The sequence below is a fragment of the Glycomyces lechevalierae genome, assembly GCF_027622945.1.
Taxonomy (GTDB): Bacteria; Actinomycetota; Actinomycetes; order Mycobacteriales; family Micromonosporaceae; genus Glycomyces; species Glycomyces rutgersensis.
Genome location: NZ_JAPZVQ010000002.1, coordinates 396,386 through 451,625, shown reverse-complemented (window position 1 = coordinate 451,625; position 55,240 = coordinate 396,386). Strand labels below are relative to the sequence as shown.

Genomic DNA, 55,240 nt, shown 5'->3' with positions numbered 1-55,240 from the left:
TTGTGCTCTGCTGGTGTGCACTCCGCCGCGGCCGATTTCGACGACCGGCCTGGGTGTTATGTCCGTAAGATCACAATATGCACACTCTGTTGTCGGTCCTGCATGTCCTGCTGGCCGTCGTGTTCGTCGGCCCGGCCATGCTGATGCCGTGGCTGGGGGAGCGGGCGCTGCGGGAGCGGGACGGCGACCGGGTGCACCGGGCCGGGCGGCGCTGCATGGCCTTCAACGCGCTCACGCTGGTGGCCGCGCTGTTCGGGGTGCTGACGATGATGACGAGCGAGCGGTACTCGTTCGCCGACCCCTGGGTCATCATCGCCTCGACCCTCTACGTCGTGGCGGTGGTCAACGGCGCGGCCGTGATCCCGGGGGTGCTCGCGCGCATCGGCAAGGAGCTCCTGGACACGCACGGCACCATGGACGGCGAACTGCTGGAGCAGCACCGGGGGCGGCTGCTGGCGCTCTCGGGGCTCAACCTCGTCTTCTACGGCGTGGTCGTGGTCCTCATGGCCTGGCGGCCGGGGGCGTAGCTAGTTCATGGCGGGGTCGGCGGGGAACTGCGCGACTGCGGAGAGCATGCCGCCCTGGCGCTTCCACACCATGGCCCACAGCTCCTCGGGGTTCGTCGAGAAGGGGTCCGCGGGCAGGGCGTCGAAGACCATCCACGCGCCTGCGTCGATCTCGTCCTCGAGCTGCCCGGGCGCCCAGCCGGCGTAGCCGGTGAAGACCCGCATGCCCTCCAGGAGCGGCGCGACCTCGTCCGGGTCGCGGGCGAGGTCGAGCGTGCCCAGGCGTCCGAGCACGGGCCGGAACGCGTCGTTGAAGGGCGCGTCCGCCTTGCGCCAGCCGAGCCCGATCGCCGCGTCAGGCTGCACCGGGCCGCCCTCGAAGAGGACGGCGGGGTGCCCCGCCAGGTCCGCCCACTGGTCGAGGTAGTGCACGACCTTCCGCTCGGTCGCACGGTTGAGGACCACGCCGAGCACCCCGTCGGACTCGTGCCCGACGCCGATGACGACCGTGCGGTCGAAGTTGGGGTCCTGCAGCGTGGGGGTGGCGACGAGGAGACTCCCGACGAACGACTTGGTGCGCGCCGGCGTTGTTTCACGACTGACCATGGGTCACCTCCGTTCTGCGCCCGCCTCCGCGAATACGTCCCAGACTCGGGTTCGCCCCGGTTCTCCCGGCACGGTAACCCGCGGGGGCGCGCTTGCAGCAAGGTTCCCGCACTTTCCGAGGAAATACACCGTGGTGTCGGGAGCCCGACAGTTGTTTCCTCACGGAGGGTGCGCGGAACCCGACCATAGGGTGTCGAGACGGCGACGGACGGGGTCGAAACGGTCCCAAGTGGAGAAAACGGCCCCAGGGGTTCCCTGGGGCCGTAGTGAAGCAGTGTTCCTGAAGCGCTAACCGGAGTCCGGAGAAGAGGTCGTCCTCGGGCAGCAGCGTCTCGATGTGCGACTCGACGAGTTCGTAATCCTCGGTGGGCCAAGCCTTCTGCTGGATCTCGCGCGGCACGGCGAACCAGAACCCGTCCGGGTCGACCTGGGTCGCGTGGGCCTTCAGGGCCTCGTCGCGGATGTCGAAGTACTCGGCGCACTCGATCCGCGTCGTCACGCGCTCGCTCTTGTCGCGGGTCCAGTCGCCCGCGTCCATCCACTCCCGGTACGGCGACTCGAGGCCGGCCTCGAGCATCGCGTAGTGCAGAGCCTCGATGCGCGCCTTGCCGAACGAGTGGTTGTAGTAGAGCTTGAGCGGCTGCCACGGCTCGCCCAGGCCCTGGTACTTCTCGGGGTCGCCGGCGGCGGCGAAGGCCGCGACGGACACCTCGTGGGTCTTCACGTGGTCGGGGTGCGGGTAGCCGCCCTCTTCGTCGTACGTGGTGACCACGTGCGGCTTGAACGAGCGCATGACCTCCACGAGCGGCGCGGCGGCCTCCTCGGTGGGCACGAGGTAGAACGCGTCCTCGGGCAGCTCGGTGCCGGAGTCGGGGAGCCAGCCGTCCGGGAGCCCGGAGTCGATGAAGCCCAGCCAGTGCTGCTCGACGCCCAGGATCTCGCGGGCCCGCGCCATCTCCTCGTTGCGGATGCGCGGCAGGTTCTCCTGCACCTCGGGCCGGTCCATCTTCGGGTTGAGCACGTCCCCGCGCTCACCGCCGGTGCACGTGACGACGAGGACCTCGATGCCCTCGCGCACGTAGCGCGCCATCATGCCGGCGCCCTTGCTCGACTCGTCGTCGGGGTGGGCGTGCACGCACATGAGGCGCAGCTTGCTCTGGTTCGTCACGTCGGTCAACCTCACTGGCGGGTGCTTCTAGTGGTAAGGCTCGGCGCACTGGAACCGACTCGCGCACTGCGGTAGTTGTCGGCTCTGGCATTCTGTGCAACGATACTCGATAATCATTACTTCCCGGTTTTCCAGCCCCGCTGGAAAGCGCGGGCTCGCAGCGGTGAAACCGCTGATCGCGAAGGAAAGCGACGCAATGACTGAGATGCAGACCACGGATGGGCGTGTGCCGACCGTGCCTTCTGCAACCGCGGCCGGCGTGACCTTTCCCGACGGTCGCTACGGTCGGCGCCGCGAAGCCAGGCGCCGCCGCCCCGCGGTGACCGCGGCCCTCACGGTCGGCGTCGTCCTCGCGGGACTCTTCGCCGCTTGGCGCCTCTCGGAACTGTACGGGCAGAACGAGGTCTCCGAGCGACTGCTCGGCTTCGACGACTCCGTCCCGGGTCAGGTCACCGTCGAGTTCGAGGTCTACAAGCCGGCCGGCGAGGGCGCCACGTGCGCCGTCAGGTCCCGCGACCTCGCGGGCGCCGAGATCGGGTACGCCGAGGTCGCGATCGCGGCGGACGATGCCACCCATGTGGTGATGTCGTACCCCCTCGCAGTGGAGGGCGTGCCCAACACCGGCGAGGTCCTGAGGTGTTGGCAGGCGGACTGACTCACGACTTTCGGCCCGTCGCACCGCGTTTCGGTCGGCGGGCCTTTCGCTATCCGGGGTCGTTTCACCCGGGGCGCGGGGACGTTCGCAACAGAGCGTGACCTCGCAGTACGGATCGCACTATTCGGAGGATATGGATCACATGGCTACCGACGCTAACCAGGGCACTTGGCTCACGCAAGAGGCCTACGACCGCCTCAAGGGCGAACTGGACGAGCTCATCGCGAACCGTCCCGCCATGGCCGCCGAGATCAACGCGCGCCGCGAGGAGGGCGACCTCAAGGAGAACGGCGGCTACCACGCCGCCCGCGACGAGCAGGGAAAGCAGGAGGGCCGCATCCGCCAGCTCGAGGACCTGCTGCGCAACGCGAAGGTGGGCGAGGCGAAGGACAGCGACGAGATCCAGATCGGCACCGTCGTGACCATCGCCTTCGACGGCGACCCCGACGACACCGAGAAGTTCCTCCTCGGCTCGCGCGAGATCGCGGCCACGACCGACCTCACGGTCTACAGCCCCGACTCCGCGCTGGGTTCGGCCATCCTCGGCCACAAGGTCGGCGACACCGTCGCCTACAAGACCCCCAGGGACACCGAGATCTCGGTCAAGATCATCGACGCCGAGAAGTTCTTGGGCTGATCTGGCCGTGACCGGCTGATACGCAGCGAAACGCCGCGGGCCCCTCCAAGGGGACCCGCGGCGTTCGCTCTGCCTCACGCCCGAGCGGACCAGCCGACGTCGATCCGCTTGCCGTACTTATCGAAGTAGTGCAGCGCGTCCATGTGCACGGCCACCGTGATCGGCTGCCCGGCCGAGACCGGGATGTGCGGAGGCAGCCGGAAGACCAGGTCCGCGGGCTTGCGGATCGGCCCGGTGTCGGCCTCGTGCTGCTCGACCGGCGCCTGCCCGAACCCCGAGAACAGCCCGCCGAGGCGCCGGCGCGGCTTCGAACCGCTGCGCGCCAGGTCCGGCTTGTCGCCGATCCCGTCCGGCACGACCGCCGTGGCGCCGATGTCGAGGAACACCAGCGTCTCGTGGCCGTGATGCTCGTAGAAGCGCACACGGCCCGAGATCGACTGCCCCGGGTGGCCCTCTGCCACCGGCGCGAGCGCCTCGGCCCGCATCCCGACCACGATGTTCTCCCCGTGGTAGCGGGCCACGGCCCGGCCGCGCAGGTCGTGCCACGGCAGCCGCAGCTCCTGCTCGCCGAAGTCAAGGGCCACATAGCGATCGAGGTACACGTTGACGCGCGCCTCGAGGAGGTTCATGCGCGGCGTGCCGAGGAACGCGGCCACGTACATCGTCGCCGGGCGCTCGTACACCTCGTCCGGGGTGCCCACGTCCTGCAGGATCCCCTTGCGCATCACCGCGACCCGGTCCGCCATCGTCAGCGCCTCGGTCTGGTCGTGCGTCACGTACAGGGTCGTCGCGTCGTGGCGGCGCACCAGCGAGGAGATCTCGGTGCGCAGCTCGGCGCGCAGGCCCACGTCGAGGTTCGACAGCGGCTCGTCCATGAGGAACAGCTTGGGGCGGCGCACGAGCGCGCGGCCCATGGCGACGCGCTGCTGCTGGCCGCCCGAGAGCTGGTTCGGCTTGCGGTCCTTGAGGTCTGAGATGCCGAGCGCGCTGGCCATGTCGCCGACGGCCTCGGGCACGGACTGGGCGCCGTTCTGCTTGCCGAGCTTGAGCGGGAAGCCGATGTTGTCCGCGACGGACATGTGCGGGTAGAGCGCGAAGGTCTGGAAGATCATGGCCGCGTTGCGGTCTCGCGGCGGCAGGTCGTTCGCGTACTCGCCGTCGAGGAGGATCTCGCCGTCCGAGGGGGTCTCGAGGCCGGCGACCATGCGGAGCACAGTGGACTTGCCGCATCCGGACGGACCGAGGAGGACGAGGAATTCGCCGTGGTTGACCTCCATGCTCAAGGAGTCCACGGCCAGGGTATCGCCGGGGAACACCTTCGAGACGTTCTTCAGCGTGACAGCAGTCACCGTTGACTCCAGGGGTTGCTCAAGGGGATGGATTGCTGGGTGATGAGGCGGTCGTGCGGGCGTGTCGGCGGAGAAGCATGACGCGCAGGCCTCTTCCCGGTTAAGGATTGACGCTTCGTAGCTTAAGCCTTCCTTATTCGATGCGTAACGGCGGTCACCCCTTACCGACAGGTAGTGAACTCGGGTTCACGCCAGGTGCCACCTGCGGTTTCAGTGGTAGAAGCGGTCGCCCATGCGGGTCCAAGGTCGGCATTTCGGTCGCTAGTAACCGCTTTCCGGCCAATGCGCTCTCCGTCCCGAACGGCCTCCGAGCGCCGTCCGGGGCCGGGCCCGGCCCGCGCACTACGATCGAGGCGTGACGCCACTCGTGACACTCAACGACGTCCGCGCCGCGGCGAAAGAACTCGCCGGGGTCGTGCGACGCACCCCTCTCGAACCCTCGCGCGACCCCGTCCTGGAGGGGGTCTACCTCAAGTGCGAGAACCTGCAGCGCGCCGGGTCCTTCAAGATCCGCGGCGCGTACATGCGGGTCTCCCACCTCACCGAGGCCGAACGCGCCCTCGGCGTCGTCGCGGCCTCCGCGGGCAACCACGCCCAGGGCGTCGCCCTCGCCGCCTCCACCCTCGGCATCCGCTCCACGGTGTTCATGCCCGAGTCCGCGCCGCTCCCGAAAGTGGCCGCCACCAAGGGATACGGCGCTCAAGTCATCCTCGGCGGACTCACTGTGGACGACGCCCTCGAATCGGCCCACCGGTTCGCCGCCGAGACCGGCGCGACGCTCATCCACCCCTTCGACCACCGCGACATCGTCGCCGGCCAGGGCACCATCGCCCTCGAGATCCTCGAGCAGCTCCCCGAGACCGGCACCATCGTCACCTCCGTGGGCGGCGGCGGGCTCATCGCCGGCATCGCGGCCGCCGCCAAGCAGCTCAAGCCAGGCATCCGCATCATCGGCGTGCAGGCCGAAGGCGCCGCGGCCTACCCGCAGTCGCTCGCCGCCGGGCGGCCCGTGCGCCTCGACAAGATGCACACCATCGCGGACGGCATCAAGGTCGGCCGCCCCGGCGACGTCCCCTTCGCGCACGTCGCCGCCCTCGTCGATGAGATCGTCACCGTCACCGAGGAGGACATCAGCCGCGCGCTCCTATCCCTCCTCGAACGCAACAAGCTCGTCGTCGAACCCGCCGGCGCCACCGCCTACGCCGCGCTCCTCAACTACTCGGTCGACTACGACACCCCCACCGTCGCCGTCATCTCCGGCGGCAACATCGACCCGCTGCTCCTCATGCGGCTCATCGAACACGGCCTCGGCGCCTCCGGCCGCTTCATGCGCGCCAACCTCCGCTGCCCTGACCGGCCCGGGGCCCTCGCCTCGATCCTCCAGCTCGTAGGCGCCTACGGCGGCAACATCGTCGACGTCTACCACCAGCGCAGCGACCCGCGCCTGTCCGTCGGCGAAGTCGCCGTGGACCTCTCGATCGAGACGCGCGGTTCCGAACACGCGACCGAAATCGTTGCGGCCCTGCGCGACGCGGGGTATTTCGTGTCGGTGGAGGGACCTAGCATCTGAGTCATGAACAAACCGCTTGAAGAACTGATGGAGCCCGGCTGGGCCAAGGCCCTCGCCCCCGTGGCCGACGACGTCGCCAAGATGGGCGAATTCCTCCGCGCCGAGGTCGCCGCCGGACGCACCTACCTGCCCGCCGCCGAGCACATCCTCCGCGCCTTCCAGCAGCCGTTCGACGACGTCAAGGTCATCATCGTCGGCCAGGACCCCTACCCCACCCCCGGCCACGCCATCGGCCTCTCCTTCGCCGTCGCCCCCGACGTGCGCCCCCTCCCCAAGAGCCTGGTCAACATCTTCAACGAGTACCGCGACGACCTCGGCTTCCCGCTCCCCGCCAACGGCGACCTCACCCCTTGGGCCGAGCAGGGCGTCCTGCTGCTCAACCGCTCCCTCAGCGTCGCCCCCGGCACGCCCGCCTCGCACCGCGGCAAGGGCTGGGAATCCGTCACCGAGCAGGCGATCCGCGCCCTCGCCGAGCGCGGCGGTGCCTCCGTCGCGATCCTCTGGGGCAACGACGCGCGCAAGCTCAAGGACCTCCTGGGTGCCGTGCCGGCCATCGAATCGGCACACCCGTCGCCGCTGAGCGCCCGCCGCGGCTTCTTCGGCTCCAAGCCGTTCAGCCGCGCCAACGCGCTCCTGGTCGAGCAGGGCGGTGAGCCGGTCGACTGGCGCCTTCCTGCGCTGCAGGAGGCCTAGGCCGACGGGCTACGGTTGAAGCGTGATCGAGATCCTGGCGCAGCAAGAGTTCGGGCCGGAGCGCGACCAGGCGATGGCCGGGCCGCTCGGGCTGTTCGTGACCGTGTTCCTCGTCGTCGTGACGATCTTCCTCATCCGGGGGATGAACAAGCACGTCCGGCGGTTGAACGAGCGGGTCGCGCGCGAAGCCGCCGAGGCGGAGGCCGCTGCGGCGACCGACGCCGGGCGAGACGACCCCGCCCACGCTTAAGGCCGACCATGCCGCGCAAGAACCGCCGCCAGAGCGAGGCCCGGCGGCCGACCTCGGGCGCCCAGGACCCGAGCCTCATCGACGGCCCGGACGGACCCGTCCGGGTCCGCCGCATACCCGGCTCCGGAGCGGAGAAGACCTACCGGTGCCCCGGGTGCGACCTAGAGATCCAACCGGGCACCCCGCACGTGGTCGCCTGGGCCGACGACGGCGACGGCGACGACCGCCGCCACTGGCACACCGGCTGCTGGAACGCCAGAAGCCGCAGGCAGCCGGGCCGCTGGCGCTGAGCGACAACCGAACGCACGACGAGGGGCGGAGCCGCACGGCTCCGCCCCTCATCGCTGCCCCTTGTCGCTGCCTTTTGTCGCCGCCCCTCGCCCGTGCCCCGCTCGAGGCTTCACGCTCGATCGGGTGACATGGCGCCCGCGGAAGCCGGTTCTTGTCGTACCCGCGCGCGACGCTGGGCCATAAGGTCCCCGGGTGGGTGGGGGTTAGGGATGGAACCCCCAGGTACCGCCGCGACAGAACTGCCGCGATCGGACCCCGACCGCCCGCGCTTGCAAGGTGCGCCACAGGCGGTGGTGCCGGTCCCGCTTCAGCGGGGATAATTCCGGCGTGGCTGTCATCAGATCCGCGAGCATGCTCCCCGCCAAACGCGAGGCGCTCACGCTCGAAACCGCCGACGGGCTCGAACTCGTCGGCGAACTCGCCCTGCCCGCCGACCGCGAGCCCGAGGCGACCGTCATCTGCGTCCACCCGCTGCCCACCCACGGCGGCATGATGGACTCGCACATCTTCCGCAAGGCCGCCTGGCGGCTGCCCGCGCTGGCGAACATGGCGGTGCTGCGGTTCAACACGCGCGGCACCGAGTCCCAGCAGGGCACGAGCCAGGGCGCGTTCGACAACGGCGTGGGCGAGCGCTTCGACATCGCCGCCGCCGTCGAGTACGCGGAGTTCGCCGAGCTCCCGCGGGTGTGGCTGGTCGGCTGGTCCTTCGGGACCGACCTGACCCTCAAGTACGGCCTCGAGCCGGGAGTCGAAGGGGCCGTGCTCCTCTCGCCGCCGCTGCGGTACTCCAAAGAGGACGATCTGGCGCGGTGGGCCGAGGACGGCCGCCCGCTGCTGGCGCTCATCCCCGAGCAGGACGACTACCTCCAGTACCCGGAGGCCAAGCAGCGCTTCGCGGCCGTGCCGCAGGCCGAGATCGTGGAGATCGCCAACGGCAGCCACCTGTGGGTCGGCAAGGCCGAAGAGGCCTTGGACCGCATCGTGGGCCGCATCCTCCCCGAGCACGCTCCGCTGCCGACCACTTGGGACGGACCGATGGAGCGCGGCGACACCTCCGCGTACGCCAACAAGACCGTAGCGGCGTTCGGCGGATTCCTGCCGAAGGCAGGCGGAGAGCACAGTCTGCCGAAGGCAGGCGAAGAGCACGGCCTGCCCAAGCCCGAACGCGACTGAACCCGCGCGATCGCGTCCGGCCCTTCGCGTGCTCGTCGGCGCCTTAAGCGCAGTCGAGGAAGTCGGCGATCGCGGCCGGCATGGTCGCGTCGGCGCAGTCGGTGACGGCGACCAGGTTCTCGCCTTCGATCCGCCACACCTTGCGTTCGGTGGCGCCTTCGCCGTCCCCTCCGGAGCCTCCCGGATAGTCCACGGTGGCGGCCACGTAGTCGCCTTCCTCGGCGCACCAGCTGTCGACGATCCGGCCGTCCTCGAGCTGCTCGTCGATGCGTCCGCCCAGGACGCTCGGGTCGGAGCAGACCGTGCCGGTGCTCTCGGGGTTGGTGGCCGCGTAGGTCGCGAGCGCGGCGCCGCCGAGGAGCGCCCCGGTGAGCGCGACCCCGGCGGTGGCCGTGGCGATGGACCGCAGGCGCGGGCGCAGGCCGGGGCGTTCGCGCCTGGGCCGGTACGGGGTCAGCTCGGTCGAGACCGCGACGGTGACGGGGCGCAGACCGCGGCGGGGGAGGAGCCCGTTGGCGACCGTGTCGGGGCGGGGGCCGTGGGCCTTGGGGCCGGAGAGCTGGAGCCTGGTGAGCTGTTCGCGGAAGACGTCGGCCGTGGGGCGGCGGCGCGGGTCGGGGCTGAGGGCCGCGCCGATCATGTCGGTGAGCTCGGCGTCCACGCCGGGGATGTGCGGGACGGGGGCGGCGCGCAGCAGCGGGTCGGCGGCCTCTTCGCGGGCGTGCCGGACCCAGGGGAGACGGCCGCCGAGGGCGGCGTAGAGGGCCGTGGCGAGGGCGTAGACGTCCCCGGAGGGGCTCGCGGCCACCTCGCCCGCGACGGCGGCGTCCAGATGCTCAGGGGCGGTGTAGGGGGTGGGAGGGAGTGGCGCCGCGAGGACGGGGGCGGTGACGTCGTACGCGGTGAGCTGCAGGTGGTGGCCGGTCCCGACGAGGATGTGGGACGGCTGGATCGCGCCGTGGATGAGCCCGGCGCGGTGGTAGACGGCGACGGCGTCGCTCAGTGCGACGCCGAGGGCGCGGACCTGCCCGGGCGGCATGGGGCCCTGCTCGGCGAGGAGGTCGGCGAGGCTGCGGCGGGCGGTGCCCACGGCCAGGTAGGGGCGGCCGTTCTCGGTGAGCCCGACGGCGGTGCAGGGGGACAGATGGGGGTGGGCGGGGAGGCCGGTGAGTTTCGCGGCCCATTCGAAGAACACTTCGCGCCGGGAGCCGTCCACCCGCTCATGGGCGACGGTGACGCAGAGCAGGTCGGTGGGGCCTGTCGCGACGGTGCCGCTGAATACGCTGCACACCGCGTCCCGGTGCAGTAAACGGTGCACGGCGGCGGGTCCGATGGTCTGGGTGGTCGACATCCTCACCTCCTCCGGGGGGTCGGCCGATCGGTGTAGTGGTTTGGCACTAAATGTGAGGCTATCCCATACGATCAGTCGAGTGGTAGTCGGCCGTAAGGATGTGGCACGATCGGGTGAAGGAATCGATACGCACAGTCATTTTCATTGAGGTGTCAAGGGTTCGATGTGCCGCGAGGGAGCCGAGTGTCGGAATTCGTCGAGGTTGGAAAGCAACGATTCGGACACGAGACGCATCCGCTGTTGACGGTTGTGGAAAAACGTTGAACTATCGATTCCGTCTTGACCCCAGGGCGACGTAGGTCATGCGCCGAAACCGCCCGGTACGAAGGAGTACTAATGAACGTCAATCGACGTCACCTGTTGACCGGCACCATCGGCGCGGCAGCAGTCGCCATGGCCGCCTCCGCCTGCGCCTCTGAAGACGGCGGCGGGGACGGTTCGGGAGGCAAGAAGGTCGGCATCGCGATGCCCACCAAGACCTCCGAGCGCTGGATCCTGGACGGCAACAACCTGAAGACCTCGTTCGAGGACGCGGGCTACGAAGTGAGCCTCCAGTACTCGAACGACGTGGCCGCGGACCAGGTCAGCGCCATCGAGACCATGGTCGGCCAGAACGTCAACGTCCTGGTCATCGCCGCGATCGACAACAAGTCCCTGAGCGGCGTACTGGCCCAGGCCAAGGGCCAGGACATCACGGTCATCGCCTACGACCGCCTCATCCTGGACACGCCGGACGTCGACTACTACGCGTCGTTCGACAACACCAAGGTCGGTACCCTGCAGGGCACCTACATCGCCGAGGCACTGGCCCTCGACACCGCGCCCGGCCCGTTCAACATCGAGCTGTTCGCTGGCGCGTTGACCGATAACAACACCAAGTACTTCTTCGACGGCGCCTGGGCCGTGCTCGAGCCCTACGTCTCCGCGGGCAAGCTCGTCGTGAAGTCCGGCCAGACCTCGCTCGAGCAGATCGCCACCGAGAACTGGGACGGCGCCGTCGCCCAGGAGCGCATGGACAACATCCTGTCCAACTTCTACAACGACGGCTCCAAGGTCGACGTCGTGCTCGCGCCCTACGACGGCATCAGCCGCGGCATCATCGCCTCGCTCCAGGGCAACGGCTACACCGAGATGCCCGTGATCACCGGCCAGGACGCCGAGGTCGAGTCCGTCAAGTACATCATCGACGGCCTCCAGTCCATGACGGTCTACAAGGACACGCGCGAGCTCGCCGCGACCACGGTCGACATGGTCGTCGCGGTCCTCGACGGCAAGGACCCGGAAGTCAACGACACCGAGACCTACGACAACGGCAACAAGGTCGTCCCGGCCTACCTGCTCGAGCCGGTCAGCGTCGACAAGACCAACTACCAGGAGATCCTCGTCGACTCCGGGTACATCGACGCCAAGGAACTCGGCTAGTCGACCGCCGCAAGACCCTTCTCTCAGGGACGCCCTGCCCGCCATGGGCGTCCCTGAACCTCTCCCCAGAGCTGTCCAAACTTTTCAAATAGGACGAAGCAATGTCTGAAGACATCCTCCGAATGCGGGGGATCACCAAGCGGTTCCCGGGCGTGCTCGCACTGTCCGGGGTCGACTTGGGGGTCAAGCGGGCGACGGTCCACGCACTCGTCGGCGAGAACGGCGCCGGCAAGTCGACGCTGATGAAGATCCTGTCTGGCGTGTACGCCTACGGGGACTTCGACGGCGAGATCGAGTTCGACGGCAAGCCCGCCCAGTTCAAGAACATCCGCGACTCCGAGGCCACCGGCGTCGTCATCATCCACCAGGAGCTCGCGCTCGTCGGTGAGCTCTCGATCGCCGAGAACATCTTCCTCGGCAACGAGCGCAAGACCGGCGGCGTCATCTCGTGGGACCGCACCAACACCGAGGCCGCCCGCCTCATGCAGAAGGTCGGCCTCAACGACAACCCGGCCACCTTGGTCGAGAAGATCGGCGTCGGCAAGCAGCAGCTGGTCGAGATCGCGAAGGCCCTGTCCAAGGACGTCAAACTCCTGATCCTGGACGAGCCGACCGCCGCGCTCAACGACTCCGACTCCGAGAACCTCCTGGAGCTGCTCCGCCAGCTCCGCGAGGAAGGCGTCACCAGCATCATCATCTCCCACAAGCTGGGCGAGGTGCTGTCCGTCGCCGACCGGATCACCGTGCTACGCGACGGCAAGTCGATCGAGACGCTCGACACCGAGCACGACGCCGTCACCGAGGACCGGCTCATCAAGGCCATGGTCGGCCGCGACCTCGAGCACCTGTACCCGCCGCACGAGCCCAAGATCGGCAAGGTCTTCTTCGAGGTCAACGACTGGACGGTCTACCACCCGGAGCAGCGCGACCGCGTCATCGTCAACAACGCGAGCCTCAACATCGCCCGCGGCGAGATCGTCGGCCTGGCCGGCCTCATGGGCGCCGGGCGCACCGAGTTCGCGATGAGCGTCTTCGGCCGGAGCTGGGGCTCGAACATCTCGGGCAAGGCCACGATGGACGGCAAGCCGCTCAGCCTGCGCAGCGTCCCCGAGGCCATCGACTCGGGCCTGGCCTACGCCACCGAGGACCGCAAGCACTACGGCCTGCACCTCGACTACGACCTGCGGGAGAACTTCACCCTGCCGGGTCTGGACAAGCTCTCGAAGCGGGGCGTGGTCGACCAGGACAAGGTCAACTCGGTCTCGGAGCGCCTGCGCACCGAGTTCGGCGTCAAGGCGCCGTCGGTGTACTCGCTCGCCGGGAACCTCTCCGGCGGCAACCAGCAGAAGGTCGTGCTCGGCAAGTGGGTCTTCACGGAGCCTGAGCTGCTCATCCTCGACGAGCCGACGCGAGGCATCGACGTCGGCGCCAAGTACGAGATCTACGAGCTGATCCACAAGCTGGTCGACCAGGGCAAGGGGGTCCTCATGATCTCCTCCGAACTGCCCGAGCTGCTCGGCATGTGCGACCGCATCTACGCCATGAGCGCCGGCCACATCACCGGTCAGGTCGACCGGGCCAACGCGACACAGGAAGAGCTGATGCGTCTCATGACCCTTGAGACGGCCAGCGGGGGAGAAGAGCAACGCCAATGACCACCGTCCCGACCAAGACCCGGCCGAGCCTGATCTCGGCAGTGCGCAACATCAACCTGCGCGCCTACGGCATGATCATCGCCCTGGTGCTGATCATGATCCTGTTCCAGGTGCTCAACGTGGTGCTTCAGGACGAGAACTTCATCACTCCCCTGAACATCACGAACGTGATCCTGCAGAACTCGTACATCCTGATCCTCGCGATCGGCATGATGCTGGTGATCGTCAACGGGCACATCGACCTCTCGGTCGGCTCGGTGCTCGCGTTCTGCGGCGCCATGTCCGCGATCGCGCTCTCCGACTGGGGCTGGCCCTGGTACCTCTCGGTGCTCTTCGCCGTGGGCCTGGGCGCCGCGATCGGCGTCTGGCAGGCGTTCTGGATCGCCTACGTGCGCATCCCGGCGTTCATCGTGACCCTCGCCGGCATGCTCATCTTCCGCGGCCTGACCCTCAAGGTCCTGGACGCGGAGACCAAGGGCACCACCGGCACCTTCAACGAGCTCGCCTCCGGCTACCAGTTCATGGGCGTCGACCTGCGGGTCCCGACCCTCGTCGTGGGCGTCGTGGGCGCGGCCCTGTTCGTGTTCTTCGCGGCGCGCAGCCGCGGCCGCCAGCTGAAGGCCGGCATCGCCGCGTCCTCGCAGACGGCGTGGCTGGTCAAGACCGTGGCGATCGCCGCCGTCATGCTGGCCGCCGCTTACACGTTCTACTCGTACAAGGGCCTGCCGATCATCGGCTGGATCCTGCTGGGCCTGGTCCTGCTGTTCACGTTCATCGCGAACCGCACCGTGTTCGGCCGCCACGTCTACGCGGGCGGCGGGAACGAGAAGGCCGCGATGCTCTCGGGCGTCAAGACCAAGCAGACCACGTTCTGGGTGTTCGTGATCATGGGCGCGCTGGCGGGCCTCGCCGGCGTCATCGTGACCGCCCGCCTGCACGCGGCGACGCCGGGCGCGGGCAACGCGTTCGAGCTCGACGCCATCGCCGCCTCGTTCATCGGTGGCGCCTCGGTCACCGGCGGCGTCGGCACCATCATCGGTGCGGTCATCGGTGGTCTCGTGATGGGCGTCCTGCGCCAGGGCATGCAGGTCCTGGGCATCGCGACCGACACGGTCCAGATCATCCTGGGTCTGGTCGTGCTCGCCGCGGTCCTGTTCGACGTGTGGAACAAGAAGCGCGCCACAGGCGGCGGCCTGATGCCGCCGATCGTCGGCACCACGCCGGGCGGCTCGGGCGGGGCGAAGGCCAAGGCCAAGGAGGGCATCGACAAGGAGTCCACCACGGCCGGCACGCTCAGCGCGACGGAGGACGGCAAGCCGATCTCGTAATCGGACGAAGTGGACGGAGGGCCCGCGGTGCGACAGCGCCGCGGGCCTTTCGGCGTCCAGCCGTCCACGAACCCCCACCCTCCCGAGAGGGGAAGAAGCAGTCTGCGCCGATCCTCCCGCCCGGGTCCGACAAGAACGGGGCCCGGAGGTCCTCGCGTCACCCGAAAGTGTCAGGGCGCCGCCGGCCGTCGACTGCGGACACACTGAGGGCCCGGTGCGATCCGCACCGGGCCCTCACGTCGTTCTCGCGCTTAGGAGAAAGAGACCTTCTCGGCCGCTTCGCTCGTCTGCTTGCCGCCGCCCTGGGGGCGCTTGCGGCCGTTGGTCGGCTTGTTGACGGCCGCGTCCTGAGCGGCCGACTCCTTCGCGGGCTGCTCGGCGGCGGCATCGGCGGCGGCACCGGCGGGCTGCTCGGCGGCCTGTTCGTCGGTGCGGCCCGCGCGGGCCTCTTCGATGAGCTTCTTCGCCTGCGCCCGGGCCGTGGCGAGGATCGCCTCGGAGTCGCGCCGCGCGGTCTGCTTGGCGGTCTTCGAGAGCTCCTCGGCGCGGCGCTTCGCGTTCTCGGCCTTCTTCTCGGCCTCCGAGACGTACTGGTCGCGTTCGGACTTGACCTGCTCGGCCTCCAGGCTCGCCTGATCCAGGAGCTGGGCGGCCGCGGCCTTCGCCTCGGCGAGCAGGCGCTCGCGCTCGGCCTCGATCTCGGCCAGCTCGGCGCGGGCCCGTTCGACCTGGGCCTCGGCCTCGACCTTGGCGGTGTCGGCGTTCTCGCGCAGCCTCGCGGCCTCCGCGGCGGCTTCGGCGGTGACGCGCTCGGCCTCCGCGGCCGCTTCCTCGCGCAGGCGCTTGGTCTCGGCGGCGGTCTCCTCGTTCAGCTTGCGCGCCGCGACCTCGGCAGCTTCGCGCTCCTTGCGGGACGCGTCGGCGGCCTCTTCGCGGAGGCGCTGGGTCTCGCGCTCGGTCTCCTCGGCGAGGCGCAGGGCGCTCGCCTCGGCGGCCTCTCGCTCGAGGCGGGCGGCCTCTTCGGCGTCGGCCGCGAGCTTCGCGACCTTCTCCTCGGTCTCGGCGGTGAGGCGCTGCGCCTCGGCCTCGGCCTCCTCGAGACGCCGCTGGGCGTCGAGGCGGAGCCGCTTGGCCTCGTCGGCGGCCTCGGTGCGCGTGAGGGTCGCGTTGTCGGCGGCCTCGGCGCGCACCCGCGTGGCCTCGTTCTCGGCGTCGGTGCGCACGGTCTGCGCGAAGGTCTCGGTCTCCTGCTTGAACTTCTCGAGATTCTCGACGGCCTCGGTGCGCAGGTCCCGCAGTTCGGCCTCGTGCTCGGCGCGCTTGCGCTCGGCCTCGGCCTCGGCTTCGGCGGAGATCCGGTCGGCCTTCTCGCGGGCCTCGGTGATGGCCTGTTCGGACGCGAGGGCGGCGTCGTCCTTGAGCTGCTGGGCCTCGGCGCGGAGGCGCTCGACGTGAGCGACCAGTTGCCGGGTCTGCTCGTCAGCGGCGGCGCGCTTGTTCTCGGCGTCCTGCTCGGCCTCCGCGATGAGGGCGGCGGCGCGCTCCTTCGCCTGGTCCACCATGGCCTGCGCCTCGCGGGCGCGCTTGTTGATCTCGGCGTCGATGATCGCGCGCCGGTCGGCCTCGGCCTTCTCGGCGGCGGCGCGCCGGGCCTTCAACGTGGTCTCGAAGTCCTTGCGGGCCTGCTCGATCTGCGCCTCGGCCTCGCGGAGGCGGTTCTCGGCGTGGTGGTGCAGGTGCTGGGTCTGCGCGTGGGCGTTGGCCTTGATCTCCTCGGCCTGCTCCTCCGCGAGGGTCAGCATGTGCTCGATGCGAACGCCCAGATGCCGGTAGGAGGCCTTGTCGCCGGCGGCGCTGCGCCGCCGCAGCTCCTGGATCTGCGCCTGCAACTGCTGGATCTGGATCACCAGCCGGTCGATCTGCGCGACCGCCTCGGCCCGTTCCCCCGCCAGCGTGTCCATCTGGAGCTGCATCTGCTGCAGGAACCGTTTGACCTGTCCCTTGTCGTAGCCGCGCAAGGCGGTCTCGAACTCGTACTCGACGGGTCCACCCTCGTTGAATCCGGTCAGCAGTTCCGAGTCGTCCAGTCTGTCTTCACGCGCCATACCCTCATCCTCACGTAAGCCGCGTCCCGCCACTACCGGCAAGGGACCGGATGTGACGGGACGCGGCCGAGCTGTGGTTCCTCCACCGTCGACCTACGCCTACGATCATTCTTCACTGTCGCAGACTTCGACGGTAACGCGGATTCGCCAGGTTTACTTGTCGTCCTGTTTTTCTACTTGTCGTCGCCCTGCTGCCCAAGGGCACCGCCGAGGGCGCCGCTGACCAGACCGCTCAGGTTCCGCAGGGTCTCCTGCACCTGGTCCCGCTTCGCGGTGAGCTCGGCCACCTTGGTCTCGGCGTCGGTCGTGACGCGTTCGGCGTCCGACTTGGCGTCCGCGAGGAGCCGCTCGGCCTCGGCCTTGGCGTCGGAGACGAGCTTCTGGGCGTCCTTCTTGGCCTTGCTGGTGGTCTCCTGCGCGTAGTTGTCGGCCTCGGAGCGCTTCTCCTCGCCGCGGGTCTCCGCGGCCTTGGCGCGCTCTTCGGCGTCGCGGGCGCGGTTCTCGGCGTCGGACACGAGCTTCTGGGTCTCGGCGACCGCGCGGGTGTGGCGGTCGGACTCCTCGCGCTCGGCCTTCTCCTTGCGCTCGGCCAGTTCGAGGTCGAGGGCCTGGAGGTCCTTGTCGCGCTTCTCCTTCGCCTCGGCGAAGAGCTTCGCGGCCTCGGCGCGCTTCTCCTCCGCCTCGCGGGCGGCCTTGGCGCGGAGCTGGGTGATCTCGCGGTCCGCCGTGGCACGGAGGGTCGCGACCTCGCGCTCGACGGAGGCCTTGAGCTCGGCGACTTCGTGGCCGGTGGCGGTGCGCAGCTGCTTGGTCTCGCGCTCGGCGTCGGCGCGGAGGGTCTCGCATTCGCGGCGGGCGTTGGTCCGCAGCTCGGCGACCTCGCGCTCGACCTGCGTGCGCAGGGTGTTGGCCTCGCGCTCGGCGTTCTGCTTCAGGGAGCCGGCCTCGCCGCGGGCGGCGTCGGTGATCTCGCGGGACTCGAGGCGGGCGGCCGAGAGGATGCCCTCGGTCTCGCGCTTCGCCTCGGCGCGGTGCTCGTTGGCCTGCTCTTCAGCCAGCCGCAGGATCTGCTCGACCCGGGTGCCGAGCCCGGAGAGCGTCGGGCGGGTGTTCTCCTCGAGCTGCTTCTGCTGCTCGGCGAGACGCTGCTCGAGACCCTGGATCCGCTGCTCGGCCTGGCGCAGACGACGCTGGGCGTCCGTCATCCGCTGCTCGGCCTCGGTGCGCTGCGACTCGGTCTGCTTCAGCTTGCCGAGGTTCTTCTGGATGAACTCATCCACCTGGTGCCGGTCGTAACCCCGCAGCTGGACGGGGAATTCCGGCACCGATTGGTCGTTGTCGAAAAAGGTACTGCTGGAGGGCTGCTGCGACATGGACCAATACTTGCAGACGCGAGTGGGAATGTCGACAGCAAGGTCAGGGGTTTGTGGGGGGCGAACCACCCGCAACACTAGCCGCAAAACGGTCGAAATCCTTGAAAGGACACGGAACTCGTGTGCGGTGAAGTTTCGATGTCCTCCAGGTGTCACCCGAACGGCGTCATGTATCCGACAGTCACGGTGGCCGAACCGTCGCTCTCCGATATCCGAACTGCAAGGGCCCTATGCGGGTTCGACCAGTTCGATCAGGACGCCCCCGGCGTCCTTGGGGTGCACGAAGTTGATCCTGGAGCCCGCAGTGCCTTGGCGTGCTTCGTCATACAGCAGTCGGCACCCCCTTGCCCGCAGTGCCGCGGCCGCCGCCTCGACGTCCGCGACGGTGAACGCGAGCTGCTGCAGCCCCGGACCCTTCGTCCCGATGAACTTCGCGATCGGCGAGTCCTCCCCGAGCGGAGCGAGCAGCTGCACCTGCGTGCCGCCCTCGGGCCACGCGACCATCGCCTCGACGACCCCCTGCGCCTCGTTCACCTCGCGGTGCACCTCCGCGCCGCCGAGCGCCCCCGCGTACCAATCCAGGGCCGCATCCAGGTCCGGGACCGCGATCCCGACGTGATCGATGCGCCGCAAGCCGATTCCCTCAGTGAACGTCATACGATCGAGGGTATCGACCAACGGAGGTCTCCATGAACGACGACAACACCGTCATCCTCGCCAGTGCCCGGACACCCATCGGACGCTTCAACGGCGCGCTCGCCGACATCCCGGCCACCGACCTGGCCGGGACCGCCATCAGAGCCGCCCTCGAACGGGCCGGCGTGGCCCCTGAGCAGGTGGACCAGGTCATCCTCGGGCAGGTCCTGCCCGCCGGGTCCGGCCAGAACCCTGCTCGACAGGCCGCCGTCGCGGCCGGGCTGCCCATGAGCATCCCGTCCCTGTCGGTCAACAAGGTCTGCCTCTCGGGCCTCACCGCCGTGGGCCTGGCCGACCAGCTCCTGCGCGGCGGCGCCGCCGAGGTGATCGTGGCCGGGGGCATGGAGTCCATGAGCCGCGCCCCGCACCTGCTGCCCGGTTCGCGCCGCGGCTTCAAGTACGGCGAGGCCGTCCTCATCGACCACCTCGCCTACGACGGCCTCACCGACGCCTACGACGGCATCTCGATGGGCGAGTCCACCGAGCGCCACCTGAAGAGCCGCCCGATCACCCGCGAGGACCAGGACACGTTCGCCGCCTACTCGCACCAGCGGGCCGCCAAGGCCGCCGAGCGGCTCGCCGAGGAGATCACCTCCGTCGAGACCCGCAAGGGCCTCGTGGACGCCGACGAGGGCGTCCGCCCCGACTCGACCGCCGCGGGCCTGGCCCGGCTGCGCCCGGCGTTCACCGAGAACGGCACCATCACGGCCGCGACGGCCTCGCAGATCTCCGACGGCGCCGCCGCGCTCGTGCTCGCCAAGAAGTCCACCGCGATCGCCAACGGCTGGGCCTGGACCGCCGAGATCCTGTCGTACGCCACCGTCGCGGGGCCGGACAACTCGCTGCTCGACCAGCCCGCCAACGCCATCGCCAAGGCCCTCGCCATGGCCGGGGTCAAGGCCGCCGACCTCGACGTGGTCGAGATGAACGAGGCCTTCGCCGCGGTCGTCCTGGCCTCGGCCGAGACCCTCGGCGTGGACCTCGAGAAGGTCAACCCGGACGGCGGCGCGATCGCCCTCGGGCACCCGATCGGCGCCTCCGGGGCGCGCCTCGCCCTGACCCTCGCCCGCCAGCTCGGCCCCGGCCAGTACGGCGCGGCCGGGCTCTGCGGCGGTGGCGGCCAGGGCGACGCGATCGTCCTCAAGGGAGCTTGATGAAGGTCCCCGACCTGGTGGCGGCGGCCCGCGCGGGAGACCGCCGGGCCACCGCCCGTCTCATCTCGATGCTGGAGAACGGCACCGCCGAGGCCCCCGAGGTCGCGCGCCTCGTGAAAGGCGGTGACGCGACGATCGTCGGCGTCACCGGCTCGCCGGGCGTCGGCAAGTCCACCCTCGTCTCCGCGCTCATCGGCGCCTGGCGCGAGGCCGGCCTGCGCGTGGGCGTCCTCGCCGTCGACCCCTCCAGCCCCTTCACCGGCGGCGCGATCCTCGGGGACCGCGTCCGCATGGCCGACCACGCCCTCGACCCCGGCGTCTACATCCGCTCCGTGGCCACCCGCGGCCACCTCGGCGGGCTCGCCGCCACCACCGGCGCGGCCGTGCGCCTGCTCGAAGGCCTCGGCTTCGACGTCGTCATCGTCGAGACCGTCGGCGTCGGCCAGGCCGAGGTCGAGATCGCGGCCCTCGCGGACACGACGCTCCTGCTGCTCGCCCCCGGCATGGGCGACGGCATCCAGGCCGTCAAGGCCGGGGTCGTGGAGATCGCGGACGTCTACGTCGTCAACAAGGCCGACCGGCCCGGCGCCGAAGGCACCGTGCGCGACCTGCGCGCCCTCATGAGCCTCGTCCGCCGCGAACCCGGCGAGTGGCGCCAGCCGATCTGCTCCACCGTCGCCTCCGAGGCGAAGGGCATCGACGACCTCGTGGCCGCCATCGGCAAGCATCGCGACTGGCTCGCGGGCGGCGACCACCTCGCCGTCAAGCGCCGCCGCCGCGCCGCGGCCGAGATCCGCGCCCGCGTCGACGCCGAGCTGCGCCGCCGCTACGCCGTCCCCGAGGCGCTGGCCGAACAGGTCGCGAACGGCGAGACGGACGTGGCCTCGGCGGTCGGAAGGGTTCTGGGCGACACCGCGTAAACCGCTTCGCATCCCTGCCTGCGCGCTCCTTACACTTGACTGGTGACAGACGCAGCGAAGAAGACACCGGACCTGGAAACCCATCTCCCGAAGACGTACGCGCCGGTAGACGTAGAGGCGCGACGCTACGCGAAGTGGGTAGCCGACGGTCGCTTCAAGGCTGCCGACGACTCGGACCGCGAGCCCTACGCCGTCGTGATCCCGCCGCCGAACGTGACCGGCCAGCTCCACCTCGGCCACGCGCTCAACCACACCCTCATCGACTGGATGGTGCGCCGCGAGCGCATGCGCGGCAAGGAGGCCCTGTTCCTGCCGGGCACCGACCACGCGGGCATCTCGACCCAGAACGTCGTGGAGCGCCAGCTCGCCGACAAGGAGGGGCTGTCCCGCCACGACCTGGGCCGCGAGGCGTTCGTGGCGAAGGCGTGGGAGTGGAAGGACACCTACCACGAGCGCATCTCCTCGCAGATGAAGAAGATCGGCGACGGCGTCGACTGGGACCGCGAGCGGTTCACGCTCGACGAGGGCCTCTCGAACGCCGTGCAGACGATGTTCAAGAAGATGTACGACGACGGCATGATCTACCGCGCCGAGCGCATCATCAACTGGTGCCCGCGCTGCATGACCGCGCTCTCCGACGCCGAAGTGGAGCACCAGGACGACGCGGGCGAGCTCGTGTCCATGCGCTACGGCGACGGCGAGGAGTCGATCGTGGTCGCCACGACCCGCCTCGAGACGATGCTCGGCGACACCGCCGTGGCCGTCCACCCCGACGACGAGCGCTACCGGCACCTGCTCGGCACCACTGTGGAGGTGCCGTTCACGGGCCGCCGCATCCCGATCGTGGCGGACGCGCACGTCGACCCCGAGTTCGGGACCGGCGCGGTGAAGGTGACCCCGGCGCACGACCCGAACGACTTCGCGATCGGCCAGCGCCACGACCTCGAGTCGATCCTCATCATGGACGAGCGCGGCGTGATCACCGCGCACGGCCCGTTCCAGGGGCTCGACCGGTTCGAGGCCCGCTCGGCGATCGCCTCCGCGCTGCGCGCCGAGGGCCGGATCGTGGCCGAGAAGCGCCCGTACGTGCACGCCGTCGGCCACTGCGAGCGCTGCGACACCACGGTGGAGCCGCGGCTGTCGCTGCAGTGGTTCGTGAAGGTCGAGCGCCTCGCGAAGCTCGCGGGGGACGCGGTGCGCAGCGGCGAGACGAAGATCTACCCGCCGGAGATGGAGAAGCGCTACTTCTCGTGGGTGGACAACCTGCTCGACTGGTGCATCTCGCGCCAGCTCTGGTGGGGCCACCGCATCCCGATCTGGTACGGCCCCAACGGGGAAGAGGTGTGCGTGGGCCCGGGCGAGACCGCCCCGGAGGGCTACACGCAGGACCCGGACGTGCTCGACACCTGGTTCTCCTCCGGGCTGTGGCCGTTCTCGACGTTCGGCTGGCCCGAGGAGACCCCGGCGCTGGACAAGTTCTATCCGACGGCCGCGCTCATCACCGGCTGGGACATCATCTTCTTCTGGGTGGTCCGGATGATGATGTTCGGGACCTACGCGATGGGCAAGGCGCCGTTCGCGGAAGTGGTCCTGCACGGCCTGCTCCGGGACAAGAACGGCGTCAAGATGTCGAAGTCCCTGGGCAACGGCATCGACCCGCTCGAGGTGGTCGACAACTACGGGGCGGACGCGCTGCGGTTCATGCTCGCGCGCGAGGCCAACCCGGGCGCGGACGGCATCGCCTCGCTCGAGCTGGCCGAGGTCGCCCGCAACTTCTGCAACAAGCTGTGGAACGGCACCCGGTTCGCGCTCATGAGCGGCGCGACCGTGGAGGGCGAGCTGCCCGCCGACCTGTCGCTCATCGACCGGTGGGTGCTCTCGCGCCTCTCCGGGACCGTCGCGACGGTGGACGCGCACTTGGAGCAGTACGAGTTCGCGAAGGCGATGGACGTGCTGTACCACTTCGCGTGGGACGACGTGTTCGACGTGTACCTGGAGCTGACGAAGCCGGTGCTCGCCGCCGGCGGGCAGCCCGCCGAGGACACCCGCCGCGTGCTCGGCCACGTCTTCGACCAGCTGCTGCGCCTGCTGCACCCGGTGATCCCGTTCGTCACGGAAGAGCTGTGGCTGACCCTCACCGGCACTGAAGAGCAGGGCGACTCGCTCACCGTGGCCGCCTGGCCGACCCCGTCCGGAGTGGACGAGGAGGCCGAACGGCTCGTGGCCGCCATGCAGCACGTCGTGGTCGAGGTGCGCCGCTTCCGCTCGGACCAGGGCGTGAAGCCCAGCCAGCGGGTGGCCGCGCGCATCACCGGCCTCGACGCGGCCGGCCTGGCCGACCAGGAGTGGCTGATCCGCTCGTTCGTGAAGCTCGACGCCGAACCCGAGGGGTTCGCGCCGACCGCCGAACTGGCGGTCTCGGACCACGTCAGGGTCGCGCTCGACACGTCCGGGACGATCGACGTCGCCGCCGAACGGGCCCGCCTCGAAAAGGCCCTCAAGGCCGCCGAGAAGGAGCTCTCCGGCACGATCGGGAAGCTCGGCAACGAGGCGTTCCTGGCGAAGGCGCCCGACGCCGTGGTCGAGAAGATCAAGGCGCGCAAGGCGACCGCCGAGGCGGACATCGCCCGCATCACCTCGCAGCTCGGACGACTGGCGTAACACGGAGGCGGCCGCCTGCACCGGCGGCCGCCGTCCTTCACTCTGCCAATTGATGGCTCGCAAGCATCGCCAAGAGGGGACAACAAAGTTGAACGCCGAACTGGCGCAAGTCGAAGCGCTCCTCGAAGCCCGCGGGTTCTCCCGCTGGGACTTCACGCTGGACCGCATCAAGCAGCTGCTCGACATGATGGGCGACCCGCAGCGGTCCTTCCGCTCGATCCACATCACGGGCACCAACGGCAAGACCTCGACCTCGCGCATGATCGAGCGGCTGCTGCGCGGGCACGGCCTGCGCACCGGCATGTTCACCTCGCCGCACCTCAACAGCGTCAACGAGCGCATCAACATCGACGGCGAGCCGATCGCGCCGGACAAGCTGGCCGCCCAGTACTACGAGATCGCGCCGCTCGCCGAACTCGTCGACCGCGACGCCTCCGAACCGCTCACCTACTTCGAGATGACCGTCGCGCTCGCCATGGGCGCGTTCGCGGACACCCCGATCGACGTGGGCGTCATCGAAGTGGGCCTCGGCGGTGAGACCGACTCGACGAACATCCTGAACGCCGAGGTCGCGGTCATCACCCCCATCGGCATCGACCACACGAAGTGGCTCGGCGAGACCCTCGCCGAGATCGCGACCATGAAGGCCGGGATCGTCCACGAGGGCTCGACGCTCGTCACCGCGACGCAGCAGCGCTCCGCGATGGAGCCGCTCCTGCGCCGCGCCAACGCCGTCGGCGCGAAGCTCGTGCCCGAGGGCCGCGGCTTCGAGGTCACGGCCCGCGAAGTGGCCGTCGGCGGGCAGCTCATCACGATCGAGACCCGCGCCGCCCGCTACCAGGACCTGTTCCTGCCGCTCCACGGCGAATACCAGGCGCACAACGCCGCGCTCGCGCTGGCGGCCGTCGAGGTCCTGCTCGGGGCCGGCGAGCCGAAGGCGCTCGACGCCGAGGTCGTGGGCCAGGCCTTCGCGGAGTTCTCCTCGCCCGGCCGCCTCGAGGTGGTGCGGACGGCGCCGACGGTGATCCTCGACGCCGCGCACAACCCGGCGGGCATGGAGGCCATGACGAAGGCCGTCGAGGAGGAGTTCAACTTCCGCAAGCTCGTCGGCGTCGTGGGCATGCTGGCGGACAAGGAGACCGACCACATGCTCGAACTCCTCGAGCCGCTGCTCGACGAGATCGTGATCACGAAGTCCTCTTCGGACCGGGCGATGCCCGCGGCGACGCTCGCGAAGATCGCCAAGGAGATCTTCGGCGAAGAGCGCGTCACCGTGCTGCCGCACCTCCACGACGCCGTCGCGCGCGGCATCGAGCTCGCGGAGGAGGCCGACGACATCTACGAATCAGGCGGCGGCGTCCTCATCACCGGCTCGGTGTTCACCGTCGCGGACGCCCGCAAGCTCCTGGTGGGCCGCCGTGGCTGACGGCGAAGGGCATGAGCACCCCGAGCACGGCGAAGAGGCCGAAGCGCCCTGGACCGAACCCGAGACCGCGCTTCATGACGACGCCCGCTCGGGTCTGCGCGACCCGAACCGGGCCGCTCGCAGCCTCGCCGCGCTGGCGTTGAGCTTCGAAGCGCTCGCGCTGCTGCTCGCGATCGTCCCGATGCGGATGATCCTGGACGACGCGAAGCCCGCGATCATCGCCGTCCTGGTCCTCACGGTCGTCTGCATCGTGCTGGCGGGCATGACGAAGCGCCCGTGGGTGTGGCCCGCCGGCGCGGTCGTGCAGGTCGCGCTCATCGCGTGCTGGCCGATCCATTGGTCGCTCGGCGTGGCCGGGATCGTGTTCGGACTCGTGTGGGCCTACTGCTGGTACGTCAAAGTCGCGCTGGGGAAGCCGCCGAAACGATGACGCTCGAACTCGAGACCGATCGGCTCCTGCTGCGCCCCTTGACGACCGACGACGCCGAAGCGCTCGCCGCGATCAACGCGGACCCGGAAGTCATGCGGTACATCGGGAACGGCGCGCCGCGCACCCTGGCGGACACCGAGGCGCTGACAGCCAAAGTGGAAGCCCACTGGGACGCGCACGGCTGGGGCGCCTTCGCGGTGCGCGAGCAGGACACCGGCGACCTCGTCGGTCTCGGGATCCTCGCGACGCCGGCGTTTCTGCCGGAGATCCTGCCCGCGACCGAGGTCGGGTGGCGGATCGGCCGCGACCGGTGGGGCCGCGGCTACGCGCCCGAGGCCGCGCGGGCCGTGATCGGCTTCGCGTTCGGCGAGCTCGGGCTCGACCGGGTCGTCTCGTGCATCCACTCCGAGAACGCCGCCTCGATCCGCGTGGCCGAGAAGCTGGGCATGACCCTGGAGCGCACCACGGTGGTGCCGGGCTTCGAGGTGCCTTGCAGCGTCTACGAACGCAAGGCCGTCTAGCAGCTCGAACCGCCGCCGTCCCCGCCGCCGCTGAACCCGCCGCCGGAGTCGCCGCTGTAGCTCGGGCCGCAGTCGTTCGAGCCTGACCCGCCGCTCGAGGCGTTGTCCGGGATGCTCCAGGTCGTACCGGAGTGCTGGTAGGACGCGTCGCCGCGGTACCCGCCCGCGCGCCGCTTCGGGCCGCCGCGGGCGGCGATGCCGAGAATGACGGCGAGCGCCAGGAAGACGATGAAGAACAGGACACCGGTGGTCATCGGGACTCCTCGGGGGTGCGGGGGCGTCTTCCCACAGTACCGGGATCGGGCCACCCGCTGGGGATAGGTTCGCCGCACGCCTCGCGATCTGCTTGGGCCGCAAGGCGTTCGGCTCTGAGGCGGCGGTGGTCGCGGACGCCCGTGAGGACGGCCGCGGCGCCGACCGCGCCGATGAGCACTCCTGCCAGCATCAGTGCGACCATCTCGACTCCTCGTGTCTGAAGGGTACCGGTACGCCCGGTTTGCCGACCCTACTCATAGGACGCCCGCGGGCCCCGTCGAAGACGCCTTGGATCTGTCGGGTAGCCGACAAACCACGTTCTGCGAGGCTGTTTGCGTCACAAGGGCGTGCGATAGTGGACCTGTCCGATTCGGCCCTGTGAGCGCTCGGCGGTGACCCCCTGTGAAGATGCAGCCTCGGCAACAGCTCCTGGACATCTGGCGGGCCCAGGTGGCCTACAGCTGGCGTGCGGCCGAGGACGGCGGCAAACGCAAGGGCTGGCACTGGGGCGGCCGCAACCAGTCCGACGCCGTGGGCGACGCCCAGCAGCTGCTCTGCCTGCTGTACCCAGCGCAGGAGCTCCCCGAGCTCAACTACGCCGACCCTGACGCCACGAGCGACGCCGTCCTCGAGGCGTTCTCGGGGCTCGGCGACGCCGTCGAGATCCCCATCCGGATCATGCGCCTCGTCAAGGACTACATGGAGAAGCACGTGGACGACGACGGCGTCCCCGTCTACTCCGGCGGCTCCAACATGCACCGCAAGGACCGCACCCAGAAGGCCCAGCCCGAGCAGCGCGCCATCGACGTCACCGAGGGGTTCGCGCTCTCGATCCCGCTGTGCCTCGCGTCCCTCACCTTCCTCGCGGACTTCCAGCCCACGGTCGACCGCATGGGCCGCGCCGACCTCAGCCGCGAGGTCGACCAGGTGCAGGTGGCCATCCACCGCCGCCTCCTCGGCGCGATCACCGGCCTGCTGCGCTCCTTCGCGGTGTCCACGTTCGACGCCGACGACGACTTCGGCCGCCAGCTCATCGCCCTCATCAACGTGGACGGCCAGGCCGACCGCAAGATCGTGCGCCGCTTCCGCGAGGCCGCGGACGACATCATCGCCACCCTGCGCACCATCACCGTCGGCTCCGGCGGCACCGCGGGCGTCGAGGCCCCCACGAAGCTCTTCGAGATCGGCTGGTCCTGGTCCGTCGTCGAGAAGGCCCCGGACATCCCGGACGTCTCCGACACCTCGACGCAGCGCCTCGGCCGCGCCGAGGACGCCCCGTACCTCTACTTCACCGTGGTCGCCCTCGAAGCGATCCAGACCCTGTTCTCTCCCAGGGTGATGCGCCGCAACCTCCTCACCGAGGAGGAGCAGCGCCTCGCCCAGTCCCTGCAGCTCCGCATGGACGTCACCCGCCGCTACTGGGCCATGGTCGCGTCCTTCGGCGGCGGCTCGAAGTGGCCGCTCGAGGACGTCCCCTGGCGCACCACCGACGGCCTCGAGTACGACTACTACTCGCTCCTCGTCTGCGCGGTCGCCACCGACACCTTCGGCGCCTCCCGCGGCGGCGACGACGACCTCATCCGCCTCGGGGACGTCCTCGTCGAACTCGCCAACCGCGGCCGCATCACCCGCCGCGCCCTCGCCGGGGACCGCGCCATCGAGACGCACTTCCCCGGCGTGAAGGCCGAACTCGCCGGCATCGAGAAGCCCGACGGCCCCGCCATGGTCTGGAACATGGTCGACTTCGCGCCCCTGCTGCTCAAGCGCCTCTACCACGCCGCGAGCCTCCTCGTCACCATCGAGTCCCGCGCCGAGCTCCTCGAGGTCGCCGACCTCGTCTGGGAGCACCTGGCGCGCAGGCGCATCCGCGAAGGCAGCGCCGCGCGCCTGTGGGACCAGCCGAAGCAGGTCTACGGCGAACTCGTCAACTGGTTCGAGGACCCCTCCTGGCACTTCACGATCCGCGTCGTCGAGGCCATGGTCCTCGCCGCCCAGTTCGCGACCTCCGAACCCGCCCGCTCCCGCAGCCTGGAGGACCTCGCGCACGAACTCCTCGTCGAGGCCGAGCACGTCTACGACCAGGAGCTGCTGCGCGGCTCCGGCCACGCCGGACCGGCGCTCGCGCAGGAGATCCGCTCCGTCGGCCTGACGATCCGCCACGCCAAGGAGGTCGTCGACGAGCGCCCCGGCACCGCGTTCGCCCTGGGCGTCAAGGCCCTCATCGACCTCGACCGGCTCATCGCGGCCGGGCGCGACGCCGAGACCGGAGTGTGACGATGCTGCTGTTCGCGACCTCGGACAAGGGCGGCACCGGACGCTCCGTCTCCTCGTCCAACCTCGCCTACCGCCGCGCCCTCCAAGGCGCCAACGTGTGCTATGTGGACTTCGACTTCGGTTCCCCCACGGCCGGAGCCATTTTCGCCATCGACGACCTCGAACACGGCACCTACGGCAACGGCATCCACGAATACCTCCAGGACCTCGCGTCCGAGCCCGAACGCCACTCCGTCTGGGCCACCAGCGACCGCGCCGAACTCCAGGCGCGGCCCGACGGCGCCGGCGAACTCGTCCTCTGCCCCGGCGACGCCGACGGCTCCGAGTTCCCCGGCGACGAGACCACCGTCGACCGCTGCGTCAACCTCCTCCAAGAGCTCTCGCGCGAATTCGACCTCGTCATCGTCGACCTCTCCGCCGGCCGCTCCCACGCCACCGAGATGGTCATGGCCGCCACCGCCCGCCCCGAACTCGCCAACCTCCCCTGGCGCTGGATCGTCTACCACCGCTGGACCAAGCAGCACGTGCTCGCCGCCCACTCCCTCGTCTACGGCGAACGCGGCCTCGTCGAGACCGCCACCTCCCTCGGCGACGACTACCAGCGCAAACTCCTCGCCTCCATCCGCTACGTGCGCACCGCCGTCGTCGACCCCGACGGCGCCGACCTCTCCGGCCTCAAACCCACCCAGGTGCGCTGGCTCCGCAAGATCGACGCGGACCTCCACCAGATGGCCGCCCGCCTCAAACTGGGCCGCATGAACCTCCTCGGGTCGGTCCCGCTCGACCCGGTCCTGCAGTGGCGCGAGCAGATCATCACCGACGCCGACACCGTCACGCTCGACATCGCCAACCAGGAGACCGTCAAGGCCTTCTCCGAGCTGGCCGTGCGCTCCGCCGAGGAGCTGTTCGTGCCCGGCCTCGAGGCCATCGCCCGCGGCATCGATTGAGTGGACCCATGACCTACGAAGAGACCAGCGCGAAGCAGCGGACCGAGCGCTTCGGCATGTCCCACCTCTCCATCGAGGTCGGCCACCTCTACGCCGACGACCTCGCCCGCCCCGACACGCTCAAAGCCGAGATGGCCTCCGCCGCGGCCTGGGTCCACGGCACCACCGAGGCCCTCTCCAAACGCCTCGGCGGCCGCCGCCCCCGCGTGAGCACCTGCTACCTCGTGGACGACTACAGCCAGCAGGGCATGCCCCCTCCCGAAGAGCTCATCGCTGTCATCACCGAGGCGGCCGCCGACGCGGGCCTGCGCATCGACTACCTCGCCCGCGAATCCGCGTGCGCCACCATGGGCCCGCTGCAGCTCGCCGGACTCGTCGCCGACCGGATCGTGTTCGAGCCGCCGCCCGGCGCGAACGGCTCCCGCCCCACGGTCGCCCGCTCCGGCTGGCTCTGCAACGGCGTGCCCAGCCCCAAGGCCAAGGGCGTGGCCATGGTCGGCCAGGCCGACCAGTGGCGCCCGCCCAGCCAGAACGCCAAACGCGACCACTCGGTGTTCCTCGACGTCGAACTCTGGAGCGACACCGCCGAGGGCCGCCGCTGGTCCTGCCCGATGCTCGCCGCCGTCTGGCAGCTCCTGCGCCTCGGCGTGCTCCGCAACCAGGGCCGCCGCATCGGCGTCCCCGAAGCCGTCGCCGAAGTCGTCCCAGACGAGCACGGCCACGACCCCGACCGGCCCGCCCGCGCCCGCTTCCCCGAGACGTGGGAGGCGATGCCGCCGATCCTGCAGCTCGAACCCGCCGCGTACCCGTTCCCGGCCTACCGCACCGTCTCGATCCTCTCCGTGAACTACCTCGAGGTCGAGCACGCGGTGCGCGTCATCTGCGGCTCCGTGCGGCCCGAGGCGAGCGCGATCGAGATCATCCGCAAGTCCGCCGAACGCGAGGGCATGGTCCTCCCGGAGGAGCTCGTCGACCGCCTCAGCTACATCTTCCAAGGGCCCCTGTAACTTCAGCGCAGGAACGCGCCGCCGCCGCGCTGGCGCTGCTCCATGAGGTCGAGGATCTGCGCGGCCAGATCGGCCGCGCCGTAGTCGATCTGGGACCGCACCCGCTCGGTCATCGTCGTCCACTGCCGGGTGAGCCCGGGGCGCCGTTCCAGTGCGTCCCACATGAACTCGAGGTCGCGGGAGGTGCGGGCGCCCGCCGACCACAGGTGCAGCAGGTGGTCGACGACGGGCCGGAGCGTGCGGAGCGTGTGCCGCGAGTCCTCGCCGATCTTCGCGAGCGCGACCCGCGCGGCGACGGCGGTGAGCAGCCAGTCGTGGACGGCGAGGTCCTCGGCGGCGGCCGCCACCTGCTCGGGGTCGACCGGTCCGGTGACGATGCGCAGGCGGCGCCTGTCGTTGCCCGCCAGGCGGAACGCGACGGTCCGCTCCTGCGCGGGGTCGGTGATCGCGGCCCAGCGCAGCCGGGTCGAGCCGGTCTTGATGGGCGGGCGCTGGTCGAACATGGGCCGGGCGAGCACGTCGTGGATGGAGTGGCGGGCGACGGCGGCGGTGTCGAGGAGTTTCGCGCGGTCGGGGCGGCGCTCGGCGATGAGGTAGCCCTCGGCGAGGCGCGCGGCCTCGAACTTCCCGATGGTCTCGAGCATCCCGGGCCGGGCCAGGTAGTACGACCAGGGCATGCGCCGCGGATGCTGGGAGAGGGACACGGAGGCCCACGCGGAGCCCTGGAGGAGCTGCCCGCCGGTGAGGACCGCGCGGGAGGCGACGGAGCCGACGGCCCGCAGTGAGCCGTTCCGGTCGTCCTCCTCCGCGTGGTGGCTGTCCGGCTTGGGCCCCAACGGGAGTCGGCAGTCGACGCCGTGGAGGAGGGTCGGGGAGGCGGTGTGCGGGACGGGGCGCGCCCATTGGACGACGGACTCGCCGACGGCGAGCGAGAGCGCCGCGCGGGCCTCTTCGGGCGTGAGCGGCCGCGAGTGCGGCAGCAGTGCGGTGTGGATCTCGCCGACGATGAGCATGGGTGTGCGCTCCGTTCGCTTGGGCGGGAAGGCTCTTTCTTAGTCGCGCTCCCGGTGTTCGGTGATGGCCAGGCCGTGGCCGTCGGGGTCGCGGAAGGACGCGGCCCGCATCTCGAAGTTCTGGCCGAGCAGCGCGGTGCGAGGCAGGTGCAGGAACTCGACGCCGGCCTGGTTCATCTCCTGGTAGGTGGCGTCGATGTCGCCGACCTCGAAGGTGAGGTGCATGATCCCCGTCTCGCCGGGCGGCGCGTCGGGGCGCTCCCAGAGGAGGATCTTGCCGAAGCCGGCGTCGAGGACGGCGGCCTCCTCGGTGCGGTCGGCGATCTGCAGACCCAAAGCGTCCGTGTAGAACTCGACGGAGCGCTGGAGGTCGGCGACGACGAGGGTCGCGGCCACGTCGGTGACGTCGGTGCCGCCGAGCCGCTCCTCGGAGAGGAGCAGTTCGGCCAGGTCGCGGGCGAGGCTGCTGCCCTCTTCCGAGGTCCGCTGGCGCGGCGGGGACGGGGCCTTGAGCTTCGTCACGGCCTCGGCGATGGGTCCTTTCGGCGGCGCGGGCGGGTCGACCGGGGGAGCGGGGGCCGCAGCAGGTGCGCTGGATCCCGTTGCGCCCGTTGCGCCCGTTGCGTTCGGGCCGTGCGGGGCGCCGCCGACCTGCTCGCTGGGGAGCGTGAACGCCCCGCCGGCCGGCGGATCGTTCGGCAGGGGAGCGGACTCGGCGACGGGGGCGGGCGGCGCGGGCGCGTCGTCCTCGCCTGTGTCTTCTTCATCAATGAGCTCGGCGTCGATCGGCTCGGTGATGAGCGTCCGCCCGGGCGCGGCCGCGACCACGGCCTCGTCCGGTTCGTCTTGGACCTCAACGGCTTCCACGATCACGACGGTGGGAGCGGACGGCGGCTCGACCTTCGCCGACTCCGGTACCGGGGCCTGCGCCGTGACCTTCTCGGGGGCGGGTTCAGGGCGCGGTGCGGGCTCGAACAGGTCGTCGAGCGAGCTCGCCGCCGGCTCCTTCACGGCGGCCGGGCGCGGCGGGTCGTCCTCGACGATCAGGTCCTCGAGCCGGTGCTGCCCGATGAGCGGCGGGACCGGGACCGGCTGCGGGAAGCGCCGCGCCGAATGCTCGACGGTGACGAACGCGATGCAGCCCGCGAAGCACGCGAACGAGGCCACGGCGATGCCGACGCTCTGGGCGCCGACGGCCATGGAAGCCAGGAAAAGGGAGATGACCAGTAAAGTGATGGCACCGACCGCGTGGGAGGTGCGCCAGCGCATCCGCCTGTCGCCGTTGAGGGTCGTGCCGATCGCCTCGCCGCCGGCCGAGTGGTGCTGGCGGGAGTGGAGGTCCTTCAGCGCGTGCTGGTTGATCGCCCACCAGCGCGCTTCGCGCGAGCGCCGCTGCTGGTCGAGCATGAGCCGCTGCTGGCGCAGCTGCTCGGCCGTCGCGCCCCGGCCCGCCGGCTGGCGTCCGGTGCGGGGCATCGCCTTGCCCGGCGCGGCCTTGCGGACGCCCGGCTGGGCGCCCTTCTTCGGCGCACCGCCCTTGGCGCCGCCTTTCGCTCCGCCTCGAGCGGCCCCGCCTTTCGCGCCGCCCCTGCTGGGCGCCTTGGAAGGCCGGGGGGCCGGCCTTGGTGGTTGGCTGCCACGTGCCATCGGGGACACCTCATCCACAACTGGGAGAACCGGGTTGCAACGTGAATCGTACGTGGGTGAGGCAACGGACACAACATCCCTTACGATGGCAGCCAGAATCCGACCACCACTTTCGAGGAGTCCTCCCGTGGCCGAACAGCGCACACTCGTCCTGATCAAACCCGACGCCGTGCGGCGCGGGCTCATCGGCGAGGTCCTGTCCCGCCTGGAGCGCAAGGGGCTGCGTGTCGAGCAGTTGCGGATGCGGACGATGGACGCGGCGCTCTCGGACGCGCACTACGCCGAGCACGTGGGCCGCGAGTACTACGAGGGCCTGAAGACGTTCATGACCTCGGGGCCGCTGGTGAGCCTCGTGGTCGCGGGGGACGAGGCGATCCCGGTGGTGCGCAAGCTGGCCGGGGCGACGGACGGGCGCAAGGCCGAGCCGGGCACGATCCGCGGCGACTTCTCGGTGTCGAACCAGCAGAACCTGATCCACGCCTCGGACTCGGAGGAGTCCGCGAAGCGCGAGATCGACCTCTGGTTCGCCGCTTAGTTTGTTGACCGCACCACTGACGACGCTGGCAGCGGTACGGGGTCTCTAGGCCGCGGTCAGCGCTGACTCACGAGACCGGGCGGTGAGGTGGGGCGCGACAGCGCCTCCAGGTCCGCCTGGGTGTCGACGTCGAGCGGGTCGCCCGGGCATTCGACCTCCCGCACGAGCCCCGGGTGGGCGGCGAGGAAGTCGCGGGCGCCCCGGTCGCCCGAGGCCCCGGCGGCGATCGCGTCGAGGTGCTCGCGCGCGAAGTACATCGGGTGTCCGCGCCGGCCCGCGTAGACGGCGACGGCCACGGCGGCGCCCTCTTCGGCGGCGGCGATGACGCGCCGGACCGCTTCGGGGACGATGCGCGGCTGGTCGACGAGGGTCACGACGACCCCGTCGTACCGTTCGGGGACGGCGGCGAGCCCGGCCTTCAGCGAGGTCGAGAGCCCCTGGCCCCACCGCCGGTTCATCACGGGCGTGAACGCCTCGGTGGCGGCGGCGAGCGCCTGCTCGGCGCCGGCGCCGAGCACGCCGAGGACCTGCCGGCAGCCGCCGGCGTGCAAGGTGGCCACGGCCCGGTCGAGCAGGCTGCGGCCGTCGAATTCGGCCAGGGCCTTCGGTCCGCCGAAGCGCCGTCCGGCGCCCGCGGCGAGCACGAGGCCCGCGGTGTTCTTCATGTGTTCCCCCCTTCCATGGTCCCACTTCGGGACCATGTTCACTCCAGGCTCACCGCGAGGGCGAGGTCCATCCGGTCGAGGGGATTGCGGAGGTCGCGCCCGGTGAGCTCTTCGACGCGCCGCATCCGGTACCGGACGGTGTTGACGTGCAGGTGGAGGCTCGCGGCGCATTGGCGCCAGGAGCCGTCGCACTCGAGGAACCGCCGGAGGGTCGGCAGCAGGTCGGAGCGGTGCCGCGCGTCGTATTCGAGGAGCGGGTCGAGGACGCGGGTGCGGAAGGCCCGGCTGACGTCGGCGGGGACGGCGGCCAGGAGCATCCGGTGCGAGACGAGGTGGTCGGGTTCGGCGACGTCGACGCCGCCGGGGCGCGGCTGGGCGAGCGCCGCAGTGTGCCGGGCCTGCTCGAGCGCGCCGCAGAGGCCGGCGGCCCGCACGGGGTCCGCGACGCCGACGCTGACCGCGCCGCTCCCGCCGAGCCCGGACAGGACCTTCGCGCAGTGCCGGGACCATTCGAGGAGTCTCGGCCGCTCTTCGGCGGACCCTGCGGGGCCCGCGAGCACCGCAATGGTCTCGTCCCCGAGGCTCGCCCACGCGGCGACGGGCGGCTCCAGCGGGTCGCCCTCCTGTCCCGCGACGGCTTCGGCGACGACGACCTCCCGCAACGCCGCGGGTTCCCCGACGGCGGCGATGACGGTGACGCTCCCGCCCGAGGGCAGCCCGGCCGAGCGCATCAGGTGCTCGTCGACGGTGCCTTCGCGCAGGGCGGTGACGAGTTCGACGTGCGGCGCGGGCCGCACCGCCGGGTCGTCGAGTTCGAGCATGAGGAGGGCCGCGAGCTGCTCGGCGACGAGCCGCCGCTCGGGCGCCCAGTGCGTGTGGTCGTCGTCGATCACCAGGAACCGGCCGGTGTGGAGGGTCGAGCCGATCCCGAACACCGAGTAGGCGCGGTGCCGGTCGAGGGTCACCTTCTGCGGCAACCGCTCCGCGGCGTGCGCGCGGGCGACGACGGCCGCGCGGTCCGTCTCGCCCAGTTCGAGCCCGCCGCGCAGCGCCCGGCCGGTGGGCGAGAGGACCGTGCACTCCATGCCGAGTTCGTTGCGGATGAGCTCGAGGATCTGCCCGATCCCGTCCGCGGCGATGAGCCGCCGGTGCCGGTCGAGCAGGGACGCGAGGTCGCCCGAGCGGCCCACGGACAGGCGCTGCACGATCCGCTCGGTGATCTCCGCGAAGGCGACGGCCGCATCGACGGCGAACAGCGGCAGGTCGTGGCGGGCGCACGCGTCCACCAGATCCAGCGGGACGGCATGGAACTCGGGGTGGTCGCCCGCGCCGAGCGCCGTGACGCCCGCGGCGATCAGGTTGCGCACGTACGTGTCCGAGTCCGTCTCGGCCCGGCGCCACATCAGCCCGGTGAGCACCAGCTCGCCGCCCGACAGGTACCGGCGCGGGTCGTGCATGTCGGTCGGCACGACCCAGCGGATCTCGCGGTCGAGGTGGTGGCGGCCCGAGACCAGGGTCAATCCCAGCTCGGGCATCTGCAGCAGTGAACGGAGTCGCATGGTGTGGCCCCCAGGGGTCCGGCCTTCACAGGCGCGTCGGGACGCGGTAGGCCCCACCACCATAGCGCCGCCGAACTGCGGGGTTTGGACGATCCTCCAGCATTTAACGGCGGGGAAACCAAGCTTTCATAGCCGGAGACGAAGCCCCCGGCCTCGGGTTTCGGCTTCACTTACCGCACAGGGCGGGTTCGTGCGACGGTGAGAGCCACGCGCCGTCTCTCGAGCATGGACAAGGAGGAGCCGATGTGGACTCTCGGAGCGTTCAACACCGCTGACGCCGAGGACGCGGTGGAGGTGCTCACGGCCTGCTGCGCGTCCCGCGCCTGGGCCGAGAAGGTCGCTTCGGGCCGCCCCTACGGCTCCGTCGCGGCCTTGCAGGCCGCGGCCCTCGCGGGCTTCGACGAGCTCGACGCCTCCGAACTCGCCGTCGCGCACGCCGCCCACGCGCCCATCGGCAAGCCCAAACCCGCTGGTGAGGACCGCTGGTCGCGCGGCGAGCAGTCCCGGGCGCTCACCGCCGACGAGGCCGTGCGCGCCGAACTCGCCGAGGTCAACGCCGCCTACGAGCGGCGCTTCGGGCGGGTCTTCCTCATCCGCGCGACCGGCCTGACCGGCGAGCAGATCCTCGCCGAGGCCAAGCGCCGCTTGGGCAACGACGACGAGACCGAACGACGCGAGGCGATCGCCCAGCTCCGCGCCATCGTCGCGCTGCGGCTCGAGAAGGCGGTGCGGCCGTGAGCGGACCGTGCACCGTCTCCTCCCACGTCCTCGACGCCGTCGCGGGCCGCCCCGCCGCCGGCGTCCGCGTCACCCTCCTCAAACGGGACGGGAACGACTACACCGAGGTCGCCTCGGCCCCGACCGACGCGGACGGCCGTGTCGCGGGCTGGCGCACCGAACCGGGCCCGCACCGGCTCCGGTTCGACACCGGCGCCTGGTTCGCCGACCGGGACATCGACACGTTCTATCCGGAGGTCGAGATCGCGTTCACCGCCACCGCAGGCCACAGCCACGTGCCGCTGCTGCTGAGCCCCTTCGCCTACTCCACGTACCGGGGGAGCTAGCGATGACCTTCGCCATGGGCCCCAACAACTACGGCAAGTCCGGGATCCGCCTCGTCCGCGTCGGCCGCGAATCCGCGCGCCACGAACTGCGCGACCTGACCGTGCACACCGCGCTCTCCGGCGACCTCGACGCCACCCACTACACCGGCGACAACACCGGCGTCCTGCCCACCGACTCGCAGAAGAACACCGTGTACGCGTTCGCGCGGGGCGGCATCGGCGCGATCGAGGCCTTCGCCGAACGCCTCGCCCGGCACTTCGTCGACGCGACCCCGTCGATCACCACCGCCCGCGTCCGGATCGAGGAACACGGGTGGACGCGCATCGGCGACCACTCCTTCACCCGCGGCGAAGGCGGCGAACTGCGCACCACCGAGGCCCTCTACGACGGCGAGACCGTCCGCATCCGCTCCGGGGTGCGCGACCTGCTGCTCCTCAACACCACCGACTCGGAGTTCAACGGCTTCCTCGCCGACGAGTACACGACCCTCCCCGAGACCGACGACCGCATCCTCGCCACCGCCGTGACCGCGACCTGGGACTACCAGGCCGAAGACCCTGACGACGCGTTCTACGACCACGCGTTCACCAAGGCTCGGGGCGCCCTCCTGACCGCCTTCGCGGACACGTACTCGCTCTCGCTGCAACAGACCCTCCACGCCGTCGGCGAGCGCATACTGAAGGCGATCCCCGAGGTCGCGGAGGTCCGCCTGTCGCTGCCGAACCGGCACCACTACCTCTTCGACCTCGGACGGTTCGGCCTCGACAACCCGGGCGTGGTCTTCCAGGCCGGGGACCTGCCCTACGGGCTCATCGAGGGCACGGTCCGAAGGGAGACGGCATGACGGCGCCGCAGGCCACAGCGTCCTTCTACCGCCCCGCCGACCTCGGCGAGGCGCTGCGCGACCTCGCCGCGCACCCCGAGGCCGTCCCGGTCGCCGGCGGCACCGACCTCATGGTCGCCGTCAACTACCGCCACACCCGGCCCGCCGCGATGCTCGACCTCACCCGCATCGCCGAACTGCGCGCATGGTCCGACGAAGGCGCGGCGATCCGCATCGGCTCCGGCGTCACCTACGCCCGGATCTGCGCTGAACTCGCCACGGTCCTGCCCGGCCTCGCCGCTGCGGCCCGCACCGTCGGGTCGCCCCAGATCCGCAACCGCGGCACCCTCGGCGGCAACCTCGCCACGGCCTCGCCGGCCGGCGACGGCCACCCGCCGCTCCTCGCGACCGGCGCGACCATCGAGATCGCCTCCGCCGCGGGACGGCGCACCGTCCCGATCGCGGACTTCTTCACCGGCCCCAAACGCAGCGTCCTCGAACCGGGAGAGCTCATCACCGCCGTCATAGTTCCCAAAGCCCTCGGGCCGCAGCAGTTCCTGAAAGTCGGCACGCGCAACGCGATGGTCATCGCCGTGTGCTCGCTCGCGGTCGCGCTCGACCTCGACGCGCGGCGGCTCGGCACCGGCATCGGCTCCGCCGGGCCCACCCCGCTCACCGCGCCCGACGCGGACCGGATCGAACTGCCTTGGGCGCGACCGGACCTCTTCAACGACGCGCTGGCCGAGGAGTTCGGCCGCCGGGTCGCGGCCGCGGCGCGGCCCATCGACGACGTGCGCGGCACTGCCGCGTACCGGCGCCACGCGCTGGCGGTGTGCGCCGCGCGGGCGCTGCGGCGGGTCTGGACCGCCGCGCACGGGACGGAGGCCGGACGATGAGGGTGGAGCTGCGGATCGACGGCGAGGCCGCGGTCGCCGAGATCGACCGGCCGGGGGAGAGCCTGCTCTCGACCCTGCGGGACCGGCTCGGCCTCACGGGCACGAAGAACGCCTGCGAGCAGGGCGAATGCGGGTCGTGCACGGTGCTGCTCGACGGGGACCCGGTGTGCTCGTGCCTGGTCGCGACCGCGCAATGCGAAGGGCGCGAAGTGAAGACGGTGGTCGGGGCCGTGCCCCGGCCGGTGCGCGACGCGTTCATCGCCTGCGGGGCGGTCCAGTGCGGGTTCTGCACGCCCGGCCTGCTCGTCTCGGTCGCGGACCTCCTCGAACGCGAACCCGACCCGCGCGACGCGCAGATCCGGGAAGCCCTCGCCGGGAACCTCTGCCGGTGCACGGGCTACGAGAAGATCATCGACGCGGTCCACGCCGCCGCCGAAGCCATGTCGTCCGAAGCCATCTCAGACGGGGTGCCCCGGGTACCCGCCCGATCCCACCTTCACCACAACCAGTGGATAAATGTCTCCAATATTCCACGTGCCGCGGGTGATTCGACGGAGGACACGCCATGAGCGCCACGGTGATCGAGAACACAGCAGTTGCGGCGGTGGACGCCGCCGGGACCGAGCACGCTCGCGGCCACGTCGTCATCGACCAAGGCGTGATCACCGCCGTCGGCGAAGGCCCGGCCCCGCACATCGAAGGCGCGCAACGGATCGACGGGTCCGGCTGCCTCGCCACGCCCGGCCTCGTCAACACCCACCACCACCTCTACCAGTGGGCCACAAGGGGATACGCGACCGACCACACCCTCTTCGAATGGCTCGTCGACCTCTACCCCGTCTGGGCCCGCATCGGCCCCGCGCACGTCGCCGCCTCCAACACCGCCGGCCTCGCCTGGCTCGCCCTCTCCGGCTGCACCACCGCCGCCGACCACCACTACGTCTACCCCGACGGCCACGCCGCCGACCTCGTCGACGTCCAGATCGCGGCCGCCGCCCAGATCGGTGTCCGCCTCCACCTCGCGCGCGGCTCCATGGACCGCGGCGTCAGCGACGGCGGCCTCCCGCCCGACCACATCGTCGAGGACATCGACGCCGCGCTCGCCGCGACCGCCGACGCGATCGACCGCCACCACGACCCCTCGCCCGGCTCGATGCTCCGCATCGCCGTCGCCCCCTGCTCGCCGTTCTCCGTCTCCACCGAACTCCTCCGCGAATCCGCCGCGCTCGCCCGCGACAAGCGCGTCCGCCTCCACACCCACCTGTGCGAGACCCTGGACGAAGCCGAGTTCTGCGAACGCGTCCACGGCTGCGACCCGGTCGAGTACATGGACAAGGTCGGCTGGATCGACGACGACACGTGGCTCGCCCACGCCGTGCACCTCACGCCGGACGCGCAGCGCCGCCTCGGCGCGGCCGGCACCGGCGTCGCCCACTGCCCGTCCTCCAACGCCCGCTTGGGCACCGGCCTCGCCGACGTCCCCGCGATGCTCGCCGCCGGCATCCCCGTCGGCCTCGGCGTCGACGGCGCCGCCAGCCAGGAGGCCGGCCACCTCGGCGAGGAGCTGCGCCAGGCGCTCTACACCGCGCGGCAGCTCCACGGCCCGCACGCGATGGACGCCCGCACCGCCCTGCGCCTCGGCACGATCGGCGGCGCCCGCGTCCTCGGACGCGAGGCCGAGGTCGGCTCCCTCGAAGTCGGCAAGCAGGCGGACATCGCCCTGTGGGACCTCACCGGCCTCGGCCACGCCGGCATCGCCGATCCCGTTGCGGCCCTGGTACTCGGACCGCCCGCGCCGCTGCGCCTCCTCACCGTCGCCGGCAAACCCGTCGTCGAACGCGGCGAACTCCGCACCGCCGACACCGCGGCGCTCGCCCGCGACCTCGCCACCGCCAGCGCGAACCTCAGGGAGGCCCGCGATGCCTGAACCCGTTGCCGGCGAACCGAACGGCACGACCGCGGCCGCGCCCGAGCCGACCGCGCGCACCAAGACGGCGCCCACAAAGACGGCGCCCACAAAGACTCCGACCCCGCCGACAAGGGCAGCCGGCGGGGTCGGGACCCCCCTCCAAGAGCGGTCGGGCGGCGTCGGGTCGAGCCCGACCCGGCCCGACGCGGCAGCGAAGGCGAACGGCGCCTTCGACTACGCCTCCGACCTCGAGTTCCCCGGGATGCTGTGGGGCCACACCCTCCGCAGCCCGCACCCCCGCGCGCGCCTCGTCTCGATCGACACCGCCGCCGCGCTGGCGATGCCGGGCGTCGCGGCGGTCCTCACCGCCGCCGACGTCCCCGGGAAGCGCTATTACGGACTCATCGAGGCCGATCAGCCGGTGCTCGCGATCGACGAGGTGAACTACCAGGGCGAGCCGGTCGCGATCGTCGCCGCTGAGACGCTCGACCTGGCCCGCCGTGCGGCCGAGGCGGTCACCGTCGAGTACGAGGAGCTCGAGACCCATTGGGACCCTGAGGAAGCGGTCGAGGCCGGGAACGTCTTCCGGTACCAGCCGGTGCGGCTCGGCGACCCTGACGCGCAGGTCCCGGCGGCGGTGGTCGCCCGCGAGTACGTGGTCGGCATGCAGGACCAGGCGCCGCTCGGCCCCGAGTCGGGTGTGGCGGTGCCGTCCGGCGACGGCGGCGTGTCGCTGTACGTCGCAACGCAGTGGGTGCATTCGGATCTGGAGCAGATCGCGCCGTGCCTGAGCCTGGAGCCGGACCGGATCCACATGGCGATCGCGGGGATCGGCGGCGCGTTCGGGGCCCGCGAGGACCTGTCCGTGCAGGTCCACATGGCGATGCTCGCGCTCGCGACGGCCCGCCCGGTGAAGATGATGTACGACCGGGCCGAATCGTTCGTGGGCCATGTGCACCGGCATCCGGCGCGGATGCGGTACGAGCACGCGGCGGACGCGGACGGGAAGCTGCTGTATGTCAAGGCGCGGATCGTCCTCGACGGCGGTGCGTATGCCTCCACGACCGAGGCGGTGGTGGGCAACGCCGCGTCGCTCGCGGTGGGGCCCTACGAGGTCGAGCATGTGAGCGTCGACGCGTGGGGCGCGCGCACGAACAACCCGCCGTGCGGGGCGATGCGCGGCTTCGGCGGCGTGCAGACCTGCTTCGCGTACGAGTCGCAGATGGACGCCCTGGCGGAGATGCTGGGTCTGCACCCGCTGGAGTTCCGGCGCCGCAACGCGGTCGCCCAGGGTTCCAAGCTGATCACCGGGCAGATCGTGGACGCGTACGACCCGGAGCGGGCGGGCGGTCCCTCCAACCCCGGGCGGCCGTTCTCGCCGCTCGCGGACATGCTCGGGCGCTTCAAGGACATCCCGGTTCCGGCCGTGCCGGCCGCGCGCGACATCGTCGAACTCCCCGGCGGCACCGGCAACACGACGCACGGCGAGGGCGTGCGCCGCGGGGTCGGCTACGGCGTCGGGCTCAAGAACGTCTGCTACTCAGAAGGGTTCGACGACTATTCGACCGCCAGGGTCCGGCTCGAACTCGTCGACGGCGAGACGGTGGCGTTCGTGCACACCGCCGCCGCCGAAGTGGGGCAGGGGCATTGGAGCCTCCAGGCGCAGATCGCGCGCACCGAGCTCGGCGTGGACCGGGTCGAGCTGCTGCCCAACGACACGAAGGTCGGCTCCGCCGGGTCGTCTTCGGCGTCCCGCCAGTCGTACATGACGGGCGGCGCGGTCAAGGCCGCCTGCGAGGCCGTGCGCGAGCTCTGGCAGGGCCGCGACCTCGCGGACGGCCCGATCGAGGCGACCCAGGTCTTCCGCCACCGCGTCACGAAACCGATGGACCCCGTTACGGGCCAAGGAGAGTCGCACGTCCAGCTCGCCCTGTGCGTGCACCGCGCCACGGTCGACGTCGACGTCGAGCTGGGCCTGGTGAAGGTCGTCGACCTGACCTGCGTGCAGGACGTCGGGAAGATCATGAATCCGGTCGCGCTCGAAGGGCAGATCCACGGCGGTTCGGCGCAGGGCCTCGGACTCGCCGTCATGGAGGAGATGATCACCGAGCAGGGGCGCGTGAGGAACGCGTCCTTCACGGACTACCTCATCCCCACCATCCTCGACATGCCGCCGATGCGGCTGCGCATCGTCGAGAACGCCGATCCCGAAGCGCCCTACGGGCTTCGCGGCGCCGGCGAGCCGCCCACGCTCTCGTCGACGCCCGCAATCGTCGCCGCGATCCGGGACGCGACCGGACTCGCGCTCACTCACATCCCGGTCAGGCCGGAGCACCTGACCGCCCACCTCGGGAGGCAGCCATGAGGGACATCGCCGCGACACTCCGCGCCTGGATGGACGAGGGGCGGCCGTTCGCGCTCGCCTCGGTCGTCGCCACCACCGGGTCCTCGCCGCGCCCGCTCGGGACGGCGCTCGCCGTCGACGCCGAGGGCACCGCCGTGGGCGGCGTCTCGGGCGGCTGCGTCGAAGCCGCCGTGTACGTGCGCTGCCAGGAGGTCCTCGAAACCGGCACGGCCGCAACGGATTCGTTCGGCTCGACCGAGGAGGAGCGGTTCTACCTCGGCATCACCTGCGAGGGCTCGATGGACGTCCTCGTCGTCCGGGTCGAACCCGACGACCCCGCGATCGGGGCCGCCCTGGACGCGATCCTCGCGGGCGAGCCCGTCTCGCTCGTCCGCGCCGTCGAAGGCCCCGATGTCGGCGCAGCGGTCGCCATCAGCGCCAACGGCTTCGCCGGGCACCTCGAGCTCGGCGCGATCGACCTCCCGGCCGCCTCGGGTGCCGTGGGGCGGTTCGCCGTCGAGGTCTACACGCCGCCCCCGCGGCTCCTCGTCTACGGCGGCGTCGACTTCGCCGCGCCGATCGTGCGCATCGCCAAGTCCCTGAACTTCAGGGTCACCGTGTGCGACGCCCGGCCCGTGTTCGCCACGCCGATCCGGTTCCCCGACGCTGACGAAGTGATCGTCGACTGGCCGCACCGGCACTTCGACGCCACCGACATCGACGCGCAGACCGCCGTCGTCGTCCTCACCCACGACGCCAAGTTCGACCTGCCGCTGCTCGAACGCGCGCTCGCCTCCGACGCTGGGTACATCGGCGCCCTCGGCTCCCGCGCCACCCACCGCGACCGGCTCGAACGGCTCCGCGAGGCCGGCGTCGGCGAGGAAGCGCTCGCCCGCCTCCGCTCACCGATCGGCCTCGACCTCAACGGCCGCACCGCCGACGAGACCGCTCTGTCGATCCTGGCCGAGATCGTCGCCGTCAGGAATGACGCCCGAGCCGGCTTCCTCACCGAGGCCGAAGGACCCATCCACCACTGACCAGTGGCGGCCCGGCCCGGGTCGGGACCCGCCGCAGCCGAACCGAACGACCGCGACCGCGGGAACCGAACCGAAGCGACCGAGACCCTCGACGCCCGAGCCGGAACCGCGCCACGGCCGAACCGCACCGAAACCGATGCGACCGAACCGCGCCGGGGTCGAACCCGAAGACCCGAAGACCCAGCCGAGACCGAGCACCGAAGGAGCCACCGATGGTCCACATGTTCCTCAACGGAGGCGGCATGAAAGGCGGCAACCTCCACCACCTCATCGGCGGAGCGCCCTTCGTCGGACCCGCCACGACGCTGCCGATCTACCGGCTGCACTCCGTCGGCGACGACCACCCGGCCCTCCAGTCCGCGCCCGATGGCCAAGGGGCGGCCATCGAAGGCGAGCTCTACGACATCGACCTCACGGTCCTGCGCACCTCCCTCCTGCCGGCCGAACCGGCCGACCTCGAACTCGGCGTCGTCGGCATGGCCGACGGCTCCGAAGCCCTCGGCATGCGCCTGCGCGACGACTGCGCCGACCTGCCCGAGCTCATCGACATCACCGCTCACGGCTCCTGGCGCGCCTACCGCGCCTCGAAGGCCGAGGCCCCATAAGCCATCCGCACCACCCCTGCACTGTCTTTCAAGAGCACCGTCCTTCCATGAGCACCGTCCTTCCAAGAGCAACGTCGTCATCGATCGAACACCTGGAGTCACCATGATGACCGACCCCTACGACATTTCCTCCCCGGTCATCTACGACCTGGTGCTCCGCTCCCGCCGCACCGTGCTCCCCGACGGCGAACGCCCCGCTGCCGTCGCCATCGCCGGCGAGCGCATCGCCGTCATCGGCGACTACGACGAACCCATTCCCGCCCACCGCACCGAAGACCTCCAGGACCTCGCCCTCCTCCCCGGCCTCGTCGACACCCACGTCCACGTCAACGAACCCGGCCGCACCGAATGGGAGGGCTTCGCCACCGCCACCCGCGCCGCCGCCGCGGGCGGCGTCACCACCATCGTCGACATGCCCCTCAACAGCCTCCCGCCCACCGTGGACACCGCCGCGCTGGCCGCGAAGCGCGCCGCCGCCGAAGGCAAGCTCTGGGTCGACACCGGCTTCTGGGGCGGCGCCATCCCCGGCAACGACGCCGATCTGAAGAGCCTCCACGACGCGGGCGTCTTCGGCTTCAAATGCTTCACGGCCCCTTCAGGAGTCGACGAGTTCCCGCCGCTCGACGCCGCCGGCCTCCACCGCGCCTGCGCCACCGTCGCCGCCCTCGACAGCCTCCTCATCGTCCACGCCGAAGACCCCGCCCACCTCCACGACGCCGACGCCGCAGTGCACAGTCATGGCTCGCAAGCATCGCCAAGAAGCGACTTCGGCCGGTTCCTCGCCACCCGACCCGAGGCCGCCGAGACCAGCGCCGTCCGCGAGGTCATCGCCGCCGCCCGCGCCACCGGCGCCCGCGTCCACATCCTCCACCTCGCCGCCGCCGAAGCGCTCGACCTCATCCACGATGCCTGGCTCGACGGCGTCGCGATCACCGTCGAGACCTGCCCGCACTACCTCCACCTCGCCGCCGAACGCGTCCCCGACGGCGCCACCGCCTTCAAGTGCTGCCCGCCGATCCGCGGCGAGGCCAACCGCGACGCCCTCTGGGCCGGACTCCTCGACGGCCGGATCGACATCGTCGTCTCCGACCACTCGCCCAGCCCGCCTCACATGAAGACCGGCGACTTCGCCACCGCCTGGGGCGGCATCGCCTCGCTTCAGCTCGGGCTCCCCGTGATGTGGACCGAGGCCCGCGCGCGCGGCCTCGCCCTCACCGACCTCGTCCGCTGGATGAGCACCGGCCCCGCCGACCTCGTCGGCCTGCACCGCAAGGGACGCATCGCGACCGGAGCCGACGCCGACCTCGTCGCGTTCGACCCCGAACGCGCATGGACCGTCCGCGCCGCCGACCTCCACCACCGCCACCCCGTCACCCCCTACGACGGCGAGACGCTCACCGGCGCGGTCGCCGCCACCTGGCTGCGCGGCGCGCGCATCGACACCGACGCCGCCCCGCGCGGCCGCCAACTGCGAAGGAGCCCCCGATGACCGACCTCCAAGCCCCGGACGACTGGCGCGCGCTCCCCGACCTCGCCGCCCGCACCCTCGGCGGTGCCGTCCTCGCAGCCAACGACGAGTCCTTCGCCGAGAAGGAAAGCCTCATCCGGCCCTACCCCGTCGTCCACCAGGCCCACACCTTCGGCCACAAAGGACAGATCTACGACGGCTGGGAGACCCGCCGCCGCCGCGACAGCGCCACTGGCAACAGCGGCGGCCAGGACTGGGCGATCATCCGACTCGGCGTCCCCGGCACCGTCAGCGGCATCGTCGTCGACACCGCCTACTTCACCGGCAACTACCCGCCGCAGATCTCCGTCGACGCCTGCCGGCTCGACGGCCACCCCGGCCTCACCGACCTCCTCGACACGACATGGCACCCCCTCGTGCCGGTGTCAGACGCCAAGGGCGACAGCGTCAACGAGTACGCCGTCCCCGACACCCGCCGCTGGACCCACGTGCGCCTCAACATGCACCCCGACGGCGGCATCGCCCGCCTTCGCGTCCACGGCAGCCCCGTCCCCGACCCCGCCGCCTTCGCGGACCTGCCCCTCGACCTCGCCGCCCTCGTCAACGGCGCCATGGTCACCGGCGCCTCGAACGCCTTCTACTCCAACCCGATCGGCGCCATCATGCCCGGCCTCCCCGCCAGCCAGGCCGACGGCTGGGAGACCGCCCGCCGCCGCGAACCCGGCCACGAATGGCTCGACGTCCGCCTCGCCGGACGCGGCGTCGTCCGCGTCGCCGAACTCGACACCACCCACCTCAAGCACAACGCCCCCGGCTGGGCCGCGCTCGAAGCGCACGACGGCAGCGCCGCCTTCGAACTCCTGCCCCGCACCGAGCTCCGACCGGACACCCCGCACCGGTTCGTCCTCGGCAACGACAGGCCCGCGACCTCCGTGCGGCTCAACATCTTCCCCGACGGCGGCATGGCGCGCCTGCGCCTCTACGGACGCCTCACCGACGCCGCGCTGGCCGAAATGCGGCGGCGCTTCGACGAGGCCTAGCGCTATCCTGCGGCCATGACCGAACCCACCGAAACCGCCGAGACCACCGCGGAGGAGTTCTTCCGCACCGAGATCCGCGCCGGACGCGTCGTCAAGACCGAGGTGAACGCGAAGGCGCGCGTGCCCGCGTACAAGCTCTGGATCGACTTCGGCGAGCACGGCGTCAAGCAGTCGAGCGCGCAGATCACCGCCCGCTACACCGCCGAAGCGCTGGTGGGGCGCATGGTGGTCGCGGTCGTGAACTTCCCGCCGCGGCGCATCGCCGGTTTCAAGTCCGAGGTGCTGGTGCTCGGCGTCCCCGTCGAGGGGACCGACGAGGTCGTGCTGCTGGCCCCCGACGCGGACGTCCCGCTCGGCGCGCGGGTCTCCTGACTCAGACCTTGACGGCCGTGTACACGGTGTTCGAGGAGCGCCCGCCGGTGTAGGGGTTGTCGAACCAGACCCGTTTCGCGTTGACGCCCTTGAAGACCTCCATGAGGACGGTCATGAACTCGGGCTCGGGCGGGTCGTCCGACCAGATCGCGAAGACCCCTTCGGGCTTGAGGTGCGCGGCCATGGCCCGCAGGCCCGCCGGCGTGTAGAACTCGGCGTGCGGGGAGTGCAGGACGCGGCTGGGGGAGTGGTCGATGTCGAGCAGGACCGCGTCGAAGGCGCGGCCCGGCCGCTCGGGATCGAAGCCCTCGTCGCTCATCGCGGCGGCGAAGAAGTCCGCGCACGCCAAGCGGACCCGCTCGTCGGCGGCGAGGCCGACGGTGTCGGGCAGGAGGTCCCGCTCGTGCCAGTCGATGACGGCGTCCGAGTACTCGATGACCATCAGGTCCCGCACGCGCGGGTCCTCGAGCGCGGCCAGCGCGGTGTAGCCCAGGCCGAGACCGCCGACGACCACCTCGAGGTCGTCGCCGGTCACACGGGCCAGGCCGAGGTGCGAGAGCTCGCGCTCCGCCACGGTGAACAGGCTCGACATGAGGAAGTCCTCGTCGAGCTTGACCTCGTAGACCTCGGCCTGGACCTCCGGGTCGAACCGCCGCCGCAGACTGATCTCGCCCATCGGCGAGTCACGCCAGCCCAGTTCCTCGAATCGCGTCATCACCGCACCATCGAACCATCAAAGGTCCAGCGTGCGGCGACCCGTACCGGCTAATAGCCGTTCTCGACAACGTTGTGGAGCTCCTCGCCCGCCGCGAAGCGACGGATCTGGTCGCCCACGCGCGGGTAGACCCGCTCGATGAACCCGAGGACCGCGCCGCCCACGTGCGGCGTGACGATCGCGCCTTCCAGGCCCCACAGCTCGTGGTCGGCCGGGAGCGGTTCGGGCTCGGTGACGTCGAGCGCGCACCGCAGCCGCCCCGAGGCGACCTCGGCGGTCAGCGCGGCGGTGTCCACGATCTTGCCGCGCGCGGCGTTCACCAGCAGCGCGCCGTCCCGCATCCGCGCCAGGAACGCGGCGTCGACCAGGCCTTCGGTCTCGGGGGTCAACGGCACCATGATCACCACGACGTCCGCCTGCGGCAGCAGCTCGGGGAGGTCCGCGAGGGTCCCGACCCCGGGCCGGGCGCTGCGGGCCACCATCTGGACCTGCATCCCGGAGGCCTCGAACCGGCGAGCGACCGCTTCACCGATGGAACCGGCGCCGACGATCACGGCGGACTTCCCGGACAGCGTCGTGCCCCAGGCGAGCTCCCACTTGCCCTCGGACTGGTTGCGGGCGAACACGTCCAGCCGCCGCACCGAGGCGAGGGCCGCGGCCATCACCCATTCGGCGGTGACCTCGGTGTGCGCGCCGCGGTTGTTGCACAGCATCACGCCGTCGGGAACGAGCGGCACCCAGTGCTCGACTCCGGCGCTGAGCAGTTGCACGACCTTCAGGTTCGGCATGTCCTGCAACATGGGAGGCGTCGAATAGGACATCCCGGGCAGGGTCGCCTTGGGCGCGGCCGGCGGCACCAGGAACTCGACACCGCCCGGGTCGGACGGGTAGTCGCCGCCGTCGTAGACCTCGACGGTGACACCGTCGGGCAGGGGGCCGAGCTGGTCGAGGCCGGCCTCGTGGGGGATCCAAGCTTTCATCCGGCCATCGTAAGGACCGCCGACTGCGATGCGGCAGCACCGACCGGCAGGCGAGAACCCGTCACAACTGCGCCCGCCCCGAGCGCCGGATCCCCGGTGAACCGGTTCCTGATCACCACCCCCTTCCGTTGCGGCGCAGCGTGAGCCGGAACAGGGCGCCGCCCTCGGGCGCGTCGTGCACCCAGATCGTGCCGCCGTGCTCCTGCGCCACGTCCTTCACGATCGCCAGGCCCAGGCCGGCGCCGCCCTCGTCGCGGCTGCGGGACTCGTCGAGCCGCACGAACCGGTCGAAGATCTGGCGCCGCTGATCCTTCGGGACGCCGTTGCCGTCGTCGATGACATCGAGGTGCAGCAGCTCGTCGTCCTCGGCCGCCAGCCGCACCGTCACGCCCTCTTCGGCGTGCCGCTGCGCATTGGCGAGCAGGTTCCCGACGGCCCGGGCCAGGTGCCCGCGCACGCCCCACACCATCAGGTCCTCCTCGACGTCGAGCCGCACCGGCACCCTGTCGGTGGCGGCCCGCCGCGCGACCTCCTCGCGCACCAGCTCGGTGAACGGCACCTCCACGTGCGGCGGCCGCTCCCCGGCGTCGAGGCGCGCGAGCAGCAGCAGGTCCGTGGCGAGGTCCTGCAGGCGAGTCACATCGCCGAGCGTGGCGTCCAAGTCGAGCAGCTCGGGGTGCTCGCGGGCGATCTCCAATTGCGTGCGCAGGATCGCGAGCGGGCTGCGCAGCTCGTGGGAGGCGTCCGCGACGAACCGGCGCTGCTGCGAGACGGCCATGTCGAGTGCCGTGAGCGTCATGTTCGTCGTCCGGGCCAGGCTGTGGATCTCGTCGCGGCTCGCGGGCACCGGCACGCGCTGGCTCAGGTCGCCGCCGGTGATCTCGATGAGCTTCGTCTGGATCGCCTTGACCGGCCGGAGTGCGCGCCGCACCACCAGCCAGGTCACGACGGCGACGATGAGCAGCAGTGGCGCGAGCGTCCATGCCATCGCCGTGCCGACGCTGTCGACCGCTTCTTCCTGCGTCTCAAGGGAAGCACCGGAGTAGACGGCGTAGGTCCGCCCGTCCGGGGCGGTGGCGGTGAGGGCCGCGAAGCGGTAGGACGCGTCGTCCTCGGCGGGCACGCTCACCGTCTCGTAGGCGATCGTCGAGCCGACCGCGCCGCCGCCCGCCGTCGTGGTCGCGTCGCTCGAGGGCGTGTCGTCGTCGTCATCGGCGTCGTCGTCTTGGTCGTCGTCATCGTCGGTCTCGGTCTCGGGCCGGGTCTCGGTGGCCGTCTCGACGGGGTCGGGTTCGGGGGCGAAACCGCCGATAACGGGGGCGCCTTCGAGGTCTTCGCTGGCGGCGGCCACGGTTCCGTTCGCGTCCACGATCTGCACGAGCTCGCCGTCATCGGGCAGCTCGATCGCCGTGGGCGCCGTGCCGGACGCGAGTTGCCCGGCAAAGGAGCGGGCGTTGACCTCCGCGGTGAGTTCGGCGCGGCCGTACAGGTTTTCTCGAAGCATGGTGGTGACCAGGAACCCGGCGGCGACCAGTGCGACGGCGACGACCAGCGTCGCGCCGACCGTGGCGCGCGCCCGCACCGAGTCGGGCCGCCAGAAGGGCTTCTTGCCCTCGGCTCTGCGCATGGCCCTGCGGATCTCGGCGCGCTGCGCCCTGGTCGGCTGCCTAGCCACCGTTCGCCGCCAATCGGTAGCCCGCCCCGCGCACGGTCGCGATCGAGGCGCGGCCGTAAGGGGTGTCGATCTTGCGGCGGAGGTTGGAGATGTAGACCTCGACGATGTTCACGTCGCCGTCATAGGCGAAATCCCACACGTGGTGCAGGATCTCCGATTTGGACACGACCTCGCCGGCGCGGCTCGCCAGGTACTCCAGGACGGAGAACTCCTTGGAAGTGAGCTCGACCGGTGCGCCGCCGCGGCGGCAGGTGCGGGTGGCCGGGTCGACGGTGAGGTCGCCGAAGCGCCACACCGTGGGCGAGGCGGCCGCGGACCGGCCGCGGCGCATCATCGCGCGCAGGCGCGCCTGCAGGACCACGAAGGAGAACGGCTTGGTGAGGAAGTCGTCCGCGCCGGTGTCGAGCCCCTCGGCCTCGTCGTATTCGCCGTCTTTGGCGGTGAGCATGAGGATCGGCGTGGCGATGCCCTCCTGCCGGAGGGCCGCGCACACCTGGTAGCCGTTCATGGACGGCAGCATGATGTCGAGGATGATCGCGTCGTAGTCGCCGATGCGGGCCTTCGACAGGCCGGTCCGGCCGTCATGGGCGAGATCGACGGCGTACCCCTCGGCCGTCAGCCCGGCGGCGACCATCTTGGCCAGCCGCTGCTCGTCTTCCACCATCAGCAATCGCATGTCCCGAAGCTTGACACAGCGAACCTGAAGCCAAGCTGAAGTCGCTCGCGGACACGAGAATCCGGCCCCTGCCAGGCGAAACTGTCACTCCCGCTCTCCTGCAAGCCCTTTCCTGAAGTCGGCTTCAGGTGACTTCAGCTTGGCTTCAGGTTCGGACGCGCATCGTTGCCGACATCAGATCCGCACACCAGCGAGAGGACACGACATGAACGCTCCGACCGACACCCAGCAGGCTTCGACCCCCGACCAGCCCGAGGCGACCCCGCGCCGCTTCCGCGGCCGCCAGCGCACCCTCGTCATCGCCGGCGCCGCCGGTGTCCTGCTCCTGGGCGGCGGCACCGCCGCGGCCTTCGCCGCGGACGACATCGACGACCGGAACGACCGCGCCGCCGAGCAGGCCGACGACGCGGACGACCGCTACGACGCGGACGACCGGAACGGCACCGATGGCGACGACTTCGCGCTCCCGGCCGAGGCGATCGGCGAGGACGCGGCCGTGGAGGCCGCCCTCGCGGAGGTCCCGGGCGACGTCTGGGACGTCGACCTCGAAGGCACCGCCGAGGCCCCGGTCTGGATCGTCGAGGTGACGGACGCCGACGGCGCCGAATGGGACGTCGTGGTCGACGCCTTCGACGGCACGGTCACCGAGGTGCTCGCCGACGACGACGCGAACGACGACGACGGGGACGACGACGGCATCGGTGACGACGGCGATGACGACGCCGACGACAACGAGACCGACGACCAGGATGACGCCGACGACAACGACTAAGAGGAGACCCGCCCGGCCCGAAAGGGCCGGGCGGGCGTCGCCCGTGCTGTTCCGCTACTTCACTCGGTAAGTGAGGCAGGCGAACTGGCCGACGCTTTTCGCCTCGGTCAGTTCGAGGTGGTGGGAGAGGATGCGGCGCGGCAGGATCGGTGCGCCGTCCCCGAGGAAGACCGGCGCGATTGAAGCGCGGATCTCGTCGAGGAGCCCGGCGTCGAAGAATTGGCCGACCAGATCGCCGCCGCCCACGATCCACCGGTCCTTGTCGCCCGCGGCCGCCACCATCTCGGCGTGGACCCTGGCGACATCGCCTGGGTCGGGGGCAGCGACGAACCGGATGTCCTTGCCCGGCAGCGCGGGCAGGTCCCGGGTCGTGAAGACCCACGAGGGCACCTGATAGGGCCACTTCTCCGGGTGTTCCAGCGGCACTTCGTGTTCGAGGATCCACTCGTAGGTCGTCGACCCCATGCAGATCGCTCCGACCCCGACGAGGAACTCGTCGAACTCGTCGAGCGGGGTCGCCGCGTCGCCGCCCTGCTCCTCCGACTGCTCGGGGTGGCCGCCCGGCACCGTGAAGAGCCATTCGAGCGAGTTCTCGGGGTCCGCGAGGTAGCCGTCGATGCTGGTCGCTGTGTTGTACACGGTTTTCGCCATCCTCCGAGCCAATCACGATCCACCGACGCCCATTCGAACATCGAGGTTTCGAACACCGCGGCCCTCGACGCCCGTGGCGTCCGGCACCTCGTTTGAGCGCCGGCCCGTGACGCCGTACCGGCTCAGGCCGCGCGGGCGGTCTCCCGCGGCGCCTGGATGCCCTTGACGCCCAAGGCGCTCGCGACCGCCGACTCCCGCACCGGGCGCGGCAGCCGCGCCAGCATCTTCGACAGGACCCGCGCGTTCGCGCCGCTGAAGTACTCGGGCTTCACGCGCCGGTCGGTGACCGCCGCAGCGATCGCCCGCACCGTGCCCGTGGTCGCTTCTGGCCGCTGCTTCGCGGCCGACCGCTCCAGCGCCGCCAGGTGCTGCCGGTAGAGCGCTTCCCGTTCCGCCGGAACGGGAACGGTCCGCTGGGCGTCCGCCGCCTTCGTGAAGATCGCGGTGTCGACCAGTCCCGGCACGACCACGGTCACCGGGAGGTCCCACGCGGCGAGCTCGCCGCGCAGCGCCGCCGTCAGCGAATGCAGCGCGGCCTTGCTCGAGGAGATCGGGCCGTTGAACGGCATCGGCAGGTACGCGGTCGGCGCGCCCACGTTCACGATCCGGCCCGCGCCGGCCCGCAGCAGCGGCAGCGCGGCCTTGACCACGCGCACGGGACCGAAGACGTTCACCGCGAACTGGCGTTGCAGCTCGTCGTCGGGGACGAGTTCGAGCGGGCCCTGCACGATCACGCCCGCGTTGTTGACGACCGCCTGCAGGCCCTGCCCGCCGCGTTCGCGCTCGATGCGCGCGATCGCCTCGGCGACCGAGTCGGGGTCGGTGACGTCGAGCCGGATCTCCCGGATGCGCGCGACGCCGTCGAACGGTCCGTGCCCGAGGCGGCGCATCCCGGCGTAGACGGTGAAGCCGCGCGCGGCCAGGTCCAGCGCCGCAGGGGTGCCGATGCCGCCGTTCGCGCCGGTCAACAGGACGGCTGGGGTGTTGCCCATGAGGACTCCAAGCAGTAAGACTTGACATGTATGAAGAGACACGTCGAACGATACATATCAGGTCCTCACTCGTCAACCCCCGCACCGCGGCCCGGCGGCTAGACTCGCCGCACGGCCCGGACCACGAGGCCCCGACCAGCCCGAAGGAGAAGCGATGTCGCTGCGGTACGCCCTGCTCGGGCTCCTCGCCGGAGAGCCCGCCAGCGGCTACGACCTGACGCAGCGCTTCGAGAAGCAGCTCGGCCTCATCTGGCCCGCCAAGCATCCGCAGATCTACGGCGAGCTCAACAAGCTCGCCGACGCCGGCCTCATCGAGATCGACAGCGAGGGCCCGCGCGGGCGGAAGGTCTACCGCATCACCGACGCCGGCCGCGCCGAAGCGAAGCGCTGGCTGACCGAGGAGCCCGTCGACCGCACGGCAAGGCTCGAGCCGCTGCTGCGCTCGCTCTTCTACTGGCTCATGGACCCTGAGGACCTGCGCGCCCACCTCGCCGCCGAGGCCGCCTACTACCGGCAGGCCGCCGCCGGGTTCGAGCAGTTCGCCGCCGACAAGGACGGCGGCGTCTACGGCGACTCCCCGCAGGTCAAATCGATGCGCGTGACGATCGAGGCGGGCGTCAAACTGTATGAGGCCCTTGCCGACTGGGCCGAATGGGCGCAGACCGTGCCGCCCGCCGAACCGCAGGACTGAGCCCGCGTCCCCGCATCGCCGACGTGCCGGCCGCTCTGTCGGTTTCCCGACATTACCCGTTTTGTGCAGTAACGCGCGCTTCTTCGTAATTAGGTTGAGATCACGCCATAAGGCGTAAGCATGATCAAGTTCACCAAAGGGGTGATCCTGGTAATGAAGAGGTTCTTCACTGCCATCGGCGTCATTGCGGCCGCGCTCGCGCTGTCGTTCTCCGCCGCGTCCTCGGCAGCCGCGGCTCCACGCGTGCCCGTCGACGTGCCGACGCCCGTGAAATCGCGGATCGAGAGCACGACCGACACCGTTCCCGCCACCACCGTCGTTCCTGCCAGCGCCTCGGAGCAGCGGACCTGCAGGGCCCGCTTCTCCGAAGGCGTCAACCACCGCCGCCTCGCCGAGGTCGGCTCCACGATCCTCGAGGTCATCCCGGCCGGCACCTGGGTCCAGGTCTCCTGCGAGCGCGGCTCCGGCGGCGAGTACAGCGCCTGCGGCCTCACCAGCGACTACTGGATGGAGGTCTTCTGGAACGGCGCCTGGGGCTACAGCGCCTGGTCCTGCGTCCAAGACTGGGAGTACACCTCGTAAGGCCCCGAACCGAACGCCCGCAACGCGAAGGGCCGGGGAGCGCATCGCGCTCCCCGGCCCGTGCGCGTCGTCTAAGCCGGCAGCCGCAGCACGGTGCCGATGATC

General features: G+C 70.9%; 53 protein-coding genes and 2 pseudogenes. 36 read left to right on the top strand and 19 right to left on the bottom strand.

The features are described 5' to 3' along the window. Nucleotides 1–77: 77 nt before the first annotated feature. The gene (locus O2L01_RS05740) at nucleotides 78–527 is read left to right on the top strand and encodes a DUF2269 family protein (RefSeq protein WP_270120936.1); all 450 of its coding nucleotides are present in this window, start codon (nucleotides 78–80) and stop codon (nucleotides 525–527) included. Here O2L01_RS05740 and O2L01_RS05735 read toward each other — a convergent pair whose 3' ends face one another. Together O2L01_RS05735 and mca are read right to left on the bottom strand one after the other, a co-directional pair. Beyond that, a complete protein-coding gene (locus O2L01_RS05735) occupies nucleotides 528–1,112 on the bottom strand; it encodes a YqgE/AlgH family protein (protein WP_270120935.1) in 585 nt (194 codons plus the stop codon). Nucleotides 1,113–1,404: 292 nt separating this feature from the next. After that, nucleotides 1,405–2,253: pseudogene (gene mca / locus O2L01_RS05730) on the bottom strand (mycothiol conjugate amidase Mca); the annotation flags it as partial. 223 nt (nucleotides 2,254–2,476) lie between these two features. Between mca and O2L01_RS05725 the strand changes: the two are divergent. Beyond that, nucleotides 2,477–2,935 (top strand): DUF4307 domain-containing protein, encoded by a 459-nt coding sequence (locus tag O2L01_RS05725; RefSeq protein WP_270120932.1) that lies wholly within the window; start codon nucleotides 2,477–2,479, stop codon nucleotides 2,933–2,935. Nucleotides 2,936–3,077: 142 nt separating this feature from the next. Next, complete coding sequence (gene greA / locus O2L01_RS05720; protein WP_270120931.1) at nucleotides 3,078–3,572, top strand: transcription elongation factor GreA; 495 nt, start codon at nucleotides 3,078–3,080, stop codon at nucleotides 3,570–3,572. 74 nt (nucleotides 3,573–3,646) lie between these two features. Here the strand turns inward: greA and O2L01_RS05715 are convergent, their stop codons facing one another. Next, entirely contained in the window at nucleotides 3,647–4,921 is a 1,275-nt protein-coding gene (locus tag O2L01_RS05715) for an ABC transporter ATP-binding protein (RefSeq protein ID WP_270120930.1), read from the bottom strand. 355 nt (nucleotides 4,922–5,276) lie between these two features. On the opposite strand from O2L01_RS05715, the gene ilvA reads away from it, so the two are divergent. The 5 genes from ilvA (at nucleotide 5,277) to O2L01_RS05690 (ending at nucleotide 8,898) form a co-directional block, all read left to right on the top strand. Further along, nucleotides 5,277–6,491: a threonine ammonia-lyase gene (gene ilvA / locus O2L01_RS05710; protein ID WP_270120929.1), complete on the top strand. Its 1,215-nt coding sequence runs from the start codon at nucleotides 5,277–5,279 to the stop codon at nucleotides 6,489–6,491. Between the two features lie 3 nt (nucleotides 6,492–6,494). Further along, nucleotides 6,495–7,184, top strand: coding sequence for a uracil-DNA glycosylase (locus tag O2L01_RS05705; RefSeq protein WP_270120928.1), 690 nt, complete (start codon nucleotides 6,495–6,497; stop codon nucleotides 7,182–7,184). Between the two features lie 22 nt (nucleotides 7,185–7,206). Continuing rightward, a complete protein-coding gene (locus tag O2L01_RS05700) occupies nucleotides 7,207–7,434 on the top strand; it encodes a hypothetical protein (RefSeq protein ID WP_270120927.1) in 228 nt (75 codons plus the stop codon). 8 nt (nucleotides 7,435–7,442) lie between these two features. Beyond that, the gene (locus tag O2L01_RS05695) at nucleotides 7,443–7,724 is read left to right on the top strand and encodes a hypothetical protein (protein WP_270120926.1); all 282 of its coding nucleotides are present in this window, start codon (nucleotides 7,443–7,445) and stop codon (nucleotides 7,722–7,724) included. A gap of 352 nt (nucleotides 7,725–8,076) precedes the next feature. Beyond that, nucleotides 8,077–8,898, top strand: coding sequence for an alpha/beta hydrolase (locus O2L01_RS05690; RefSeq protein WP_344469399.1), 822 nt, complete (start codon nucleotides 8,077–8,079; stop codon nucleotides 8,896–8,898). Between the two features lie 43 nt (nucleotides 8,899–8,941). On the opposite strand, the gene O2L01_RS05685 is transcribed toward O2L01_RS05690, so the two are convergent. Further along, nucleotides 8,942–10,249, bottom strand: coding sequence for a protein kinase domain-containing protein (locus O2L01_RS05685; RefSeq protein ID WP_270120924.1), 1,308 nt, complete (start codon nucleotides 10,247–10,249; stop codon nucleotides 8,942–8,944). Between the two features lie 336 nt (nucleotides 10,250–10,585). On the opposite strand from O2L01_RS05685, the gene chvE reads away from it, so the two are divergent. From chvE to mmsB, 3 genes are all read left to right on the top strand, one after another. Further along, nucleotides 10,586–11,671: a multiple monosaccharide ABC transporter substrate-binding protein gene (gene chvE, locus O2L01_RS05680; protein ID WP_270120923.1), complete on the top strand. Its 1,086-nt coding sequence runs from the start codon at nucleotides 10,586–10,588 to the stop codon at nucleotides 11,669–11,671. A 101-nt stretch (nucleotides 11,672–11,772) separates the two neighbouring features. After that, on the top strand, nucleotides 11,773–13,326 hold the full coding sequence (gene mmsA / locus O2L01_RS05675) for a multiple monosaccharide ABC transporter ATP-binding protein (protein ID WP_270120922.1): 1,554 nt from the start codon (nucleotides 11,773–11,775) through the stop codon (nucleotides 13,324–13,326). Then, the gene (mmsB, locus tag O2L01_RS05670) at nucleotides 13,323–14,654 is read left to right on the top strand and encodes a multiple monosaccharide ABC transporter permease (protein ID WP_270120920.1); all 1,332 of its coding nucleotides are present in this window, start codon (nucleotides 13,323–13,325) and stop codon (nucleotides 14,652–14,654) included. The genes mmsA and mmsB overlap by 4 nt, the downstream gene beginning before the upstream one ends. Before the next feature lie 251 nt (nucleotides 14,655–14,905). Here mmsB and O2L01_RS05665 read toward each other — a convergent pair whose 3' ends face one another. The 3 genes from O2L01_RS05665 to mce all read right to left on the bottom strand — a co-directional run bounded on the left by O2L01_RS05665 (nucleotide 14,906) and on the right by mce (nucleotide 18,789). Next, complete coding sequence (locus tag O2L01_RS05665) at nucleotides 14,906–16,759, bottom strand: DivIVA domain-containing protein (RefSeq protein WP_270120919.1); 1,854 nt, start codon at nucleotides 16,757–16,759, stop codon at nucleotides 14,906–14,908. Between the two features lie 173 nt (nucleotides 16,760–16,932). Beyond that, a complete protein-coding gene (locus O2L01_RS05660) occupies nucleotides 16,933–18,132 on the bottom strand; it encodes a cell division protein DivIVA (RefSeq protein ID WP_270120918.1) in 1,200 nt (399 codons plus the stop codon). A 228-nt stretch (nucleotides 18,133–18,360) separates the two neighbouring features. Further along, nucleotides 18,361–18,789, bottom strand: coding sequence for a methylmalonyl-CoA epimerase (gene mce / locus O2L01_RS05655; protein ID WP_270120917.1), 429 nt, complete (start codon nucleotides 18,787–18,789; stop codon nucleotides 18,361–18,363). Between the two features lie 32 nt (nucleotides 18,790–18,821). Between mce and O2L01_RS05650 the strand changes: the two genes are divergently transcribed. The 6 genes from O2L01_RS05650 to O2L01_RS05625 are packed head-to-tail and all read left to right on the top strand — an operon-like array spanning nucleotide 18,822 to nucleotide 25,940. Then, nucleotides 18,822–19,982 (top strand): acetyl-CoA C-acyltransferase, encoded by a 1,161-nt coding sequence (locus tag O2L01_RS05650; protein WP_270120915.1) that lies wholly within the window; start codon nucleotides 18,822–18,824, stop codon nucleotides 19,980–19,982. Further along, nucleotides 19,982–20,902 (top strand): methylmalonyl Co-A mutase-associated GTPase MeaB, encoded by a 921-nt coding sequence (gene meaB, locus O2L01_RS05645; RefSeq protein WP_270120914.1) that lies wholly within the window; start codon nucleotides 19,982–19,984, stop codon nucleotides 20,900–20,902. Before O2L01_RS05650 ends, meaB begins: the two co-directional genes overlap by 1 nt. Before the next feature lie 39 nt (nucleotides 20,903–20,941). Then, on the top strand, nucleotides 20,942–23,563 hold the full coding sequence (locus O2L01_RS05640) for a valine--tRNA ligase (RefSeq protein ID WP_344469395.1): 2,622 nt from the start codon (nucleotides 20,942–20,944) through the stop codon (nucleotides 23,561–23,563). Between the two features lie 52 nt (nucleotides 23,564–23,615). Continuing rightward, on the top strand, nucleotides 23,616–24,989 hold the full coding sequence (locus tag O2L01_RS05635; protein ID WP_344469383.1) for a bifunctional folylpolyglutamate synthase/dihydrofolate synthase: 1,374 nt from the start codon (nucleotides 23,616–23,618) through the stop codon (nucleotides 24,987–24,989). Next, nucleotides 24,982–25,419, top strand: a complete 438-nt coding sequence (locus tag O2L01_RS05630; RefSeq protein ID WP_270120911.1) for a DUF4233 domain-containing protein — start codon at nucleotides 24,982–24,984, stop codon at nucleotides 25,417–25,419. The genes O2L01_RS05635 and O2L01_RS05630 overlap by 8 nt, the downstream gene beginning before the upstream one ends. Beyond that, complete coding sequence (locus O2L01_RS05625; protein ID WP_270120910.1) at nucleotides 25,416–25,940, top strand: GNAT family N-acetyltransferase; 525 nt, start codon at nucleotides 25,416–25,418, stop codon at nucleotides 25,938–25,940. The genes O2L01_RS05630 and O2L01_RS05625 overlap by 4 nt, the downstream gene beginning before the upstream one ends. Here the strand turns inward: O2L01_RS05625 and O2L01_RS05620 are convergent. Continuing rightward, entirely contained in the window at nucleotides 25,937–26,194 is a 258-nt protein-coding gene (locus tag O2L01_RS05620) for a hypothetical protein (RefSeq protein ID WP_270120909.1), read from the bottom strand. The two genes, O2L01_RS05625 and O2L01_RS05620, sit on opposite strands and share 4 nt — an antisense overlap. After that, on the bottom strand, nucleotides 26,191–26,397 hold the full coding sequence (locus O2L01_RS05615) for a hypothetical protein (protein WP_270120908.1): 207 nt from the start codon (nucleotides 26,395–26,397) through the stop codon (nucleotides 26,191–26,193). The genes O2L01_RS05620 and O2L01_RS05615 overlap by 4 nt, the downstream gene beginning before the upstream one ends. 206 nt (nucleotides 26,398–26,603) lie before the next feature. Here O2L01_RS05615 and O2L01_RS05610 point away from each other — a divergent pair, with 206 nt between their 5' ends. Genes O2L01_RS05610 through O2L01_RS05600 form a run of 3 tightly spaced genes read left to right on the top strand, consistent with a single transcriptional unit; the run spans nucleotide 26,604 to nucleotide 30,423 of the window. Then, entirely contained in the window at nucleotides 26,604–28,469 is a 1,866-nt protein-coding gene (locus tag O2L01_RS05610; RefSeq protein ID WP_270120907.1) for an SCO2524 family protein, read from the top strand. 2 nt (nucleotides 28,470–28,471) lie between these two features. Further along, complete coding sequence (locus O2L01_RS05605; RefSeq protein ID WP_270120906.1) at nucleotides 28,472–29,416, top strand: SCO2523 family variant P-loop protein; 945 nt, start codon at nucleotides 28,472–28,474, stop codon at nucleotides 29,414–29,416. An 8-nt stretch (nucleotides 29,417–29,424) separates the two neighbouring features. After that, nucleotides 29,425–30,423, top strand: a complete 999-nt coding sequence (locus tag O2L01_RS05600) for an SCO2522 family protein (protein ID WP_270120905.1) — start codon at nucleotides 29,425–29,427, stop codon at nucleotides 30,421–30,423. Between the two features lie 2 nt (nucleotides 30,424–30,425). On the opposite strand, the gene O2L01_RS05595 is transcribed toward O2L01_RS05600, so the two are convergent. Both O2L01_RS05595 and O2L01_RS05590 read right to left on the bottom strand, forming a co-directional pair. After that, entirely contained in the window at nucleotides 30,426–31,436 is a 1,011-nt protein-coding gene (locus O2L01_RS05595; RefSeq protein ID WP_270120904.1) for an SCO2521 family protein, read from the bottom strand. Nucleotides 31,437–31,475: 39 nt separating this feature from the next. Next, on the bottom strand, nucleotides 31,476–33,083 hold the full coding sequence (locus tag O2L01_RS05590) for a VOC family protein (RefSeq protein WP_270120903.1): 1,608 nt from the start codon (nucleotides 33,081–33,083) through the stop codon (nucleotides 31,476–31,478). Nucleotides 33,084–33,168: 85 nt separating this feature from the next. Between O2L01_RS05590 and ndk the strand changes: the two genes are divergently transcribed. Continuing rightward, the gene (gene ndk, locus O2L01_RS05585) at nucleotides 33,169–33,618 is read left to right on the top strand and encodes a nucleoside-diphosphate kinase (protein WP_344469379.1); all 450 of its coding nucleotides are present in this window, start codon (nucleotides 33,169–33,171) and stop codon (nucleotides 33,616–33,618) included. Nucleotides 33,619–33,674: 56 nt separating this feature from the next. Here ndk and O2L01_RS05580 read toward each other — a convergent pair whose 3' ends face one another. Both O2L01_RS05580 and O2L01_RS05575 read right to left on the bottom strand, forming a co-directional pair. Beyond that, nucleotides 33,675–34,283 (bottom strand): nucleotidyltransferase family protein, encoded by a 609-nt coding sequence (locus tag O2L01_RS05580; RefSeq protein WP_270120901.1) that lies wholly within the window; start codon nucleotides 34,281–34,283, stop codon nucleotides 33,675–33,677. Between the two features lie 38 nt (nucleotides 34,284–34,321). Then, nucleotides 34,322–35,842: a PucR family transcriptional regulator gene (locus O2L01_RS05575; protein WP_270120899.1), complete on the bottom strand. Its 1,521-nt coding sequence runs from the start codon at nucleotides 35,840–35,842 to the stop codon at nucleotides 34,322–34,324. Between the two features lie 243 nt (nucleotides 35,843–36,085). On the opposite strand from O2L01_RS05575, the gene uraD reads away from it, so the two are divergent. The 12 genes and pseudogenes from uraD to O2L01_RS05515 all read left to right on the top strand — a co-directional run bounded on the left by uraD (nucleotide 36,086) and on the right by O2L01_RS05515 (nucleotide 47,401). Continuing rightward, nucleotides 36,086–36,580 (top strand): 2-oxo-4-hydroxy-4-carboxy-5-ureidoimidazoline decarboxylase, encoded by a 495-nt coding sequence (uraD, locus tag O2L01_RS05570; protein WP_270120898.1) that lies wholly within the window; start codon nucleotides 36,086–36,088, stop codon nucleotides 36,578–36,580. Next, nucleotides 36,577–36,906, top strand: a complete 330-nt coding sequence (uraH, locus tag O2L01_RS05565) for a hydroxyisourate hydrolase (protein WP_270120896.1) — start codon at nucleotides 36,577–36,579, stop codon at nucleotides 36,904–36,906. Before uraD ends, uraH begins: the two co-directional genes overlap by 4 nt. Before the next feature lie 2 nt (nucleotides 36,907–36,908). Further along, nucleotides 36,909–37,751 (top strand): factor-independent urate hydroxylase, encoded by an 843-nt coding sequence (gene pucL / locus O2L01_RS05560; protein ID WP_270120895.1) that lies wholly within the window; start codon nucleotides 36,909–36,911, stop codon nucleotides 37,749–37,751. Then, nucleotides 37,748–38,626 (top strand): FAD binding domain-containing protein, encoded by an 879-nt coding sequence (locus O2L01_RS05555; protein ID WP_270120893.1) that lies wholly within the window; start codon nucleotides 37,748–37,750, stop codon nucleotides 38,624–38,626. The genes pucL and O2L01_RS05555 overlap by 4 nt, the downstream gene beginning before the upstream one ends. Further along, nucleotides 38,623–39,078 (top strand): annotated as a pseudogene (locus tag O2L01_RS05550) ((2Fe-2S)-binding protein); the annotation flags it as partial. The gene O2L01_RS05555 and the pseudogene O2L01_RS05550, both read left to right, overlap by 4 nt. A 113-nt stretch (nucleotides 39,079–39,191) precedes the next feature. Beyond that, nucleotides 39,192–40,553 (top strand): 8-oxoguanine deaminase, encoded by a 1,362-nt coding sequence (locus tag O2L01_RS05545; RefSeq protein ID WP_270120890.1) that lies wholly within the window; start codon nucleotides 39,192–39,194, stop codon nucleotides 40,551–40,553. After that, a complete protein-coding gene (locus O2L01_RS05540) occupies nucleotides 40,546–42,900 on the top strand; it encodes a molybdopterin cofactor-binding domain-containing protein (RefSeq protein ID WP_270120889.1) in 2,355 nt (784 codons plus the stop codon). Before O2L01_RS05545 ends, O2L01_RS05540 begins: the two co-directional genes overlap by 8 nt. Then, a complete protein-coding gene (locus O2L01_RS05535; RefSeq protein WP_270120888.1) occupies nucleotides 42,897–43,916 on the top strand; it encodes an XdhC family protein in 1,020 nt (339 codons plus the stop codon). The genes O2L01_RS05540 and O2L01_RS05535 overlap by 4 nt, the downstream gene beginning before the upstream one ends. A 212-nt stretch (nucleotides 43,917–44,128) precedes the next feature. After that, nucleotides 44,129–44,521, top strand: coding sequence for an allophanate hydrolase-related protein (locus O2L01_RS05530; protein WP_270120887.1), 393 nt, complete (start codon nucleotides 44,129–44,131; stop codon nucleotides 44,519–44,521). Between the two features lie 103 nt (nucleotides 44,522–44,624). Continuing rightward, a complete protein-coding gene (allB, locus tag O2L01_RS05525; RefSeq protein WP_270120886.1) occupies nucleotides 44,625–46,010 on the top strand; it encodes an allantoinase AllB in 1,386 nt (461 codons plus the stop codon). Next, a complete protein-coding gene (gene alc, locus O2L01_RS05520) occupies nucleotides 46,007–47,029 on the top strand; it encodes an allantoicase (protein WP_270120885.1) in 1,023 nt (340 codons plus the stop codon). Before allB ends, alc begins: the two co-directional genes overlap by 4 nt. 15 nt (nucleotides 47,030–47,044) lie before the next feature. Then, nucleotides 47,045–47,401, top strand: coding sequence for a tRNA-binding protein (locus O2L01_RS05515; RefSeq protein WP_270120884.1), 357 nt, complete (start codon nucleotides 47,045–47,047; stop codon nucleotides 47,399–47,401). A gap of 1 nt (nucleotide 47,402) precedes the next feature. Here the strand turns inward: O2L01_RS05515 and O2L01_RS05510 are convergent, their stop codons facing one another. From O2L01_RS05510 to O2L01_RS05495, 4 genes are all read right to left on the bottom strand, one after another. Continuing rightward, entirely contained in the window at nucleotides 47,403–48,116 is a 714-nt protein-coding gene (locus O2L01_RS05510; RefSeq protein WP_270120883.1) for a polyamine aminopropyltransferase, read from the bottom strand. A 50-nt stretch (nucleotides 48,117–48,166) separates the two neighbouring features. Further along, nucleotides 48,167–49,096: a 2-hydroxyacid dehydrogenase gene (locus O2L01_RS05505; RefSeq protein WP_270120882.1), complete on the bottom strand. Its 930-nt coding sequence runs from the start codon at nucleotides 49,094–49,096 to the stop codon at nucleotides 48,167–48,169. Between the two features lie 112 nt (nucleotides 49,097–49,208). Next, nucleotides 49,209–50,723 (bottom strand): sensor histidine kinase, encoded by a 1,515-nt coding sequence (locus O2L01_RS05500; protein ID WP_344469393.1) that lies wholly within the window; start codon nucleotides 50,721–50,723, stop codon nucleotides 49,209–49,211. A gap of 40 nt (nucleotides 50,724–50,763) precedes the next feature. Further along, nucleotides 50,764–51,447 carry a response regulator transcription factor gene (locus O2L01_RS05495; RefSeq protein WP_270120880.1) on the bottom strand — a complete coding sequence of 228 codons (684 nt, stop codon included), beginning with the start codon at nucleotides 51,445–51,447 and terminating at the stop codon, nucleotides 50,764–50,766. A gap of 205 nt (nucleotides 51,448–51,652) precedes the next feature. Between O2L01_RS05495 and O2L01_RS05490 the strand changes: the two genes are divergently transcribed. Continuing rightward, complete coding sequence (locus O2L01_RS05490; RefSeq protein WP_270120878.1) at nucleotides 51,653–52,219, top strand: PepSY domain-containing protein; 567 nt, start codon at nucleotides 51,653–51,655, stop codon at nucleotides 52,217–52,219. Nucleotides 52,220–52,273: 54 nt separating this feature from the next. Here the strand turns inward: O2L01_RS05490 and O2L01_RS05485 are convergent, their stop codons facing one another. Beyond that, entirely contained in the window at nucleotides 52,274–52,870 is a 597-nt protein-coding gene (locus tag O2L01_RS05485) for a dihydrofolate reductase family protein (protein ID WP_270120877.1), read from the bottom strand. A 122-nt stretch (nucleotides 52,871–52,992) separates the two neighbouring features. Then, nucleotides 52,993–53,862: an SDR family NAD(P)-dependent oxidoreductase gene (locus O2L01_RS05480; protein ID WP_270120876.1), complete on the bottom strand. Its 870-nt coding sequence runs from the start codon at nucleotides 53,860–53,862 to the stop codon at nucleotides 52,993–52,995. 154 nt (nucleotides 53,863–54,016) lie between these two features. Between O2L01_RS05480 and O2L01_RS05475 the strand changes: the two genes are divergently transcribed. Beyond that, nucleotides 54,017–54,553: a PadR family transcriptional regulator gene (locus O2L01_RS05475; protein ID WP_270120875.1), complete on the top strand. Its 537-nt coding sequence runs from the start codon at nucleotides 54,017–54,019 to the stop codon at nucleotides 54,551–54,553. Nucleotides 54,554–54,673: 120 nt separating this feature from the next. Next, nucleotides 54,674–55,135, top strand: coding sequence for a hypothetical protein (locus O2L01_RS05470; protein ID WP_270120873.1), 462 nt, complete (start codon nucleotides 54,674–54,676; stop codon nucleotides 55,133–55,135). The last annotated feature ends 105 nt before the right edge of the window (nucleotides 55,136–55,240 follow it).

Excerpts from the sequence above, each read along its gene's own strand:
- O2L01_RS05480 (WP_270120876.1), bottom strand. The coding sequence starts at position 53,862 with ATGGGCAACACCCCAGCCGTCCTGTTGACCGGCGCGAACGGCGGCATC.
- O2L01_RS05510 (WP_270120883.1), bottom strand. The coding sequence starts at position 48,116 with ATGACGCGATTCGAGGAACTGGGCTGGCGTGACTCGCCGATGGGCGAG.
- O2L01_RS05685 (WP_270120924.1), bottom strand. The coding sequence starts at position 10,249 with ATGTCGACCACCCAGACCATCGGACCCGCCGCCGTGCACCGTTTACTG.
- O2L01_RS05535 (WP_270120888.1), top strand. The coding sequence starts at position 42,897 with ATGAGGGACATCGCCGCGACACTCCGCGCCTGGATGGACGAGGGGCGG.
- O2L01_RS05615 (WP_270120908.1), bottom strand. The coding sequence starts at position 26,397 with ATGGTCGCACTGATGCTGGCAGGAGTGCTCATCGGCGCGGTCGGCGCC.
- O2L01_RS05610 (WP_270120907.1), top strand. The coding sequence starts at position 26,604 with ATGCAGCCTCGGCAACAGCTCCTGGACATCTGGCGGGCCCAGGTGGCC.
- O2L01_RS05695 (WP_270120926.1), top strand. The coding sequence starts at position 7,443 with ATGCCGCGCAAGAACCGCCGCCAGAGCGAGGCCCGGCGGCCGACCTCG.
- mmsB (WP_270120920.1), top strand. The coding sequence starts at position 13,323 with ATGACCACCGTCCCGACCAAGACCCGGCCGAGCCTGATCTCGGCAGTG.
- mce (WP_270120917.1), bottom strand. The coding sequence starts at position 18,789 with ATGACGTTCACTGAGGGAATCGGCTTGCGGCGCATCGATCACGTCGGG.
- O2L01_RS05665 (WP_270120919.1), bottom strand. The coding sequence starts at position 16,759 with ATGGCGCGTGAAGACAGACTGGACGACTCGGAACTGCTGACCGGATTC.
- O2L01_RS05485 (WP_270120877.1), bottom strand. The coding sequence starts at position 52,870 with ATGGCGAAAACCGTGTACAACACAGCGACCAGCATCGACGGCTACCTC.
- O2L01_RS05575 (WP_270120899.1), bottom strand. The coding sequence starts at position 35,842 with ATGCGACTCCGTTCACTGCTGCAGATGCCCGAGCTGGGATTGACCCTG.
- O2L01_RS05635 (WP_344469383.1), top strand. The coding sequence starts at position 23,616 with ATGGCTCGCAAGCATCGCCAAGAGGGGACAACAAAGTTGAACGCCGAA.
- alc (WP_270120885.1), top strand. The coding sequence starts at position 46,007 with ATGACCGACCTCCAAGCCCCGGACGACTGGCGCGCGCTCCCCGACCTC.
- meaB (WP_270120914.1), top strand. The coding sequence starts at position 19,982 with ATGAAGGTCCCCGACCTGGTGGCGGCGGCCCGCGCGGGAGACCGCCGG.
- O2L01_RS05495 (WP_270120880.1), bottom strand. The coding sequence starts at position 51,447 with ATGCGATTGCTGATGGTGGAAGACGAGCAGCGGCTGGCCAAGATGGTC.
- pucL (WP_270120895.1), top strand. The coding sequence starts at position 36,909 with ATGACCTTCGCCATGGGCCCCAACAACTACGGCAAGTCCGGGATCCGC.
- mmsA (WP_270120922.1), top strand. The coding sequence starts at position 11,773 with ATGTCTGAAGACATCCTCCGAATGCGGGGGATCACCAAGCGGTTCCCG.
- O2L01_RS05530 (WP_270120887.1), top strand. The coding sequence starts at position 44,129 with ATGGTCCACATGTTCCTCAACGGAGGCGGCATGAAAGGCGGCAACCTC.
- greA (WP_270120931.1), top strand. The coding sequence starts at position 3,078 with ATGGCTACCGACGCTAACCAGGGCACTTGGCTCACGCAAGAGGCCTAC.
- O2L01_RS05595 (WP_270120904.1), bottom strand. The coding sequence starts at position 31,436 with ATGCTCATCGTCGGCGAGATCCACACCGCACTGCTGCCGCACTCGCGG.
- O2L01_RS05505 (WP_270120882.1), bottom strand. The coding sequence starts at position 49,096 with ATGAAAGCTTGGATCCCCCACGAGGCCGGCCTCGACCAGCTCGGCCCC.
- O2L01_RS05470 (WP_270120873.1), top strand. The coding sequence starts at position 54,674 with ATGATCAAGTTCACCAAAGGGGTGATCCTGGTAATGAAGAGGTTCTTC.
- O2L01_RS05515 (WP_270120884.1), top strand. The coding sequence starts at position 47,045 with ATGACCGAACCCACCGAAACCGCCGAGACCACCGCGGAGGAGTTCTTC.
- O2L01_RS05620 (WP_270120909.1), bottom strand. The coding sequence starts at position 26,194 with ATGACCACCGGTGTCCTGTTCTTCATCGTCTTCCTGGCGCTCGCCGTC.
- O2L01_RS05545 (WP_270120890.1), top strand. The coding sequence starts at position 39,192 with ATGAGCGCCACGGTGATCGAGAACACAGCAGTTGCGGCGGTGGACGCC.
- O2L01_RS05555 (WP_270120893.1), top strand. The coding sequence starts at position 37,748 with ATGACGGCGCCGCAGGCCACAGCGTCCTTCTACCGCCCCGCCGACCTC.
- O2L01_RS05660 (WP_270120918.1), bottom strand. The coding sequence starts at position 18,132 with ATGTCGCAGCAGCCCTCCAGCAGTACCTTTTTCGACAACGACCAATCG.
- O2L01_RS05650 (WP_270120915.1), top strand. The coding sequence starts at position 18,822 with ATGAACGACGACAACACCGTCATCCTCGCCAGTGCCCGGACACCCATC.
- O2L01_RS05625 (WP_270120910.1), top strand. The coding sequence starts at position 25,416 with ATGACGCTCGAACTCGAGACCGATCGGCTCCTGCTGCGCCCCTTGACG.
- O2L01_RS05490 (WP_270120878.1), top strand. The coding sequence starts at position 51,653 with ATGAACGCTCCGACCGACACCCAGCAGGCTTCGACCCCCGACCAGCCC.
- O2L01_RS05605 (WP_270120906.1), top strand. The coding sequence starts at position 28,472 with ATGCTGCTGTTCGCGACCTCGGACAAGGGCGGCACCGGACGCTCCGTC.
- O2L01_RS05600 (WP_270120905.1), top strand. The coding sequence starts at position 29,425 with ATGACCTACGAAGAGACCAGCGCGAAGCAGCGGACCGAGCGCTTCGGC.
- O2L01_RS05580 (WP_270120901.1), bottom strand. The coding sequence starts at position 34,283 with ATGAAGAACACCGCGGGCCTCGTGCTCGCCGCGGGCGCCGGACGGCGC.
- uraD (WP_270120898.1), top strand. The coding sequence starts at position 36,086 with ATGTGGACTCTCGGAGCGTTCAACACCGCTGACGCCGAGGACGCGGTG.
- O2L01_RS05705 (WP_270120928.1), top strand. The coding sequence starts at position 6,495 with ATGAACAAACCGCTTGAAGAACTGATGGAGCCCGGCTGGGCCAAGGCC.
- O2L01_RS05540 (WP_270120889.1), top strand. The coding sequence starts at position 40,546 with ATGCCTGAACCCGTTGCCGGCGAACCGAACGGCACGACCGCGGCCGCG.
- O2L01_RS05740 (WP_270120936.1), top strand. The coding sequence starts at position 78 with ATGCACACTCTGTTGTCGGTCCTGCATGTCCTGCTGGCCGTCGTGTTC.
- O2L01_RS05475 (WP_270120875.1), top strand. The coding sequence starts at position 54,017 with ATGTCGCTGCGGTACGCCCTGCTCGGGCTCCTCGCCGGAGAGCCCGCC.
- O2L01_RS05725 (WP_270120932.1), top strand. The coding sequence starts at position 2,477 with ATGACTGAGATGCAGACCACGGATGGGCGTGTGCCGACCGTGCCTTCT.
- chvE (WP_270120923.1), top strand. The coding sequence starts at position 10,586 with ATGAACGTCAATCGACGTCACCTGTTGACCGGCACCATCGGCGCGGCA.
- O2L01_RS05735 (WP_270120935.1), bottom strand. The coding sequence starts at position 1,112 with ATGGTCAGTCGTGAAACAACGCCGGCGCGCACCAAGTCGTTCGTCGGG.
- allB (WP_270120886.1), top strand. The coding sequence starts at position 44,625 with ATGATGACCGACCCCTACGACATTTCCTCCCCGGTCATCTACGACCTG.
- O2L01_RS05690 (WP_344469399.1), top strand. The coding sequence starts at position 8,077 with ATGCTCCCCGCCAAACGCGAGGCGCTCACGCTCGAAACCGCCGACGGG.
- O2L01_RS05500 (WP_344469393.1), bottom strand. The coding sequence starts at position 50,723 with ATGCGCAGAGCCGAGGGCAAGAAGCCCTTCTGGCGGCCCGACTCGGTG.
- O2L01_RS05590 (WP_270120903.1), bottom strand. The coding sequence starts at position 33,083 with ATGGCACGTGGCAGCCAACCACCAAGGCCGGCCCCCCGGCCTTCCAAG.
- ndk (WP_344469379.1), top strand. The coding sequence starts at position 33,169 with ATGGCAGCCAGAATCCGACCACCACTTTCGAGGAGTCCTCCCGTGGCC.